Origin of the sequence: Methylobacterium sp. WL9 (assembly GCF_008040035.1) — a bacterium.
GTDB lineage: Bacteria > Pseudomonadota > Alphaproteobacteria > Rhizobiales > Beijerinckiaceae > Methylobacterium > Methylobacterium thuringiense.
The window spans coordinates 1-57671 of sequence record NZ_VRVE01000001.1 but is presented as its reverse complement, the minus strand read 5'-3'; the positions used below and the strand labels follow the sequence as shown (position 1 = coordinate 57671).

General features: G+C 66.3%; 43 protein-coding genes and 2 pseudogenes (1 of these 45 running past the window's edge). 26 read left to right on the top strand and 19 right to left on the bottom strand.

The features are described 5' to 3' along the window. From FV217_RS22600 to FV217_RS00205, 3 genes are all read left to right on the top strand, one after another. Positions 1-64, top strand: the end of a protein-coding gene (locus FV217_RS22600; RefSeq protein WP_187272374.1) for a hypothetical protein. 629 nt of this gene lie to the left of the window's left edge; only the last 64 of its 693 coding nucleotides appear in the window; its start codon lies off the left edge, out of view; the stop codon is at positions 62-64. Between the two features lie 7 nt (positions 65-71). Then, a complete protein-coding gene (locus FV217_RS00210) occupies positions 72-1511 on the top strand; it encodes a DNA polymerase Y family protein (protein WP_238231130.1) in 1440 nt (479 codons plus the stop codon). 94 nt (positions 1512-1605) lie between these two features. Next, on the top strand, positions 1606-4995 hold the full coding sequence (locus FV217_RS00205; protein ID WP_147813107.1) for an error-prone DNA polymerase: 3390 nt from the start codon (positions 1606-1608) through the stop codon (positions 4993-4995). A 71-nt stretch (positions 4996-5066) separates the two neighbouring features. On the opposite strand, the gene FV217_RS00200 is transcribed toward FV217_RS00205, so the two are convergent. Continuing rightward, on the bottom strand, positions 5067-5768 hold the full coding sequence (locus tag FV217_RS00200) for a response regulator transcription factor CtrA (protein WP_147078500.1): 702 nt from the start codon (positions 5766-5768) through the stop codon (positions 5067-5069). A gap of 372 nt (positions 5769-6140) precedes the next feature. Here FV217_RS00200 and fliI point away from each other — a divergent pair, with 372 nt between their 5' ends. The 8 genes from fliI to FV217_RS00160 all read left to right on the top strand — a co-directional run bounded on the left by fliI (position 6141) and on the right by FV217_RS00160 (position 25424). Beyond that, complete coding sequence (gene fliI / locus FV217_RS00195) at positions 6141-7511, top strand: flagellar protein export ATPase FliI (RefSeq protein WP_147813105.1); 1371 nt, start codon at positions 6141-6143, stop codon at positions 7509-7511. Between the two features lie 57 nt (positions 7512-7568). Next, positions 7569-7976 (top strand): flagellar export protein FliJ, encoded by a 408-nt coding sequence (fliJ, locus tag FV217_RS00190; protein ID WP_147813103.1) that lies wholly within the window; start codon positions 7569-7571, stop codon positions 7974-7976. A 153-nt stretch (positions 7977-8129) separates the two neighbouring features. After that, the gene (locus tag FV217_RS00185) at positions 8130-9188 is read left to right on the top strand and encodes a lysylphosphatidylglycerol synthase domain-containing protein (RefSeq protein ID WP_147813101.1); all 1059 of its coding nucleotides are present in this window, start codon (positions 8130-8132) and stop codon (positions 9186-9188) included. 113 nt (positions 9189-9301) lie between these two features. Further along, entirely contained in the window at positions 9302-10030 is a 729-nt protein-coding gene (locus FV217_RS00180) for an efflux RND transporter periplasmic adaptor subunit (protein ID WP_187272372.1), read from the top strand. 277 nt (positions 10031-10307) lie between these two features. Continuing rightward, positions 10308-11642, top strand: coding sequence for an HlyD family efflux transporter periplasmic adaptor subunit (locus FV217_RS00175; protein ID WP_246682695.1), 1335 nt, complete (start codon positions 10308-10310; stop codon positions 11640-11642). After that, positions 11639-13783 carry an HlyD family efflux transporter periplasmic adaptor subunit gene (locus tag FV217_RS00170; RefSeq protein WP_147813095.1) on the top strand — a complete coding sequence of 715 codons (2145 nt, stop codon included), beginning with the start codon at positions 11639-11641 and terminating at the stop codon, positions 13781-13783. The genes FV217_RS00175 and FV217_RS00170 overlap by 4 nt, the downstream gene beginning before the upstream one ends. 169 nt (positions 13784-13952) lie before the next feature. Further along, complete coding sequence (locus FV217_RS00165; RefSeq protein ID WP_187272370.1) at positions 13953-23714, top strand: tandem-95 repeat protein; 9762 nt, start codon at positions 13953-13955, stop codon at positions 23712-23714. Between the two features lie 213 nt (positions 23715-23927). Next, complete coding sequence (locus FV217_RS00160; protein ID WP_187272369.1) at positions 23928-25424, top strand: TolC family protein; 1497 nt, start codon at positions 23928-23930, stop codon at positions 25422-25424. A gap of 128 nt (positions 25425-25552) precedes the next feature. Here FV217_RS00160 and FV217_RS00155 read toward each other — a convergent pair whose 3' ends face one another. Genes FV217_RS00155 through FV217_RS00145 form a run of 3 tightly spaced genes read right to left on the bottom strand, consistent with a single transcriptional unit; the run spans position 25553 to position 26864 of the window. Beyond that, positions 25553-26008: a YeeE/YedE family protein gene (locus FV217_RS00155; RefSeq protein WP_147813089.1), complete on the bottom strand. Its 456-nt coding sequence runs from the start codon at positions 26006-26008 to the stop codon at positions 25553-25555. Then, positions 26008-26433, bottom strand: coding sequence for a YeeE/YedE family protein (locus FV217_RS00150; RefSeq protein ID WP_147813087.1), 426 nt, complete (start codon positions 26431-26433; stop codon positions 26008-26010). Before FV217_RS00150 ends, FV217_RS00155 begins: the two co-directional genes overlap by 1 nt. Beyond that, complete coding sequence (locus FV217_RS00145; RefSeq protein WP_147813085.1) at positions 26430-26864, bottom strand: TIGR01244 family sulfur transferase; 435 nt, start codon at positions 26862-26864, stop codon at positions 26430-26432. Before FV217_RS00145 ends, FV217_RS00150 begins: the two co-directional genes overlap by 4 nt. 288 nt (positions 26865-27152) lie before the next feature. On the opposite strand from FV217_RS00145, the gene FV217_RS00140 reads away from it, so the two are divergent. From FV217_RS00140 to FV217_RS00125, 4 genes are all read left to right on the top strand, one after another. Further along, positions 27153-27359, top strand: a complete 207-nt coding sequence (locus FV217_RS00140) for a hypothetical protein (RefSeq protein WP_147813083.1) — start codon at positions 27153-27155, stop codon at positions 27357-27359. Positions 27360-27387: 28 nt separating this feature from the next. After that, positions 27388-28248, top strand: coding sequence for a serine O-acetyltransferase (gene cysE, locus FV217_RS00135; RefSeq protein WP_147813081.1), 861 nt, complete (start codon positions 27388-27390; stop codon positions 28246-28248). A 513-nt stretch (positions 28249-28761) separates the two neighbouring features. Then, positions 28762-30153: a family 2B encapsulin nanocompartment shell protein gene (locus FV217_RS23640; RefSeq protein WP_147813079.1), complete on the top strand. Its 1392-nt coding sequence runs from the start codon at positions 28762-28764 to the stop codon at positions 30151-30153. Further along, positions 30140-32203 carry a family 2A encapsulin nanocompartment cargo protein cysteine desulfurase gene (locus tag FV217_RS00125; protein ID WP_147813077.1) on the top strand — a complete coding sequence of 688 codons (2064 nt, stop codon included), beginning with the start codon at positions 30140-30142 and terminating at the stop codon, positions 32201-32203. The genes FV217_RS23640 and FV217_RS00125 overlap by 14 nt, the downstream gene beginning before the upstream one ends. Positions 32204-32509: 306 nt before the next feature. On the opposite strand, the gene FV217_RS00120 is transcribed toward FV217_RS00125, so the two are convergent. Beyond that, on the bottom strand, positions 32510-33193 hold the full coding sequence (locus tag FV217_RS00120; protein WP_147813395.1) for a GntR family transcriptional regulator: 684 nt from the start codon (positions 33191-33193) through the stop codon (positions 32510-32512). 352 nt (positions 33194-33545) lie between these two features. On the opposite strand from FV217_RS00120, the gene frc (FV217_RS00115) reads away from it, so the two are divergent. Together frc (FV217_RS00115) and FV217_RS22595 are read left to right on the top strand one after the other, a co-directional pair. Beyond that, entirely contained in the window at positions 33546-34826 is a 1281-nt protein-coding gene (gene frc / locus FV217_RS00115; protein WP_147813075.1) for a formyl-CoA transferase, read from the top strand. A gap of 137 nt (positions 34827-34963) precedes the next feature. Further along, positions 34964-35125 (top strand): hypothetical protein, encoded by a 162-nt coding sequence (locus FV217_RS22595; RefSeq protein ID WP_187272368.1) that lies wholly within the window; start codon positions 34964-34966, stop codon positions 35123-35125. 35 nt (positions 35126-35160) lie between these two features. Here FV217_RS22595 and FV217_RS22590 read toward each other — a convergent pair whose 3' ends face one another. The 4 genes from FV217_RS22590 to FV217_RS00100 all read right to left on the bottom strand — a co-directional run bounded on the left by FV217_RS22590 (position 35161) and on the right by FV217_RS00100 (position 38149). Next, complete coding sequence (locus FV217_RS22590) at positions 35161-35319, bottom strand: hypothetical protein (RefSeq protein ID WP_187272367.1); 159 nt, start codon at positions 35317-35319, stop codon at positions 35161-35163. Between the two features lie 200 nt (positions 35320-35519). After that, positions 35520-37295, bottom strand: coding sequence for a hypothetical protein (locus FV217_RS00110; RefSeq protein ID WP_147813073.1), 1776 nt, complete (start codon positions 37293-37295; stop codon positions 35520-35522). Between the two features lie 30 nt (positions 37296-37325). Then, positions 37326-37607 carry a hypothetical protein gene (locus FV217_RS00105; protein WP_147813072.1) on the bottom strand — a complete coding sequence of 94 codons (282 nt, stop codon included), beginning with the start codon at positions 37605-37607 and terminating at the stop codon, positions 37326-37328. A 134-nt stretch (positions 37608-37741) separates the two neighbouring features. Next, the gene (locus FV217_RS00100; RefSeq protein ID WP_147813070.1) at positions 37742-38149 is read right to left on the bottom strand and encodes a CBS domain-containing protein; all 408 of its coding nucleotides are present in this window, start codon (positions 38147-38149) and stop codon (positions 37742-37744) included. Positions 38150-38584: 435 nt separating this feature from the next. Here FV217_RS00100 and oxlT (FV217_RS00095) point away from each other — a divergent pair, with 435 nt between their 5' ends. The 4 genes from oxlT (FV217_RS00095) (at position 38585) to FV217_RS00080 (ending at position 44433) form a co-directional block, all read left to right on the top strand. Further along, entirely contained in the window at positions 38585-39868 is a 1284-nt protein-coding gene (oxlT, locus tag FV217_RS00095; RefSeq protein WP_147813068.1) for an oxalate/formate MFS antiporter, read from the top strand. Positions 39869-40156: 288 nt separating this feature from the next. Next, positions 40157-41485 (top strand): oxalate/formate MFS antiporter, encoded by a 1329-nt coding sequence (gene oxlT / locus FV217_RS00090; protein ID WP_147813066.1) that lies wholly within the window; start codon positions 40157-40159, stop codon positions 41483-41485. 173 nt (positions 41486-41658) lie between these two features. Continuing rightward, on the top strand, positions 41659-43422 hold the full coding sequence (oxc, locus tag FV217_RS00085; RefSeq protein WP_147813064.1) for an oxalyl-CoA decarboxylase: 1764 nt from the start codon (positions 41659-41661) through the stop codon (positions 43420-43422). Between the two features lie 312 nt (positions 43423-43734). Next, a complete protein-coding gene (locus FV217_RS00080; RefSeq protein WP_147813062.1) occupies positions 43735-44433 on the top strand; it encodes an esterase in 699 nt (232 codons plus the stop codon). A gap of 125 nt (positions 44434-44558) precedes the next feature. Here FV217_RS00080 and FV217_RS00075 read toward each other — a convergent pair whose 3' ends face one another. The 3 genes from FV217_RS00075 to FV217_RS00065 all read right to left on the bottom strand — a co-directional run bounded on the left by FV217_RS00075 (position 44559) and on the right by FV217_RS00065 (position 47786). Next, positions 44559-45746: an HPP family protein gene (locus FV217_RS00075; protein ID WP_147813393.1), complete on the bottom strand. Its 1188-nt coding sequence runs from the start codon at positions 45744-45746 to the stop codon at positions 44559-44561. Between the two features lie 240 nt (positions 45747-45986). After that, positions 45987-47237, bottom strand: a complete 1251-nt coding sequence (gene frc / locus FV217_RS00070) for a formyl-CoA transferase (RefSeq protein WP_147813059.1) — start codon at positions 47235-47237, stop codon at positions 45987-45989. Positions 47238-47300: 63 nt separating this feature from the next. After that, positions 47301-47786 (bottom strand): PAS domain S-box protein, encoded by a 486-nt coding sequence (locus tag FV217_RS00065; protein ID WP_147813391.1) that lies wholly within the window; start codon positions 47784-47786, stop codon positions 47301-47303. 258 nt (positions 47787-48044) lie between these two features. Here FV217_RS00065 and FV217_RS00060 point away from each other — a divergent pair, with 258 nt between their 5' ends. Both FV217_RS00060 and FV217_RS00055 read left to right on the top strand, forming a co-directional pair. Further along, entirely contained in the window at positions 48045-48482 is a 438-nt protein-coding gene (locus tag FV217_RS00060; protein ID WP_147813057.1) for an OsmC family protein, read from the top strand. 17 nt (positions 48483-48499) lie between these two features. Beyond that, on the top strand, positions 48500-48865 hold the full coding sequence (locus tag FV217_RS00055; protein ID WP_147813055.1) for a nuclear transport factor 2 family protein: 366 nt from the start codon (positions 48500-48502) through the stop codon (positions 48863-48865). 755 nt (positions 48866-49620) lie between these two features. Here the strand turns inward: FV217_RS00055 and FV217_RS00050 are convergent. The 5 genes from FV217_RS00050 to FV217_RS00030 form a co-directional block, all read right to left on the bottom strand. Then, the gene (locus tag FV217_RS00050; protein WP_246682691.1) at positions 49621-49788 is read right to left on the bottom strand and encodes a hypothetical protein; all 168 of its coding nucleotides are present in this window, start codon (positions 49786-49788) and stop codon (positions 49621-49623) included. A 487-nt stretch (positions 49789-50275) separates the two neighbouring features. Continuing rightward, positions 50276-50530: a hypothetical protein gene (locus tag FV217_RS00045; protein WP_147813053.1), complete on the bottom strand. Its 255-nt coding sequence runs from the start codon at positions 50528-50530 to the stop codon at positions 50276-50278. Positions 50531-50900: 370 nt separating this feature from the next. Beyond that, positions 50901-51263, bottom strand: coding sequence for a hypothetical protein (locus FV217_RS00040; protein ID WP_147813051.1), 363 nt, complete (start codon positions 51261-51263; stop codon positions 50901-50903). Positions 51264-53597: 2334 nt separating this feature from the next. Next, positions 53598-53795, bottom strand: coding sequence for a hypothetical protein (locus FV217_RS23180; protein ID WP_210245109.1), 198 nt, complete (start codon positions 53793-53795; stop codon positions 53598-53600). 683 nt (positions 53796-54478) lie between these two features. Continuing rightward, on the bottom strand, positions 54479-55360 hold the full coding sequence (locus tag FV217_RS00030) for a hypothetical protein (protein ID WP_147813047.1): 882 nt from the start codon (positions 55358-55360) through the stop codon (positions 54479-54481). Between the two features lie 170 nt (positions 55361-55530). Here FV217_RS00030 and FV217_RS00025 point away from each other — a divergent pair, with 170 nt between their 5' ends. The 3 genes and pseudogenes from FV217_RS00025 to FV217_RS00015 all read left to right on the top strand — a co-directional run bounded on the left by FV217_RS00025 (position 55531) and on the right by FV217_RS00015 (position 56867). Continuing rightward, positions 55531-55938 carry a helix-turn-helix domain-containing protein gene (locus FV217_RS00025; protein WP_246682690.1) on the top strand — a complete coding sequence of 136 codons (408 nt, stop codon included), beginning with the start codon at positions 55531-55533 and terminating at the stop codon, positions 55936-55938. 370 nt (positions 55939-56308) lie between these two features. Next, positions 56309-56461: pseudogene (locus FV217_RS00020) on the top strand (cytochrome c biogenesis protein CcdA); the annotation flags it as partial. 160 nt (positions 56462-56621) lie between these two features. Then, entirely contained in the window at positions 56622-56867 is a 246-nt protein-coding gene (locus FV217_RS00015) for a hypothetical protein (protein ID WP_147813043.1), read from the top strand. Between the two features lie 3 nt (positions 56868-56870). Here the strand turns inward: FV217_RS00015 and FV217_RS00010 are convergent, their stop codons facing one another. Beyond that, positions 56871-57158 (bottom strand): hypothetical protein, encoded by a 288-nt coding sequence (locus FV217_RS00010; protein ID WP_147813041.1) that lies wholly within the window; start codon positions 57156-57158, stop codon positions 56871-56873. Between the two features lie 336 nt (positions 57159-57494). Continuing rightward, a pseudogene (locus FV217_RS00005) lies at positions 57495-57671 on the bottom strand (IS481 family transposase); the annotation flags it as partial.

The window sequence follows — 57671 nt, the reverse complement described above, 5'->3', positions numbered from 1 at the left end:
TTCCGTTCCTGTCCATCGACCGGTGGCGGCGGAATCCGGCGTGCTCTGGCGTCGCGCCGGATGAACCCCTCGTGCTCACCCATTCCCTCAAGGGCGCCCTGCGGCTCGCGGCCGTGAGCCGGGAGGCGCTGGCGCTCGGCCTGAGGCCCGGCCTGACCCTCGCCGATGCCCGCGCCCGCATCCCGACCCTTGCGGCGGCCGAGCACGACCCGGCGGCCGACGCGGCCCTGCTCGGCCGCATGGCCGAGGCCTGCGATCGCTGGACGCCCCTCGTCGCCCTCGACTCTATCGACGGCCTTTCCCTGGACGTCACCGGCTGCGCGCATCTCTTCGGCGGCGAAGGCGTCTTGCGGGATCGCATCGTCGTGACCTTCCGCCGAGGCGGCGTCTCGACCCGTGGAACGCTCGCCGGCACGCCCGATGCCGCCCGCGCTCTCGCCCGCTTCAGCCGGGTCCGGCTGGTGGCACCGGGCGAAGAGGAAGCCGCGGTCCGTCCCCTCCCGGTGGCCGCTCTCGACCTTCCGGACACCGACCGTGCAGCGCTTGCACTCGCGGGTCTGAAAAAGATCGCCGACCTCGCCGACCTGCCGAGCCGCCCCCTCGCCGCCCGGTTCGGCGAAGATCTGACCCGGCAGCTGCGGTGCGTGCTCGGTTTCGAAGATCGGCGCATCACGCCGCTGCGGCCGCCGCCGGCCTGCTGCGTCGAGCAGCGATTTCTGGAGCCGATCGCCCATACGGTTGCGATCGAGCGGACCCTGCGCGACCTGATCGCGCGGGCCGCGCTACTGCTCGAAACCGCGGGCCGGGGCGGCCGGGTCTTCGAGGCGAGTTTTTTTCGGACGGACGGCGAGGTCCGGCGCATCGCCGTCGAGACCGGGCGTCCCTCGCGCGATCCGGCCGCGATCCTGCGCCTGCTGCACGAGCGGCTCGACTCCCTCGCCGACCCCCTCGACCCCGGCTACGGCTACGACCTGATCCGCCTTGGCGTGCCGACCACCGAGTCGCTGGCACCGGTCCAGGTGAGTCTCGACGGCGAGACGGTCGGCGACGGCGAGGTCTCCGATCTCGTCGACCGGCTGGTGGCGCGCTTCGGTGCTGCGCGGGTGGTCCGCTTTGTCTCGGTCGACACGCACGACCCGGTGCGTGCCGCGCGGCTGGTCCCGGCCTCGGCCTTCCCTACCCGGCCGGCAGAGTGGCTCATGCCCGAGCCGGGCGAACCGCCCCTGCGTCCCCTCCAGCTCTTCGAGCCGCCACAGCCCATCGAGACGCTGGCCGAGGTGCCGGACGGGCCGCCGATCCGCTTCCGCTGGCGGCACGTCTTACACAAGGTGGTGCGGGCGGAGGGGCCGGAGCGCATCTCCGCCGAGTGGTGGCGTGCGTGCGAACAGCCGACGCGCGACTATTTTCGCGTGGAAGACGCCGACGGCCGCCGCTTCTGGCTGTTTCGCGCCGGCCTCTACGGCAGCGAGACCGACCGGCCGCGCTGGTACCTGCACGGCCTGTTCGCATGATTTCGGGATCGGATGGTCTCGCATCGACCGCCGCGCATCCCCTCTCATCGCGTGCGGGGAGAGGGGATGCACGGCGTGATCGATCGCGGCCGGCATGATCGAGCAGGACAATGCCGAGCCGCCTCTACCACCGGCCTATGCGGAGCTCGTTGCGGCGACGAATTTTTCGTTCCTGCGCGGGGCCTCGCAGCCGCAGGACATGGTGCTGACTGCGCTGCTGCTCGACCAGTCCGGCATCGGCATCGCCGACCGCAACACCCTGGCCGGGGTGGTGCGCGCGCATCGCGCCCTGAAGGAACTGCGCGCGGAAGGGATTCCGCTCCCCGAAAAGCTGCGCGACGGTTCAGGGCCCGGCGAGTTTGTGTTCGTCGAGCATCCGCTGGCGCCCGACACGATCGTCTCGCAGGAGGCGATCAAGCGGCAGGCCGCGGCGTTCAGGCTCGCGGTCGGCGCGCACCTCGTCTTCGCAGACGGGGCGCCGGACGTCGTCGTGTATCCCACAGACCGCGCGAGTTGGGGTCGCCTCTGCCGGCTGCTCACCCGCGGCAATCGCCGGGCCGCGAAGGGCCAGTGCATCCTGCATCTCGACGATCTCCTGGCCGATACGGCCGGGCTGTTGCTGATCGTCATACCCTCACGCCGGGCGGATGGTCTCGCCGCAGCGCTCGGGCGGATCACGGAGGCTGCGCCGGGCGCGGTCTGGCTCGGCGTCGCCATGCACCGGCGCGGCGACGACCTACGCCGGCTCGCCCGTCTCCGGCTGCTGTCGCGGGAGACGGGTGTCCCGCTGCTCGCAGTCAACGACGCGCTCTACGACATGCCGGCCGCGCGCGACCTGCAGGACGTGCTCACCTGCATTCGCGAGGGCGTGACCGTCGAGACCGCCGGGCGTCGGCTCGAGGCCAATGCCGAGCGGCATCTCAAAACCCCGGGGGAGATGGCGCGGCTGTTTCAGGACGCGCCGGACGCGATCGCGGCGACGCAGGACGTGCTCGACCGCATCGATTTCTCGCTGTCCGAACTGGAATACGATTATCCCGACGAGACCGTGCCGCCGGGCTGGACTCCGCAGGGCTGGCTCGAATCGCAGACCTGGCGCTGCGCCGCGGTCCGCTACCTCGACGGCATCCCCGAGAAGGTCGGAATGGCATTGCGCGAAGAGCTCGGCCTCATCGCCAAGCTCGACTACGCCCGCTACTTCCTGACGATCCTCGACATCGTGCGGGTCGCCGAGGACAAGGGAATCCTCTGCCAGGGGCGCGGCTCGGCGGCGAACTCCGCGGTCTGCTTCGTCCTCGGCATCACCTCCGTCGACCCGGCCGAGAACGAGCTTCTCTTCGCCCGCTTCATCTCGGAGGAGCGCCGCGAGCCGCCCGACATCGACGTCGATTTCGAGCATGAGCGCCGCGAAGAGATCATCCAGCACATCTATGCGCGCTACGGGCGCCACCGCGCCGGCATCGCCGCAACGGTGATCCGCTACCGGCCTCGCAGTGCCATGCGCGAGGTCGGCAAGGCCTTGGGCCTGACCGAGGACGTTACCGCCCGTCTGTCCTCGACCCAGTGGGGCAGCTGGGGCAGCCACATCCGCGACGACCATATTCGCCAGACCGGGCTCGATCCGGAAAACCCGTCGATCCGCCGTGCCGTCGCCCTCGCGCGACGGCTGCTCGGGTTTCCGCGCCACCTGTCGCAGCATGTCGGCGGCTTCGTGCTGACTCGGGGACGGCTCGACGAGACCGTGCCGGTCGGCAATGCGGCCATGGCCGACCGCACCTTCATCGAGTGGGACAAGGACGACATCGACGAACTCGGCCTGATGAAGGTCGACGTGCTCGCCCTCGGGATGCTGACCTGCATCCGCAAGGCGTTCGATCTCTTGCGGGAGCACGAGGGCCTCGATCTCGGCCTCGCCGATATCCAGAAGGACGACCCGGCGACCTACGCGATGCTGCGGCGGGCGGATTCGCTCGGCGTCTTCCAGGTCGAGAGCCGCGCGCAGATGAACATGCTGCCGCGCCTCAAGCCTGAAAAATTCTACGACCTCGTGATCCAGGTCGCGATCGTCCGGCCCGGGCCGATTCAGGGCGACATGGTGCACCCCTACTTGCGCCGCCGCGCCGGCCTGGAGCCGGTGACCTATCCGTCACCGGCTTTCGGACAGGGCGATCCCGACGAACTCTATCAGGTGCTCAACCGGACCAAGGGCGTTCCGCTGTTCCAGGAGCAGGCGATGCGGCTCGCCATGGTCGCGGCGACGTTTTCGGATGTCGAGGCCAACCAGCTGCGCCGGGCCATGGCGACCTTCCGCAATGTCGGCACGATCGGCGGCTTCGAAAAGCTGATGGTCGAGCGCATGGTGGCGCGGGGCTACGAGCGCGCCTTCGCGCAGCGCTGCTTCGAGCAGATCAAGGGGTTCGGCTCCTACGGCTTTCCCGAAAGCCACGCCGCCTCCTTCGCCAAGCTCGTCTACGTCTCGTCCTGGATCAAATGCCACCACCCGGCGGTGTTCGCCTGCGCGCTCTTGAATTCGCAGCCGATGGGCTTCTACGCGCCGGCGCAAATCGTGCGGGACGCTCAGGAGCACGGCGTCGCGGTGCGCCCGGTCGACGTCAACCACAGCGCCCGCGACAACACCTTGGAACGGGATGATCGCGGCTCGCTCGCCCTGCGCATCGGCTTCCGGCAGGTCGGCGGGATCGGCGAGGCGGAGGGCAACCGGCTCGTCGCCGCGCGCGGGCGCGGTTTTTCGGACGTCGAGGATCTGGCGGCGCGTACGCGCCTCTCGGGACGGGCGCTGCGGCTGCTCGCCGAGGCGGATGCGTTCCGCTCCCTCGGTCTCGAACGACGGGCCGCCCTCTGGGCCGTACGCCGCCTGCCGGACGACGCGCCGCTGCCGCTCTTCGCTGCCGCCGATGCGCGCGAACTCGGCCCCGAACCGGCGGTGGTTCTGCCGGAGATGAGCTTCGGCGCCCATGTGGCGGCCGATTACCAGTCGACGCGCCTTTCGCTGAAGGGCCATCCGCTGCAGATCCTGCGGCCGCTCTTCGACGCAGAGCAAGTCGTGACCTGCGCAGAACTCGCCGCCCTGCCCGATGCCAGCTACGTCAGGAACGCCGGGGTGGTGCTGGTGCGCCAGCGCCCCGGGGCGGGCAACGCCATCTTCATCACGCTGGAGGACGAGACCGGCGTCACCAACGTCATCCTGTGGGCGGGCACCTTCGAGCGCTTCCGGCGCGCGATCATGTCTGCGCGGCTGCTGCTGGTGGAGGGGCGGGTGCAGAAGAGCCCGGAGGGCGTGGCGCATCTGATGGCCGAGCGGCTCTACGACCGCAGCGGCGAGCTCAAGCGCCTGTCGGAGGACCGCGACGTGACCATCGCCCTGAGCCGGGCCGACGAGTTCACCCATCCCCAACAGCCGCGCGGGCCGCATGGGCATCCACGCAACGTCCGCATCCTGCCGAAGTCGCGGGACTTTCACTGAGTGGAAGCCCGTCGCCAAAAGAAAAAGCCCCGGAATCCGGGGCTCTTCTCGCGACCGTGTGGGCTGGGGGCTCAGACGGCGATGCGCTCTTCAACCTCGTTGGGCTCGCGCAGCACGTATCCGCGGCCCCACACGGTCTCGATGTAGTTCTTGCCCTGGCTGGCATTCGCAAGCTTCTTGCGCAGCTTACAGATGAACACGTCGATGATCTTGAGTTCGGGCTCGTCCATGCCGCCGTAGAGATGATTGAGGAACATCTCCTTGGTGAGGGTCGTGCCCTTCCGGAGCGAGAGCAGCTCCAGCATCTGGTACTCCTTGCCGGTGAGGTGCACGCGGCTGCCGGAGACTTCGACCGTCTTCTGGTCGAGGTTGACGATGAGATCGCCCGTGGTGATGACCGATTGGGCGTGACCCTTGGACCGGCGCACGATGGCGTGGATGCGTGCGACCAGCTCGTCCTTGTGGAAGGGCTTGGTGAGATAGTCGTCGGCGCCGAAGCCGAGGCCCTTCACCTTGTCTTCGATGCCGGCCATGCCCGACAGGATCAGGATCGGCGTCTTGACCTTCGCCACCCGCAGGTTCCGCAGAACCTCGTAGCCCGACATGTCGGGCAGGTTCAGGTCGAGCAAGATGATGTCGTAGTCGTAGAGCTTGCCGAGGTCGACGCCCTCTTCTCCGAGGTCCGTCGTATAAGTATTGAAATTCTCGGACTTGAGCATCAATTCGATGCTCTGCGCCGTGGCGCCATCGTCCTCGATAAGAAGTACGCGCATCGTCGGTCCCCAGCCCGGCCGGCCGTCTAAGGCGGGCGGGCATGCGCCCGCCGCTCGCCCGCCGACGGCCTCGGCGGACGCTGCTTCGTTCCTGTTTCGAAACGCTAACGATTAACCGTTAACAAAACCCGAATCCCGGTTGCAAGCACACTCTTTATGAAGGTCTTTCCAGTTTACCCGAGTCGTTGCCGATCCGTTCCCGTCCGACAGCGATTCGGGGCTGCACGAGCCTCCGAGCCTTCCTGCTAACCCCTTCCCCGAAAACGATTGATGCCCTGCGTGGCCTCTTAGACACGCTGAAGCGCCACTCGTTAACGAAGCGATGCCCGTAGTGTTAATGAGGGAGGTAAACGAACCGTTGAGGTTGAGCGAATGAGTGAGGATCGCCGTGGAACGGTCACTCCGCGAACCGGCCCGAATCTGGCGGCTGCGATCGACGCGCTCGCGGACGTCGAGACGCTGGAAGTCTACGGCCGCGTCACCGCGATTCGCGGACTCCTCGTGGAGGTGGCCGGGCCGATCGCCGCCATGCGGCTTGGTGGCCGGATCGACATCGCCGTCGGTTCCGCCGGCGCGGCGGCGGTGCCTTGCGAGATCATCGGCTTCCAGGGCGACCGCGCGCTCGCCATGCCGTTCGGTTCCCTCGACGGCGTACGCCGCGGCTGCCCGGCCTATGTGCGCGAAGACTCCGCCGGGGCGATCCGCCCGACGCAGGCCTGGCTCGGCCGCACGGTCGACGCGCTCGGCCGGCCGATCGATGGGCTCGGGCCGCTTCCTCAGGGGCCGGTGGCCTATCCGCTGCGGGCCGATCCGCCGCCGGCTCATGCCAGGCGCCGGGTCGGCCCGCCGCTCGATCTCGGGGTCCGCTGCATCAACACCTTCCTGACCATGTGCTCGGGCCAGCGGATGGGCATCTTCGCGGGTTCCGGCGTCGGCAAGTCGGTGCTGCTCTCGATGCTGGCCCGTTACACCGCGGCCGACGTCGCGGTGATCGGCCTCGTCGGCGAGCGCGGCCGCGAGGTGCAGGAGTTCCTGCAGGAGGATCTCGGCCCGGCCGGCCTCGCCCGGTCCGTCGTGGTGGTGGCGACATCGGACGAGCCGGTGCTGATGCGCCGCAACGCCGCCTATCTCGCCCTCACCCTCTCGGAGTATTTTCGCGATCAGAACGCGCAGGTGCTGTGCATGATCGACTCGATCACGCGCTTCGCCATGGCCCAGCGCGACATCGGCTTGGCCGGCGGCGAGCCGCCCACCGCCAAGGGCTACACCCCCACCGTCTTTTCGGAGCTGCCGCGCCTGCTCGAACGGGCCGGTCCCGGCACCGGCGAGGGCTCGATCTCGGGGCTGTTCACCGTGCTCGTCGAGGGCGACGACCACAACGAGCCGGTAGCGGACGCGGTGCGCGGCATCCTCGACGGCCACATCGTCATGGAGCGGCGCATCGCCGAGCGCGGGCGCTATCCGGCGATCAACGTGCTGCGCTCGGTCTCCCGCACCATGCCGCGGGCCTGCGATCCGGCCTTCCTGCCGACCATGCGGCGGGCCCGCGCGCTGCTGGCCACATACGCCGACATGGAGGAGCTGATCCGGCTCGGCGCCTACCGGGCAGGCTCTTCGCCGGAGGTGGATGAGGCCGTCGCGCTCATGCCGGATCTTGAGGCTTTTCTGGGGCAAAGTAAGGAAGAAGCAACCTCCATCGGCGAGGGTTACGCACGGTTGGCCACGATCGTCGGTACCGGCTGAAAGGCCGAGTGCGAGAGCGGCCCGTAGCCCGCGTTGCGTTGAGATGGATGGCTCGAGATGAAATCGCGTGACACGCTGATCCGGCTGCGCCGGTTCCAGGTCGACGAGAAGCGTCGCCGGGTCGCCCAGATCGAGATGATGATGGCCGACTTCAACCGCATGGTTGTCGAGCTCGACCGCGAGGTCGCCCATGAGGAGGCCCGCGCCGGGATCACGGACATCGCGCATTTCGCCTATCCGACCTATGCCCGCGCCGCCGCCAACCGTCGCGACAACATGCGCCAGTCGGCTCTGGCGCTGGAAGGCCAGCTGGCCGAGGCCAAGGCCGAACTCGGCGAGGCCTTCGAGGAACTGAAGAAGGTCGAGATCCTCGAGGATCGCGAGCGCTCCGCCGAACGTGCCGCCGCCGGCGTGCGCGAGCAGGCCGAGATGGACGCCATCGGTCTCAGCCGCGCCCGCGCCTGAGCCGGCCTTCACGCTGCGGATCACGTCCGCGGCACGACAATGTCATGATCCCGGTGCAAGGGTGCGCGCATCACGAGACCTGACCGGTCCCGCTTGCGATGCACGGCACCGTGGCGCATCAGGACCCGGTCCCCAAGCTGCGGCCGGTTCTGCATGAAGAAGATCAGTGAATTCCTCTGGCCGCTCATCGGTCTCGGGGCCGTCGTCGTCTCCTGCTACCTGCTCTACGGCCAGCTCAAGACCCTGTCCTGGGTCCAGCTTCAGGCGGCCTTCGCGGCGATCCCGCTGCATCATTTCCTGCTCGCCGCCGTTTCCACCCTCGTCGCCTACGCCGCGCTCGCCTGGTACGACCGGATCGCGCTGCTGCATCTCGGCGTGCGCCATATCGGCTGGGTCTTCGTTTCGCTCTGCTCGTTCACGACCTACGCGCTGTCGCACAATATCGGCGCGTCGGTGTTTTCGGGCGCGCTCGTGCGCTACCGGGCCTACACCGCCAAAGGGCTCTCGGCCGCGCAGGTCGCGGTGCTGGTGGCGCTCTGCTCCTTCACCTTCGGGCTCGGCACCCTGCTGCTCGGCGGCTTCTGCCTCGTCTACGATCCGCACCTGCTGGCGCGCCTCGACACGCTGCTCCCGAGCCTGCTGACCAACCCGACCACGGCCCGCATCGTCGGCTTCGCCATGCTCGGCTTCGTGGCGCTCTACGTTCTCGGCTCGGTGCTGCACTTCAAGCCGCTGACGATCCGCTCCTTCAAGGTCGAGTATCCGCGCCCCGGCATCATGCTGCGGCAGCTCATCGCCGCGCCGATGGAGTTGCTGGGTGCGGCCGGCATCATCTACTTCGCCCTGCCCGACAGCCTGAACCCGGGCTTCATCCCGGTTCTGGCGATCTTCCTGGCCTCGTTCTCGGTGGCACTGGCCTCGCATGCGCCGGGCGGCCTCGGCGTGTTCGAGCTCGTCTTCCTCGCCGCCATGCAGATCAACGCCGACGACCAGAAGGCCTCGGTGGTCGCTGCCGTGCTGATTTTCCGGCTGTTCTACCTGCTGCTGCCCTTCGCCGTGGCGATCGTCGTGGTGCTGATGTTCGAGCGCTCTCGTCTCGCCGGGGCGCTCTCGTCGCGCAAAGGCGATGCCGACGTACCGGAGCCGCCCCTCGTCGCACCGGGCCTCAAGCCGCAGACGATCGAGCGCAGGCTGGAGAACAAGGCGTTCTGATCGAGCCGGTGGGGCACCGGATCTCTCGTCGAACCTCGCTCCGCCGCACGATGTCTTAACCCTAATCGCGCACGGTCACGCTCACGGCATCGAGCGTGCGTGAGGGGGTTATCGTGCGTCTGGCAACGGTCTTGGTGCTGTCGCTCGCGGGGCTTCCCGCACTCGCCCAATCCGACCCGCCGGTGCGCGGCGTCGTCCGCGCCGTGCGCGATGCCAGCATCGCCACCGATCTCAACGCGCGCATCGTCAAGCTGCCGTTTCGCGAGGGCGAATCGTTCAAGGCCGGCGACACGCTCGTCGCTTTCGACTGCGACCGGACCGAGGCCGAGTTCCGCGCGGCCGAGGCCGAGGACACGGTCAACCGCATCGCCCTCGACAACGCCCAGCAGCTCGACCGCCGCCACGCCATCGGCCGCATCGAGGTCCAGGCCTCCAAGGCGAAATGGGACAAGGCCCATGCCGCGGCCGACGCCCTGCGCTTTCGCGTCCGCGACTGCCGGATCGTCGCGCCGTTCTCCGGCCGCGTCGCCGAACTCCGGGCGCGCGAGCACGAGATGCCCACCGCCGGCCAGCCGCTGCTGCGGATCGTCGACGCGGCGTCCGTCGAGATCGACCTGATCGTGCCGTCGGCCTGGCTCGTCTGGCTGAAGGTCGCGACGCCGTTGCAGGTGAAGGTCGACGAGACCGGCCGGACCTACGCGGCCAAGGTGATCCGCACCGCCGCAGCCGTCGATCCCGTCTCGCAGACCATCAAGATCACCGCCGGCTTCGCCCCCGGCGACACCTCCGCCGTGCTGCCCGGCATGAGCCTCGACGCGACGTTCGAACGTCCGGGCTCCTAGTGTTCGCCCCCTGCTGCTCCGAGGGTTCCAGTACCCTCCGCCGTCATTCCGGGGCCGCGCAGCGGAACCCGGAACCCACGACTGGGCACAGCGTGTCGATTGGGTTCCGGGTTCTCGCCTCCGGCGAGCCCCGGAATGACCGCAGGGGATTGCAAGCCCATCCGCAGGGCCGTGACGAAACGCGAGGGCGGTTGTCGTAATGCCCGCAGGACAACTGAAAACCGACCCTCCGCGTCGCCGCCTCCTCGTCGACCCGACCGGGGAGACGTCGGTGCGAATGCCGATGCCGGTGCCCGTCGACGATGCAGGCGCCGGCCTGCGCCAGCTGCTGGGCATCGAGGCGGCCTTCCGGCAGGCGCCGGACCGCGACGCGCTGAGCCTCGCCATCGTCAACGAGAGCGTCAAGCTCGTCCGCGCCCGCCAGGGCTTTCTGTTGAAGAAGGACCGCATCGGCGGCCTGATCGTCGAGCGCGTCTCCGGCACGGTGCAGGTCGAGCGCAACGCGCCGCTGATCGCCTTCGTCGAGGCGGCCGTCGCCGCGATTCCCGAGTCCGAGCGCAGTGCGCCTCGATCTCTCGACCTCGCGGCCCAGGACGGAGAAGAAGCGAAAAACTATCCCTTCGGCCACGGTCTCTGGATGCCGCTGCGCGACCGCGCCGGCGCGGTGATCGGCGGTCTGCTGTTCGCGCGCGAGCTTGCCTTCGACGCAGCCGATACGGCACTCGCCGCACGCCTCGCCGAGACCGGCGCCCATGCAATGCTGGCGCTGCGCCCTCCTCTGCTGCCGCGCTTGTCCGGCGATCTGCGCAAGCCCGCGCTCGCAGTGGCGGGCGTCGCCCTGCTGGTTTTGTGCCTGCCCGTCTCGATGACCGTGCTGGCGCCGGCCACCGTCACGGCCGAAAAGCCCTTCGTCGTCGCCGCGCCGATCGAGGGCATCGTCGAGGAGATCGCGGTGGCGCCGAACGCAGCCGTCGCGGTCGGCGACGTCGTGCTGCGCTACGTCGACACCGCCCAGCGTAACGCGCTCTCGGTCGCCGAGCGCGAGGTCCAGGTCGCCGATGCCCGGCTGCGGCAGGTCACGCAGGGCGCCTACAGCGACGAGCGCGCCCGGCGGGACGTCGGCCAGGCCCGGGCGGAACTCGCCCTGAAGGCCGCCGAGCGCGATTTCGCCCGCGACACCTTCGCCAAGACCCAGGTGCGCGCCGAGCGCGCCGGAGTCGCGGTCTATGCCGACCGCAAGGAATGGTACGGCAAGCCCGTCGGCGCCGGCCAGCGCATCCTCGAGATCGCCGACCCGAAGACGGTGGAAGTCCGCATCGACCTGCCGGTGTCGGATGCGATCGCCCTCGCTCCCGACGCGCGCGTCCGCCTCTTCCTCGATACCGATCCGCTCAGCGCCCGCGAAGCCCGCGTCGAGCGGGTCACGCCCGTCTCTCGCCTGACCGATGCCGGCGTGCTCGCCCACCGCGTCACCGCCCGGCTCGACCCGTCGGCAGCTGCGCCGCGGCTCGGGGCGCATGGCACGGCGCAGCTCTACGGTGCGACCGTGCCCTTCGGCTTCTACCTGCTGCGCAAGCCGCTGACGTTCCTTCGGCAGAAGATCGGGCTGTGAGCGGCGCCCCAAGCCCTGCCCCCGGCGAGCCTCCGCTTACTGCGCTCCGCGAAGACCTCCGGATCGAGCGCGGCGGCGTGCCCGGCGGCGGCGGGCCGGCGCCCTGGCTACTCTATGATCCGCTGGCGCACCGCTATTTCGAGATCGACGCGACCGGCCTCGCCCTTCTCAAGGCATGGCGAGAGGGCATCACGCTGGCCGAACTCGCCGAGGCCGCCGGCAGCACCCTCGGGCGCGCGGTCACGCAGGCCGAAGTCGCGAGTTTCCGGGGCTTTTGCGAGACCAGCGGCCTCGTCGCCCATCGCGGCGGCTGGCAGGGGCTGGCCCGTCAGGTGGCGGCGCGCAAGCACGGGCTCGGCGCGTGGCTGCTGCACAACTACCTGTTCATCCGCATTCCCCTCGTGCGGCCGCAGGCGTTTTTGGACCGCACCCTGCCGCTGGCGCGCCGGCTGGCCGACCGCCGCAGCCTGATCGCCATCGCGATTGCCGGGCTCGTCGGCCTCTACCTCGCCGCGCAGCAATGGGACGCGTTCTGCGCGACCTTCCTGCAGTTCCTCACGCCCGAAGGCATCGCCGGCTACATGCTGGCGCTGGTGGCGGTAAAGCTGCTGCACGAACTCGGCCACGCCTATGTCGCAACCCATCACGGCTGCCGCGTGCCGAGCATGGGCGTGGCATTCATGGTGCTGATGCCGGTGCTCTACACCGACACCACCGACGCTTGGCGGGTGCACGACCGCCGCAAGCGCGTCGCCATCGACGCAGCCGGAGTCGCCGTGGAACTCGCCGTAGCGGCCATCGCGACGCTCGCCTGGTCGTTCCTGCCGGAGGGCACGCCGCGCTCCATCGCCTTCTTCCTGGCCACCACAAGCTGGGTGATGAGCGTCGCGATCAACCTCAGCCCGCTGATGCGCTTCGACGGCTACTACATCGCCGCCGATCTGTTCGGGGTGTCGAACCTGCAGCCCCGCGCCTTCGCCCTGACGACCTGGGCCCTGCGCGAGACGCTGTTCGTGCTGGGCGACCCCTGCCCCGAGGCCTGGAGCCCGCGTCGGCGCACGGCTTTGATCGCCTACGGCGTCGCGGTCTGGATCTACCGGCTGGTGCTGTTCACCGGCATCGCCGTGATGGTCTACACCATGGCCTTCAAGATCCTGGGCCTGCTGCTCTTCGCCGTCGAGATCGGCGTTTTCGTGGTTCGCCCGATCTTTCGCGAGACGCTGTTCTGGTGGCAGAACCGTGGGCGGATCGCGCCGGGCGGGCGGGCCCGCCTCACCGGGGCGGCGCTCGCCGGCCTGCTGGTGCTGCTGTTCCTGCCGCTGTCGGGCCGCGTCGAGATTCCCGCCATCGCCGAACCCGAGCGCACCGAGCGCCTCACCGCCGTGGCGCCGGCGCGGGTCGAGTCCGTCGAGGTCGAGCCGGGCGCAGCGGTCAGCGCCGGGCAGATCCTGATGCGGCTGAGTTCGCCCCGCCTCGACCACGAACTCACCACCGCACGAATCCGTCTCGCCCTCGTCGAGTCCAAGCAGGACCGCCGCCCCGCCGACGCGCAGGACCGGGCCGGCGGCCTCGTCCTCGACGGCGAGCAGGGCGCGCGCCGCGAGGCCCTGCAGGGCCTGCAGCGGCGCCACGACGAACTCGTCATCCGCGCGCCCTTCGACGGCATCGTCGCCGAGATCGAGCCCGACCTGCAGCCCGGCCGCTGGGTCGGCAAGGGCGAGGAGCTCGGCACACTGGTCTCGAACGGACGTCGGCAGGTGCGCGGTCTCGTGCCGGAGGACGCCATGGCGCGGCTCTATGCCGGCGCCACCGGCCTCTTCGTGCCCGACGATCTCACGACCGGCTCGATCCCGGTCGCCGTCAGCGCCGTCTCGAATGCGGCGGTCGCCACCGTCGAGATTCCCGCGCTCGCCTCGCATCTCGGCGGGCCGGTGGCCGTGCGCGAGGAGAAGGGTGTCGGGCCGGTGCCGGTCGAGGCGCACTACGCCGTCGTGCTCAACCGGCCCGACGACGAGCTTCGCCTGTCCGGCACGCCCGCCGTGGTGCGCGGCGTCGTCGCCGTCTCGGGCCATCGCGAGAGCATCGCTGCCCATGCGCTTCGCCGCGTCGTCGCCGTTCTCGTGCGCGAGAGCGGGTTCTGATCGCCGCGCGACCGGCCGCCCGACCCATCCTTCCTTAACCATGCCGGCCTAGCCTCGCCCGACAGGAATGCCCGGCGTGTTCCCGACGGACGATGGGCTGAGATCGATGTTCGAACGCTTCCGCAGCAGGTTGCGAAACGGATCGGATGCGCAGGCTCGGCACACGACGATGCCGCCCCCGGCGATCCGTGCGCTCGAGCCGCGCTTCGTCTTCGATGGTGCCGCCGCGCCGGCCGCCGCCCAGGCTCAGTCGGATGCCGCCACGCAATCGCATGGCGACCAAGTCGACACCTCCCATGCCGAACCCGCCGACAGACAAACGACTGCCCCCGCCGCAGCGGCGCCTGTCCAAGAGACCGCCTCCGCCAACGGCCGCTACGAGATCGTGGTGATCGACAAGGGCGTGGCCGATCTGGCGACCCTGCTCGCCGGCGTACCGGCCGCAGCCGAGGTCGTCCTGATCGACTCCGCCAGGGACGGCTTCGACCAGCTCGCCAGCGCCCTGAAAGGGCGCAGCGGCATCGACGCGATTCACATCCTCTCACACGGCACGGCCGGCGACCTGCGCCTCGGCACGGGCGACCTGACGGCCGCGTCGATCCAGGGGCGCTACGCCGCCGACCTCGCGATCATCGGCCGGGCGCTCAGCACCACGGGCGACCTCCTGATCTACGGCTGCGACTTCGCCGCGGGCGAGACCGGAGCCCGTGCCGCTGCGCTCCTGGCCCAGGCCACCGGCGCCGACGTCGCCGCCTCGAACGACGCCACCGGCGATACCGCGCGCGGCGGCGACTGGAACCTCGAAGTCCAAGACGGCGCCATCGAGACCGGCGTGATCGTCGATGCCACCGCGCAGGCCGCCTGGCACCATCTGCTGGCGCCGGCCCTGATCCACGTGACTGGTGATCCGACGGTGAAGGATGGAAGCGGAGGCACCATCGCCTTGAACGGCGGCAGCTTCGACGTGAACAACGCCGTGATCGGCGCGACGGCGTTCTGGGCGAATGCCGGCACTGCCGACGGTATCGCGGTCAGCCTGCGGGCGACCGTCGTCGCCATCGGGCAGGCCGACGACGCCGTGTCGTTCTCGACGTCCGCGGCCGGCGGCGATGCCACCATCCTGGTCCGGACGCAGAACAACGGCAATCCGGCGAACAATCAGGCGGGCTCCATCAGCATCCGCTGGGATCTCGTCCGCGCGTCCGATGGAACGACACCGGTGACGACCGATGTCGACTTCCAGATCGGTGACATCGATGGTGTCGGCGGCCAGCCCTACACGCGGGAGACGGTGACGCCCTCGCAGTTCGGCCTGACCTCCTACACCATCGCAGCGACCACGGACCTCGTCATCGACACGAGCGACGATCGCGTCCGCGTCTCGGGTACGCAGGATGAGCAGGCCTCACCGCCGGACTCCGTTTCCATAGTGCGCTTCGACTGGTCGAACGTGTCCTCGTGGAAGGTCACCTACGACCTCGCCCCCAATGGCGTCACCGGTCAGGCCGCCTTCCTGAACGACGGCGACGACGGCCTGAAAATCACCAGCCCCATCACCTACACGATCCCCAAGGTCGACCTCGACGCCGACGATTCGAGCGGTGCCACCGGCACCGACTACAGGACGACCTTTACGGAGAAGGGAAATGCCGTCGCGATCGTCGACACCGATCCGCTCGTCACGAACACCGCCCCCATGGTTTCGAGCGCAACGGTCACCCTAACGAACGCGCAGGCGGGCGATCGGCTGAACGTCGGCGCGCTGCCGAACGGGATCACCGCCACGCCGTCCACGGGTTCGGGCACGATCACGGTGACGCTGTCGGGTGACGCCGATCCCGCCACCTACCAGGCCGCCCTTCGGGCGATCAGCTTCGAGAACACCAGCGGCGATCCGAGCACGATCGATCGGGTCGTCAAGACAAACGTGACGAGCAACACCATTCAGGGCACGTCCGCGACCACGACCGTCTCGGTCGTCGCCGTCGACGATGCGCCCGTGCTCGATCTCGATGCCTCCGGACCGGGCACGGGCCATACCGCGAGCTATACGGAGAACGGCACGGGCGTCGCCATCGTCGACACGGACGTTTCGGTCACGGACGTCGACAGCACCAACATGGCATCGGCCAGGGCGGTGATCACGAATGGGCGTCCCGGCGACTGGCTGAGCGTTGCCGGCAGCCTGCCGTCGAACATCGGCTGGACCTTCGACACCGCGACCTACACGTTGGCCCTGACCGGCAGCGCGACGAAGGCGGACTATCAGACGGCGCTCCAGCAGATCCGGTTCCTGTCGGACAGCGACGACCCGACCTCCGCGAGCCGCAGCATCGCAGTTACCGTGAACGACGGCACAGTCGCTTCCGTCGCTGCCACGACGACGGTGATCGTGACTGCGGTGAACGACGCGCCCGTCAATGGCGTGCCGGCCGGCCAGAGCGTGAACGAGGACACGGACCTCGTGTTCTCGGCGGCCAACGCCAATCGGATCACGGTGTCGGACGCGGATGCCGACGGCGGCAGTCTGACCACGACGTTGAGCGTCGTCCACGGCATTCTCACCGTCGGAAGTGCGGCCAACGTCGTGGTGTCGGGGACCGGGACCAGCACGCTCACGCTCACCGGCACAGTCGCCGACATCAACGCGGCCTTGGAGGGCACTACCTATCGCGGGATGGCCAACTACAACGGCGCGGATACGCTGACGATCACCACGGACGACAAGGGCAATACCGGCACAGGCGGCGCCAAGAGCGACACCGATACGATCGCCCTGACGGTCGTTCCGGTCGCCGATCCTCCGCGGCACACGGCGCCGGTCGGCACCCAGTCGGCGACGGAGGACACGACGCTGGTGTTCTCGTCCACCAACGGCAACGCGGTCTCGGTCACCGATGTCGACGGCAGCGGCTTGACGGTGACGCTGTCGACCACGCAGGGCCGGCTGACGCTGTCACAGCTGACCGGCCTGACCTTCACGGCGGGCGACGGCACCGGCGACGCGGCCATGACGTTCTCGGGCTCGCAAGCCGACATCAACGCGGCGCTCGAAGGGCTCAAGTTCGACCCGTCCGCCGACTACAACGGCTCGGCCGATATCGCGCTCGTCATGCGTGGACCGACCCGGACAGCCGACAATTTCACCAATGGCGGCTTCGAGACCCCGGTTATCGCCGGGGAGACTTTCCAGATCATTCCCGATTCGACGGTACCCGGCTGGAAAACAGACGCAACCGACCGCGAGATGGAGCTCTGGAAATCCGGCTTTCAAGGCGTGACGGCCTATGAAGGCAATCAGTTCGCCGAGATCAACGCCAATCAGGTCGCGGCCCTCTTCCAGACCTTCGCCGCTGCCGCCGGATCGAAGATCTCGCTGGATTTCGCCCATCGCGGCCGCGAGGGCATCGACACCATGAAGGTCGTGGTGACCGATCTGGGAGCCGACAACACCCTCGGCACGGCCGACGACACTGTACTGCTCGACAAGTCCTACGCGGACGGCAAGACCGCCTGGGGTGCGTATCACGAAGACCTCGCCCAGAACGCCAGCGGCAACACGCTGCGGTTCGAGTTCCGCTCGATCAGCGCGGCCGGCCAGTCGCAGAGCGTCGGCAACTTCGTCGACGGCATCAAGATCCAGCAATCCTTCGAGGTCGCGAGCAACATCCACGTCGCCATCGCGGCTGTCCCCGACATCGTGGCGGATACCGTGGCCACCGACGAGGATACCGGCCTCACCTTCAACGCCCTCACCGGCACGAACGGCGCCTCTGCCGACACCTTCGCGGATCCCACCCGATCGGTCACCGCGGTGACGCAGGGCGCGCATGGAAGCGTCAGCTTCCAGCCGGACGGCACGATGACCTACACGCCGACGGCGAACTTCGCCGGCAACGACCGCTTCACCTACACCGTGACCTCCGGTGGTACGACCGAGATCGGCACCGTGACCGTCACCGTTCGTCCGGTGAACGACGCGCCGGTCAACGGCCTCCCTTCCGCCCAAACCGTGGACGAGGACGCCGACCTCGTCTTCTCGACGGGCAATGGCAACCGCATCGCCGTCTCGGACATCGATGCGGGCAACGGCAGCCTGACGACGACGTTGAGTGTCCTGCACGGCACCCTGACCGTCGGCGGCACGGCCAACGTCACAGTCACGGGCAGTGGAACCGGCACTCTTACGCTCACGGGTACGATCACCGACATCAACGCTGCTCTGGACGGCACCGCCTATCGCGGAACGGCCGACTACAACGGTCCCGATACCCTGACCATCACCACGGACGACCGGGGCAACACCGGCGTGGGCGGTGCAAAAAGCGATACCGACATGCTCGCCCTGACGGTGCGTCCGGTCGCGGACCCGCCGGTGAACTCGGTCCCTGCCGCGACACAGACGGTGAACGAGGATACGCCGCTGATCTTCTCCGCCGGCGCTGGCAACGGTATCAGCGTCGTCGATCCGGATGGCGGCAGCCTCACCGTCACGCTGAGTTCGGCGCAGGGCCTGCTGACCTTGTCGCGGACGAACGGCCTGACCTTCCTGCAGGGCGACGGTGCCCGCGACGGAGCGATGCGATTCTCCGGCGCAATCGCCGACATTAATGCCGCCCTCGAAGGCTTGTCGTTCACGCCGAATGCCGACGTGAACGGCCCCGCGCAGATCGTGCTGACGACGCAAGATCCCGAGGGCGCGACGGCCTCCAGCTCCATCGCCGTCACCATCGCGCCCGTCGCCGACATCGTGCTGGATTCCGTCGCGACGGACGAAGACACCGCCATCACGTTCAATGCCATCACCGGCGCGAACGGCGCCTCGGCCGACACCTTCGAGGATGCCGCGCGGGCCGTGACCTCGGTGACGCAGGGCGCCCGCGGCCGGGTGGTCTTCCAGCCCGACGGCACGATGACCTACACCCCGGAAGCAGATTTCAACGGCACCGACAGCTTCACCTATACGGTGACATCGGGCGGTACGACCGAGACGGCCACCATCACCGTCACGGTCCGCGCGGTGAACGATGCGCCTGTCCTCGATCTCGGTTTGGTGGTCGCCGGAACCGGCTATGCGACGCGCTACACCGAGCGCGCCCCCGGCGTGGCGATCGTCGATGCCGACGTGTCGGTGATCGATGTCGACGATGCCGGCATGGCGTCCGCCAAGGCGATCGTCACCAACGGCCAGACCGGCGACACGCTCTCCGTCGAGGGCACGCTGCCCGCGGGCATCACCGCGAACTTCGACGCCGCGACCTACACGCTGACGCTGAGCGGCGGCGCCAGTAAGACCGACTACCAGACCGCTCTTCGGCAGATCCGGTTCTCCTCGGCCGAGCGCGATCCCGCGACCGTCGCTCGCAGCATCGACGTGAGCGTCAACGACGGCAGGCTCGACTCCAACGTCGCCACCACCACCATCGCCTTCACGGCCGTGAACGATGCCCCCGTCAACGACATGCCGGCCGACCAGCGCCTCGCCGAGGACACGCCGCTCGTTTTCTCCACGGCGAACGGCAACCGCATCAGCGTCTCCGATGCGGACGCCCAAGGCCGTCCAATCACCACGACGCTGACCGTCCTGCACGGCGCCTTGACCCTCGGCTCGAGCACCGGGGTCACGGTGGTCGACGACGGCACCGGCTTGGTCACGTTGACGGGCACCGTCGACGCGATCAACGCCGCCCTCGACGGCACCACCTACCGGCCGGCGGCGGACTACAACGGCGCCGACACGCTTACCGTTTTGACTAACGACGACGGCAATACGGGCTCGGGTGGCGCGCAGATCGATACCGACGCGATCGCCCTGACGATCGCCGCGGTGAACGACGCGCCGCGGGCGGGCATCCTTCCGGCAATCGGCTCGCTCGAAGGTGACACCGTCGCCGGCGCCGATCTCGGCCGCTACTTCTCCGATGTCGAGGGCGACACGCTACGCTTCACGGTCGTCGGCCTGCCGCCCGGTCTCGCGATCGATCCGGTGACCGGCGTCGTCAGTGGCACGATCGACCGGTCGGCCTCGCTCGGCGGCTTGGGCGGCGACTACACCGTCACGGTGAGTGCAGACGACGGCAACGGCGGCGTCACGAACCGCACCTTCACCTGGCGCGTGATCAACCCGGCGCCGATCGCGCGGAACGACGGCGCCGTCGTCGATGCCGCGACCCAGGGCACCGGCTCGGTCCTCGCCGACAACGGCAACGGTGCCGACAGCGATCCGGACGGCGACCCGCTCACGGTCGCTGCCGTGAACGGTGCGGCCGCCGATGTCGGACAACCCGTCGCCGGCTCGGCCGGCGGCCGCTTCACCGTGCTTGCCGACGGCAGCTACCGCTTCGATCCGGGTAGCGATTTCGCCGACCTCGCCCCGGGCGAAACCCGCACCACGCGGATCACCTACACGCTCGCGGACGGCGACGGCGGTACGGCCGAGGCGAGCGTCTCGGTCACCGTGACGGGGCGCAACGTCCCGCCTGCTGCGCTCGCACCGGGCGATCGTGCCTTCGCCGACGGACAGACCGTTTCGCTGCCGCTCGGCAGCCTCTTCGCTGATCCCGAGGGCCGGGGCCTCCGGTTCGGCGCGACCGGCCTGCCGCCGGGCCTGAGCATTGATTCGTCCACGGGCGCCGTCGCCGGCACTGTCGACCGTGCGGCCTCCGGCACCACCGGACTCGCCGACTACCGGATCACCGTTATCGCGACCGACCCCCAGGGCACGACCGCGGAGCGCAGCTTCACCATACGCGTCACGAATCCGCTCCCACAGGCCGCGGAGGATCGGGTGACCACGGTCGAGGACACGCCGGTCACGATCGACGTGCTCGCCAACGACCGCGATCCCGACGGCGACCCGCTCGTGATCGTCGGCGCGGGCGATGCCGCTCCGAGCGCCGGCCATGGGCGGGTGACGGTCGTGGACGGCAAGCTCGCCTACAGCCCGGACCCGGACTTCAACGGCACCGATACGATCACCTATTCGATCGCGGACGGGAACGGCGGCTTCAGCACCGCCTCGGTCACCGTCGCGGTCGGCCCGGCCGAAGACGCGCCGGACGCCGGCCCCCTGCCCGACCAGTTCGGCCGGGATGGTGACCCCGTCCGCTACGACATCTCGAGCCGATTCCGCGATGCCGACACCGATCCGTCGGTGGTCCAGGCTCCGACCGGCGACAGCTTGCGCTTCGCCGCCACCGGCCTGCCCCCCGGCCTGAGCATCGACCCGGCGACGGGGCTGATCACCGGTACGCTGCCGAGCGACGCCTCGGCGGCCTCCCGCTACGCCGTCACGGTCAGAGCGACCGATGCGTCGGGCGCCAGCGTCGTGCGCGACTTCACCTGGACGGTGAGCAACACCGCGCCGCTTGCCGCGCCGGACGCGGCCAGCACCCGCCAGGGAACGATGGTCCTCGTCGCGGTCACCGCCAACGATGGCGATGCCGACGGCGACCCGATCCGTCTCGTCGACGAACCCGGCGCGACGGGCGCGGCCCATGGCAGCGTCACGGTCGATCCGCTGACGGGGCTTCTCGCCTACACGCCGGATCCTGGATTCTCCGGGACCGACACGATCGTCTACACAATCATGGATGCGCAGGGCGGGCGCGCCACCGGCATCCTCACGGTGACCGTCACGCCCGTGAACGACCGCCCCGTCGCGCCCGAGCCCCTGCCCGGCCGCAATGTCGCCGACGGCGAGACCTTACGGGTGCCGCTCGGACACCTCATCACCGACCCGGACGGCGACCGGCTCGCCTATTCGGTGACCGGGCTGCCGCCGGGCCTGAGCATCGATCCGGCCATCGGCGAAATCACCGGCACGATCGACCGTGCGGCTTCCGGTCCGAGCGGCCGTGCGACCTACGTCGTGACCCTCACCGCCACCGATCCGGGCGGCCTCGCGGTCACCCGCAGCTTTGCCTGGACCGTGACCAATCCCGCTCCCGCGGCCGCCGACGACGCCATCGCGACGGCCGAAGACACGCCCGTCGACATCGACGTCACCGCGAACGACATCGATCCGGACGGCGACCCGCTCACCGTGGTGCCGGGCTCGATGGCGGCCGGCCACGGCACCGTGATCCTCAACCCGGACGGCAGCCTGCGCTACACGCCCGACCGCGACTTCAACGGCACCGACCGCATCGTCTACACGATCACCGACGGCAATGGCGGCTTCGCCACGGCCTCCGCCACGGTCACCGTCACGCCGGTCAACGACGCCCCGACCGTCGATCCGGCCTCGCCCGCCCTCGCCGACCGCGCGGCGAACGACGCCGACACGGTCGCGATCCCGGCCGGCAGCGCCTTCCGCGACGTCGATGCGGGCGATCGGCTGACCTTCACGGCGACCGGCCTGCCGCCGGGCCTCAGCGTCGATCCGGCCACGGGGCTGATCGCGGGCACCATCGCCTCCGACGCCTCCGGCCGTGTCCCGGGCGGGGCCTATACGATCGTGCTGACCGGCACGGACAGCGGCGGGGCTTCCGCCACGACGCGGTTCACGATCACGGTGGCGAACCTCGCCCCTATCGCAGCCGACGACGAGGCCACGCTCGCCGAGGACGGCATCCTCACCGGCAACGTGCTCGGCAACGACCGCGATCCCGATGGCGACGCGCTTCGCGTCGATCCGGTGCCGGTGGGCGGCCCCGTCCATGGCCGCCTCGACCTCAGGCCCGACGGCACCTTCACCTACACGCCGGACGCCGACTTCCACGGTGCCGACGCCTTCACCTATGCGCTTATCGATTCCGACGGTGGACGCGCGACGGCCACCGTTCACCTGACCGTGGACTCGGTGAACGACGTGCCCACGGCTACGGCCGATCCGCTCACGCTTCCGGCCAACACCGTCGGCACGGGACGGATCACCGCAGCCGACCGCGACGGCGACACCATGAGTTTTCGCCTGACCGGTCGACCGGTCAACGGCACCGTCAGCCTCGCCGCCGACGGCTCGTATGCCTACAGGCCCTATGCCGCCTTCAGTGGCGCGGACAGCTTCGTCGTCGAGGTCGGCGACGGCAACGGCGGACGTACGGTCGTCACGGTCGAGATCGCGATCACGCCGAATCCGGTGCAGGTGCCGCCATCCGCACTGGTTCCGATCCTGTCGCCCCTACAGCCATTCCCTGACGCCCCGGCCGCGCCGCCGGTGCTGCCTTCGGCGTCGGCCATCGCCGCCAACGGGATCATCCTGCCGGCCGTGACCGAGATCGACGCACTCGGCTCCGTCGGCGACGTCATTCTCGCGGACGGAGCCGTGGTGGCGGCGGTCAACGGAGTCGCCTCCCTTCACGGTACGGCGATCCTCGTCGATCGTTCGGTGACGCTCGACGAGAGCGACCGGATCGCCCGTCTCTCGTGGGAGCGGTTCGAGCGCGTTCCGATCGGCGAGACGCCCTGGTTTTCGCCCCGACCCTATCTCGGGCGCTCGCTCGGCGTATCGCTGACAGCGGATGCGCTCGGCTTCCAGACGAACGATCTCATGGTCGAGGCGATCCGGCGTCCGGACACCCTCGCGATCAACCTGCGCAACGATGCGCCAGGCTTCACGGCCGTTGCGGCGGTCCGGCTGTTCGGGATCGACGATGGACCGCGTCCGGACTGGATCGAGAGCGATGGCAGGGGCGGCTTCTGGGGACGTCCCCCGGCCGGCACGGGTCTCGTCAGGCTCGAGTTGGAGATCGAGCTGGAGGACGGACGCATCGTGCGCCGGCCCCTCAGCGTCGATGCCGAAACCGGCGAAATCCGCGCCTTGCCACCCGAGCGGCCTGCTGCAGATTTGAAGCCTCACGGCGCTCGCGACTCGGAGCCCGCTCGCCGCCCCGAGGCTCCCCTCTTCACGATGCAACTTGCTTCCCTGGGTGAGCGCGGTGCGTTCGACCTTGCGTTGATCGAAAAGGCGCTCACACGAGGTCTTTGAAAGGCGAGAGGTTTTCCGGAGGCCCAGTTTGACGCTTCGTTTACCTTAACAATCGAAACAACGAGGGGTCGCGAGAGCGTGTCCCCGGGGCTTCCCGAGTGCGCCCGAGCTGAGGGGGTATCGGGGACCATGGTGGAGTATCGGCACGCTGGCGGTCGGCGGATACGCCGTATCGCCGCGGCTCTGCTTGGGGTGACGGCACTCGCCACGACGATGGCGGGCTGCACCCTGAAGCCGCAGCCGTTGGGACCGGCCGAGCTCGGCGCCTACGCTGCGGACAAGCTGCGCCGCGTCACCGCCGACCAGCCGCTGCCCGGCCCCCAGATCGATCTCTACGAGGCCTTCGCCCGTGCCCTGAAATACAATCTCGATCAGCGCGTCGAGATCATGCAGACGGCGGTGCGTGCGCAGGAGCTGAGCTTCGCCAGCTACTCGATGCTGCCGAACTTCGTCGCCAACAGCGCCTATGCCGGCCGCGACAGCTATGCCGCGAGTTCCTCCATCTCGGTGCTGACGCAGCGCCAGTCGCTGGAGCCGTCGTACAGCCAGGACAAGAACTACGTCTTCAGCGACCTGTCCTTGAGCTGGAACATCCTCGATTTCGGCCTGTCCTATATCCGCGCCCGACAGGCCGGCGACGCGGTCCTCATCGCCGAGGAATGCCGCCGCCGCGTGGTCAGCCGGATCATCGAGGACGTTCGTACCGCGTACTGGCGCGCCTTGACGAGCGAGCGCCTGGTCAACCGCCTGCACAGGCTCGAAGGCCGCGCCCAGGCGGCGATCGGCGATGCGCGAAAGCTCTACAAGGATCGCCAGACCTCGCCCATCACCGCGCTGACCTACGAGCGCGAGCTGATCGAGATCAAGCGCGAGGTCCAGCGGGTCGAGGCCGACCTGCTCGTCGCCCGCAGCCAGCTCGCCGCCCTCATGAACCTGCCGCCCGACCTGCCGTTCCGGCTCGCCGAGATGGAGGGCGTCGAGGCCGGTCTGAAGATCGGTGTGCCCGATTCCGATCTCGTGAAGGTCGCTCTCGAGAACCGCTCGGAGCTGCGCGAGGTGGCCTACCGCCAGCGCATCAACGGCCGCGAGGCGAGCGCCGCCCTGCTCGAACTCCTGCCCGGCATGAACCTCATCGTCGGCGGCAATGCGGATTCGAACCGCCTGCTCTACAACTCGAACTGGGTCGGCTGGGGCGCCCGCGCCAGCTGGAACCTGCTGAACGTGTTCCGTTATCCCGCGCGCCAGGGGCTGATCGACACGCAGGACGCGCTCCTCGACAAGCGCGCGCTCGCGGTGACGATGGCGGTGCTGACGCAGGTCCATGTCAGCCGCATCCGCCACATCCTGTCGATGAAGGAGTTCCAGACCGCCGCCGAGTTCCGCCGGGTCCAGCGCCGGATCGTCGAGCAGCTGCGCGCCTCGGCCGCCGCCGAGTCGGCGAGCGAGCAGACGCTGATCCGCGAGGAGATGAACACGCTGATCGCCGAGGTGAAGTACGACCTGGCCCATGCCGCCGTGCAGAATGCGCGGGCCAACGTCTACGCCTCGCTCGGCCTCGACACCTTCCCGCTGGCGATGATCGACGGCAGCGACCTGCCCGCACTCAGGCAGGCGGTACAGGGCAGCTGGCTCGGCATCGGCGCCGTCTTCGCCGCGGCGCCGCCGATCCCACGCGTTCCCGTCGGGGCCCCGTTGGTGTTGAGGCACTGAACCGGCCGAACTCCTGATACCGCTTCCGGCTAAGCGGACCGGTGGTGCGCGTGCCCTCTCTCTCCGCAAGCGGGGCGAGGAAATGCGCGCAGCCCGATCAGTTCAGCCGGAGACGGTGGATCGAGGGATCAGAATCTCGAACCGAGCGCCGGCACGGCGGGACTCCGTCGCCCGACCAGCCGGTGGGCCGTCATGCCGATCAGCATGGCCGCGACGAAGACCGCCACCGGCAGAACGCCTGTCGAGAGCGCGGCCACGGCCGGGCCGGGGCAGAAGCCCGACAGGCCCCAGCCGATCCCGAACAGCGCCGATCCCCCGATCAGCTTCCCATCGATCCGGCGGTTCGTCGGAATCTCGAATTCCGGCGCGAAGGTCGGCCTCGCGAGCCGGCGCACGAGCTGATAGCCGAGAGCGGAGACGGTCACGGCACCGCCGAGGACGAACATCAGGCTCGGGTCCCAGGCCCCGGTGATGTCGAGGAACCCACGGACCCGGGCCGGGTCGAGCATGCCCGACAGCGACAGGCCCAGCCCGAAGATCAGGCCCAGCACCAGGGCCGTCAGGATGCGCATCAGGGAGCTCATCACGACCACCACGCGGCGCTGGCCCGCGTGAGGACCACGGTGAGCATTCCGGCCGAAAGGAACGTCAGCACGGCCACGAACGATCGCGGGGAAAACCGCGCCAGCCCGGCGACGCCGTGGCCGCTGGTGCAGCCCGAGCCGAGCCACGTGCCGAAGCCGACGAGCAAGCCCGCAATGGCGAGCACCGGTAGCGAGGCGACGATCGTCATCGCCGGCCAGGCTCCAGCGAGCCATGCGAAGGCCGGCGGCCCGAGCACGAGACCCGCGACGAAGGCGGCATCCACGAACCTGCGCTCGCCCCGGTCGGTGCCGAGGCCGGCGACGAGGCCGCTGACCCCGGCGATGCGGCCGTTGAGCAGGAGCATCAGAGCCACCGACAGGCCGATCAGCGCGCCACCGGCGAGCGAGGCGAGATACTCGCTCACGTCGGATCCCCGTTCGCATCGAGCCAGCGCGCCGCGCCGGTCAGGTCGAAGCCGTGTTCCGAGCCGTAATCGAGTAGTTCGGCGCGGGAGAGGTTCCCAGCGAGCACCTCGCCGATCGCCCAGAGCGTCAGGGAGCGCGTGCCGCTCCGGCAATGCGCGACGACGGGGCCTGGAGCGGCGAGCACCGCCTCACGAAACCGGTCGACGTCGGAGCGGCTGAGGCCCGGCCCGGTGACGGGCAGGTGGAGATAGGCGAGGCCGGCGGCTTCGGCCGCCGCCTGCTCGGCCTCCGTGCCCGGCTGACCCGGCTCCTCGTCGTCCGGGCGGTTGTTGATGAGGAGCACCGTGCCGCCGGACCCGAGCGCAGCGATCTCCGCAGCGTCCGGCTGTCCCGCGACCGAGAGCTTCTCATGGACAGGGGTGAGTTTCATGCGCGGCCTCCCGCCGGCGAGCGCCTCCGCCGACTGTGTCCGCGTATCGCGGCAGCCGATGCGAAACAAGGCTTGCAAAAGCGGCAGCGATCGCCAATTGTCTAATCAGAGCAATGACTTAACGGAAGAATCATGCTGTTGGACAGGGTTTCCGCGACGCAAAGTTTCTCCCATTTGGACAGTTCGGAGGAAAGCTACCCTTCCGCCACTTCAAGCGCCGATCGCCCAGATCGGCCGGTGGCCGACTCGCGCCGGCAAAAGGCGGAATCGGGCGTCGGAAACGGCGTCATGGCTCCCGGAGACCAGGTGGTCTTCGCGCGCCTCGACGTGGCCGAGGCCCTCGGGATCTGGCGGCACGCCACCGGCCGCGTAGTCGAGACGCATGGTGAGGCGAAGGGCACCTCGGAGGGCCGGATCACCGTCGACGTGCAGTTCGACGGCCACGAGACCCTGCAGCGCTACCTGCCGGACCTCTTCGAGAAGCAGACAAATTGAGACCTATGGCGCACGCGAGGATCGCGGCATGAGCCTCGGTGCCGTTCTCAGCGGGCGGTCGCCGCTGCCGCAGGCACCGCTGCGGGCGACGAGCCGTTCGTCGACCGTGGACGCGGTCTGGCACGAGCTGCGGGCCGAGGCCGAGGCGGCCCTGATCGAAGAGCCGCTCTATGCCGGCATCATCCAGGCAACGGTGCTCGATCAACGCAGCATCGCGCAGGCTTTCGCCTATCGCCTCGCACACCGGCTCGGCGACGGCGACCTGTCGCGGCTCGCCATGCGTGACCTCTGCCTGTCGGCCTTCGAGGCCGACCCACATGCGAGCGCTCATGCTGTGCGCGACCTCGTCGCCATCCGCGAGCGCGATCCGACCTGTCGGCGCTATCTCGATCCGTTCCTGTTCTACAAGGGACTCGCGGCGCTCGAGGCATACCGCGTGGCGCATTGGCTGTGGCATCAGGGCCGGGCGACGCTGGCGCTTCACGTACAGAGCCGCATCTCCGAAATCTTCGGGGCCGACATCCATCCGGCCGCGCGGATCGGCTCGGGCGTGTTCATCGACCATGCCACGGGCGTCGTCATCGGCGAGACTGCAGTGGTCGCGGACGACGTCTCGATCCTGCAGTCGGTGACGCTCGGCGGCAACGGCAAGGAGAGCGGCGACCGCCACCCCAAGATCGAGCGCGGCGTGCTGCTCAGCGTCGGCGCCAAGGTGCTCGGCAACATTCGCGTCGGAGAGGGTGCCAAGGTCGCCGCCGCTGCGGTGGTGCTGCACGACGTCCCCGCTCACACCACCGTGGCGGGGGTGCCGGCGCGGGTGGTCTCGAAGTTGGCCCGCAACCAGGAGCCGGCCCAGAGCATGGACCAATTCTTCGGAGATGGGATCTGAACGGGAAGCGCGAATCACTGCGCCGGCCGGATGCCGCTCCCCGATGTTGCCGGAAGCCCTTTTCGCATCCTGGCATCGCTGTCCGTGGCGGTTTGTGCCCGCCGGTGGACGAGCAGGCCTCGTTCGGCGGACGCGCGACGATCAATGGCGACGGGAGATGATTTTTCCGGAAAATTCCGTGACCAGCACGGCAATCGAAGAATTAATTTCTACCATAGCCGGCATCTATAGCAGTATAATTTTGTATTAGACTATTTGATGGAACGAAGATCTGCAAAGTCGTAAAAATTAAGAAGATCCTTCCATTGACGGGATGTCGCAGGCGCGGCTAGACCATCGACCGTTCCCAGAGCGACTTAAGTCGTCGATACCGGAACTCAAGAATTCACCCTGTTGACCCGGACGCGCTGCTCCCGAGCGCGGCTTTCGGTGCGGTCATTCGACTGTACCTAAGCCGCCACGTGCCGAGGAGAGCGCAGCCCGACCTTTAAGAATAAAGCGGAGACCACCACAATGAGCGGACAGGGACAGAGCGTGGGCGCATCGGCAGCACGCAATCTATCAACCGCGACCGTCACTTCGGTCCAGAACCTCGCGAATACGCCGCGCTGGCTCCTCCGGCTGCTGCCCTTCGTCAATGTCGACGGCGGCGTCTACCGCGTGAACCGTCGCGCCGTGGTGCTGGCCAAGCCCGGCCGCATCGACCTACCGACCGACGGCAAGAAGCGCGCGGTCAGCCCGGCTTCGCTCCGCGCCGTGCCGCCGTTCAGCCGCCTCGGCGATGCCGAGCTGTCCGCGCTCGCCGACAAGTTCACCGAGAGCAAGCACAATGCCGGCGACACGATCTCCGAAGAGGGCGCGAAGGATCGCAGCCTGACGATCGTCGCCGACGGCACGGTCGAACTCTCCCTGTCCGGCCCCTACAAGAACCGCCTGCGTTCGGGCCTCGCCACCCGCGGCGACTTCTTCGGCGACGAGACCATCGTCGGCGACGGCCAGCCCGCCCCGGCCGTCAAGGCGCTCTCGGCCGTGACGCTGCTCACCCTCGACCGCTCGGCACTCAACGATGACGCGATCAAGACCCGCATCTCGCAGTATGTCGAGGAGCGCGACCGGCTGAAGGGCCACACCAACAGCCACGGCGAGCAGGGCATCGAGCTCCTGGCCGTCCATACCGGCGCGCCGCGCCTGCCCACGACCTTCGTCGACTACGAGATCGACCCGCGCGAGTATCACCTTTCGACGATACAGACGATCCTCAACACCCACACCCGCGTCACCGATCTCTACTCGAACGAGATCGATCAGCTCCGCGAGCAGATCCGCCTCACGGTCGACGCCGTGAAGGAGCGCGAGGAGTGGGAGTTGCTGAACAACTCCGAGTTCGGCCTCCTGAACGAAGTCAACGGCCGCCAGAGCATCCCGACCCGCTCGGGACCGCCGACCCCGGACGATCTGGACGAACTGCTGACGCTGGTCTGGAAGAAGCCCGCCTTCTTCGTCGCCCATCCCCGCGCCATCGCCGCCTTCGGCCGCGAGGCCACCCGCCGCGGCGTGCCGCCGGTCGTCGTCCACCTGTTCGGAGCCCCGTTCCTCACCTGGCGCGGCGTACCCCTGGTGCCGAGCGACAAGCTGCCGATCAACATCGATCCGGTCACCGGCGCCCAGACCACCTCGATCCTGCTGCTGCGCGTCGGCGAGGGCGAGCAGGGCGTCGTCGGCCTGCAGAAGTCGGGCGTCACCGGCGAGATCGAGCCCGGCCTGTCGGTGCGCTACATGGGCACCAACGACCACTCTATCGCCTCGCACCTCGTGACCCGCTACTTCTCGGCCGCGGTGCTGGTCGAGGATGCCATCGCACGTCTCGATAACGTGCTGCTCGGCAACTACCATGACTACGCCTGAGGCCAGCCCTTTGGGAGTATCCGCCATCGGCATCCCCACGGGCGCACCCGGCGATCTCGCCCACGCCGATCTCGTCGGGCGCCTCGCCCGGGAGATCTACGGCCAGGGTAACGCGGCCTCCACGCCGCTGACCCCTGCGCTGCCGGCTTCGCCGCAGCTTCCCCAAGGCCTGGAGACCATTCCCCAGGCCTCCGGGCAGCCGTCCTTCCCCGGTGCCGCTATCGGCACCCCCTCGGCGCCCTCCGGTGCCCTGCCGTCGGGCCTCCAGCCCGACGCGGCCACTCTCGGCGCGCGGAACTTCGGCGGCCCTGCCGTCGGGCTTCCGGGCTTGACCGGACCGTCCGCGGCCAACCCGATCGGCGGGACGCCTGCGCCGGCCAGCGCCGGCTTCCTCGACGTGACGACAATTCCGTCGGTGCATCCTCTCGCCGATGCTCTGTCGGCGCAGCGTGGCCTGCCGGAGTTCTTCGTGCCGAGCTTGCCCGACGTCGCCGCCTTCCTACCCGGCGGACCGGACCTGCACCGGACCATCGCGGCGGACCATCCGCGAGCAACCGCGTTTGCGGGTGCGGTGGCGCCGAGCCTCGTGCCGGCCGACCCGTCGCATCACCGCAAGGACGTCGCCCAAGAAAACTTCCAGCGCACCGGCCGGCTCTCGGGCGACCCCGTGCGCACGGTGGAGCATGGCAGCGACGAGCCGTTCTCGTCAGGCGACTACTACTTCCTGACCGGATCTTCGCGTAACGCGAAGACGCATGCGTCGCCTCGCGTCGAACCCTCGCGTAACGAGGGTCCGGCTCCGCGCGTGACCTCGACCCAGTCGAGCCCCGCCGGCGCGCCCTTCGATGTCGAGCATGTCCGCAAGGATTTTCCGGCGCTCCACCAGAGTGTGAACGGGCACCGGCTGGTCTGGCTCGACAACGCGGCGACGACTCACAAGCCGCAATCGGTCATCGATGCGACGAGCGAGTTCTACGGCCGCCACAACTCGAACATCCACCGGGCCGCACACACGTTGGCGGCGCGTTCGACCGATCTGTTCGAAGGAGGCCGCGAAAAGGTGCGGCGCTTCCTCAACGCGCCGTCGAAGGACGACATCGTCTTCCTGCGCGGCACGACCGAGGCGATCAACCTCGTCGCGAACTCGTACGGTCGCGCCAATATCGGCCCGGGCGACGAGATTATCGTCTCGACGATCGAGCATCACGCCAACATCGTGCCCTGGCAACTGCTCTCGCAGGCCACCGGCGCGACTTTGCGGGTGATCCCGGTCAACGATCGCGGCGAGATCATCTTCGAGCAGTATGCCGCGCTGCTTTCGGGCCGCACCAAGATCGTGTCGGTGACGCATGTCGCCAACGCGCTGGGCACGGTGAACCCAGTCCGCGAGATCATCGCGCTGGCCCACGCCTACGGCGTGCCGGTGTTGGTGGATGCGGCCCAGTCGACCCCGCACATCCCGATCGACGTGCAGTCGCTCGACGCCGACTTCGTGGTCTTCTCCGGCCACAAGGTGTTCGGGCCGACCGGCATCGGCGCCCTCTACGGCAAGAAGCACCTGCTCGAGGCGATGCCGCCCTGGCAGGGCGGCGGCCACATGATCGAGGACGTGACCTTCACGAAGACCGTCTACAAGGGCGCGCCCGAAAAGTTCGAGGCGGGCACGCCGGACATCGCCGGCGCGGTCGGCCTCGGTGCGGCGCTCGACTACCTGGAGAGCGTCGGCCTGCCGGCCATCGCGGCCTACGAGCACGACCTGCTGGACTATGCGCAGGCGGGCTTGGCCGACATCAAGGGTCTGCGCCTCATCGGCACGGCCCGCGAGAAGGCCAGCGTGATGTCCTTCACGATCGAGGGCCAGAAGAACGAGGCGGTGGCCCACCACCTCGACCGCCACGGTGTCGCGGTGCGCTCCGGCCACCACTGCGCCCTGCCGGCCCTGCGCCGCTTCGGCGTCGACCAGTCGATCCGCGCCTCGCTCGCCTTCTACAACACCCGCGAGGACGTCGACATCTTCCTCAAGGCGCTGCACCGCCTGCCGCGGCACTAGCGGATCCTTCGACGAGACGGTTGCCGTTTCGTCGAAGGGAAACGGGGACAACACCAGGACGTGGCCCCGCGATCCGATCGGGTTGGCCACGGGCTTGGAACGAAGAAGGGAGCCGCGTTTCGAGCGCGGCTCCCTTCTTCGTCATGTAGATCGTCGATGGCTCGCTATCGCCGTTCCAGTCCATTCCGGACATGCAGAACATCGAAGCGCGTCGGCCCGCCGACCAAGCGAAACTGGCCCAAGTCGCGACCGCCGATACTTGGGCTTGCGAACCCCAGTTCCAACCGGCTGCACCGATCTACGGCTTCATTCCAGGTGCTTGCCGTAACGCTCGACATGGATGGCAAGGCCCAGCCCGTGATCGCGGACGAGCCGCTCGGCGAGATCGGCATCGCGCGCTTCGAGCGCCTCGATGATCTGGATGTGCTCCGCAATCGACGTCGAGGCCCGATCGCCCTCGCGCAGGGCGATGTTGCGGACGCCCTTCACGTGCATCAGCAGATTGCTGCAGAGATCCTGGATGACCTCGCAATGACCGAGCGAGATGATCTTCTGGTGGAAGCGGATGTTGGCTTCCGAATATTCGGCGAGGTGGTCCGCCGGCGTACCTTCGAAGAATTCGGGGAACATCGTGCGCATGCATTTGAGGTCTTCGTCCGAAGCGCGCGCGCAGGCGAGCCGCGCGGCCATGCTCTCCAGGGCCGCCCAGGCCTGGATCATGCCGACGATCTCCTTGCGGGTCTTGCGCACGACGAAGACGCCGCGCCGCGGCTCGTTGCGGACGAAGCCTTCCTGCTCCAGCACCGTCAGCGCCTCGCGGATCGGCGTGCGGCTGACGCCGAGCGTCTGCGACAGGCCGCGCTCGTCGAGGCGGACGTCACCGGTCTGACCGTAGATGTCCATGTTGGTGATGGCAGACTTCAGCGCTTCATACGCCAGTGTCCGCAAACTCGTCGCCGGGACGATCGGCTTTATTGTGAAGGTCTGCATCGCGTCAGTATCAGTCCGGTATTGGCTTCGGATCGGGATCGCTGAAGGCTTCGCGAACCGTCGGGACCATGGCGGCTCACCGTTGGAAACACAAGGCGGCGGCCGCGCTTGGCAGGGCATAGCCCGAAACGGTCGCACCCGCGGCAGCCAGCAAAATTGACCGCTGGTATTTGGTATGCCAATACTCTGCGAGTCGTCGAACACGAAGCTTTCGCCCTTGCTCCGCGCCCGAGTTTCGTTCGGTCCGCAGCAGATCCGGGTCGCCCGCTTCCAGGCGGCGCGCGCCCCGGTACGGACCGACAAAGGCCCGGCCGGGATCCGCGGAAGACCAACCGCTCCTCGGGAGGAGACTATGACGGGCACGCCACTCGACGGGGTGAGAATCCTGGACTTCACGCATGTCCAGTCCGGCCCGACCTGCACGCAGCTTCTCGCCTGGTTCGGCGCCGACGTGATCAAGGTCGAGCGGCCCGGCGCCGGCGACGCCACGCGCCAGCAGCTGCAGGACATACCCGGCGTCGACAGCCTCTATTTCACGATGCTGAACCACAACAAGCGCTCGATCACGATCGACGCCAAGAACGCCACCGGCAAGGAACTCCTCTGGCGGCTGATCCGGGAATGCGACGTCCTCGTCGAGAATTTCGCGCCGGGTGCCCTCGACCGCATGGGCCTGACCTGGGAGGCACTGCAGGCTGCCAATCCGGGCCTGATCCTCGCCTCCGTGAAAGGGTTCGGCCCGGGCCGCTACCAGGATTGCAAGGTCTACGAGAACGTTGCGCAATGCGCTGGTGGGGCCGCCTCCACCACCGGCTGGCGCGATGGCCTGCCGACGGTGACCGGCGCGCAGATCGGCGATTCCGGGACCGGCCTGCACCTCGCGCTAGGCATCGTCACGGCGCTCTACCACCGCACGCAGACCGGCCAGGGCCAGCGCGTCGACTGCGCCATGCAGGACGGCGTGCTCAACCTCTGCCGGGTGAAGCTGCGCGACCAGCAGCGCCTCGCGCGGGGCCCGCTCGCGGAATACAGCCAGTTCGGCGAGGGTGTGGAGTTCGGCGAATCCGTGCCGCGGGCCGGCAACGATTCCGGCGGCGGCCAGCCTGGGCGCATTCTCAAATGCAAGGGCTGGGAGCAGGACCCCAACGCCTACATCTACTTCATCACCCAAGGCGCGGTCTGGGAGCCGATCTGCGACATCATCGGCGAGCCCGGCTGGAAGACCGATCCGGACTACGTGACGCCGAAAGCCCGGCTGCCGCATCTCAACGAGATTTTCACGCGCATCGAAGCGTGGACCATGAAGCACGACAAGCTCGAGGCGATGGAGATCCTCAACGCCTACGACATCCCGTGCGGGCCGATCCTGTCGATGAAGGAGATCGCGGAGGACGACGCGCTGCGCGCCAGCGGAACGGTCGTCGAGGTCGATCACCCGACGCGCGGGCCGTATCTGACCGTCGGCAACCCGATCAAGCTCTCGGCGAATTCCGTGGCAATCACGCGGTCGCCGCTCCTCGGCGAGCACACCGACGAGGTTCTTCGCGACGTGCTGGGCTGCTCCGAGGCCGAGATCGACACGATACGGGGTTCGGGCGCCACCGGCGCGATCCAGAGGGTCGCCGCAGAATAACGTTCACGTGCCGCGGAGATCGCGGATACGAGCATGCATTATATTGACGAATTGTATTTTGGTATGCCAAATACCAAGAGTGGCTACGAAGCTGCGATTCGATGCGTCGGATGGTTGGTGGCGTCTGAGGAATGACGATGATCGACGAACCCCTGGCACTCCTCGCGGAAGCCTTCGGCCAAGACCTGGAGGCACCGATGCCGCCCACCGGCAGCGAGGCGTCGGACCATCCGTCCGATCTCGCCGTCATCGCCGCAGCGTTCGTCGGCCAAGCCGAGAGTGCAGCGAGCCGTCGATGAGCGATCGTCTACCGACCGGTGAACGGCCAAGCCCGTCAGGCGAGCTGTGCGTAGCGGCCGGCGTTCTGGAGGTTCCCGTTGCGGCCATCGGGGCTGGTTGCGGCGTTCGCGGTCAGCTTGTCGGCAAGCTTGACGACGAGCAGACCCTGGAGGGCGAAGAGAAGGACGAGGGCGACGAGGGCGGTACCGAGCATGATGACCTCTTGAACCGATGTTGCGGTGCGACAAGAGAGTGATAGCTCGTGTTATTTTGGATATGAAGTACAAAATACCAGATACAGCCATGCGCCTTGTGCATGCTGGGGCGCGCTGTCGTCGTGATTTCCCTCCGAGGGCCAGCATTTTCGGCCCATCGCGATGCTGCGGTGCGGCACCGCGACCGTTCGGAAGCTTTTTATCCGCGCCCCCATGCTCCCAGCGTGGAGATCTCCGCGGCGCACAGCGTCTCGCTGATCCCGGCCACATCGATGACCCCGGCGGGAAGGCCTGCGGCGAGTAGCGCGTCCCGCATCCCGTCATCCGTGCAGACGGCGGCATACACATCCCGATCGAGGCCGACGAGGCGGCTGCGCTCGAACCGGGCGAAGACGCGGCCGGTCGAGCGCTCGGCGAACCGGACGCTGGCGAGCCGGCCGACGCAGTCCCGCAAAAATCCGGCATTGTGCTCGGGGGCGAGATCGGCGCCCGCATAGACTTCCGCGGGCGAGCGCGCGTGGATGTCGATCCTACGGTAGCGGTCGATATCGAGGAGCGCCCGCGCGTCGAGGACGGTCATGGCACCGTTGCTGCCGAAGCCGATGGTGCGCGGAGTCTCGTCCTTCAGGACGGTGTTGTCCAGGAATTCGAACGCCACCGCCTTGTCCGTCCGCAGGGCCCACAGAAAGAACAGCCGCGGCATGCCCGCGAAGGCCTCGACGTTGTGCGCGAGGAGGTCTTCCACGGCCTTGTAGCGCCCGAATTCCTCGCCGCGCTTCCAGGCCCGCTCAACCGTCGCCTCGGGCGGAGTGATCATGAATTGCAGGTAGATCCGGTGGCCGAAGCGGGTCAGCAGTTGGCTGGTGCCGTCGCCGCGCGCATCGGCGGAGAAGCTGTCGAAGCGGAAGCGGTCGATCAGCAGGTGCGAAATCCGGCCCTCGGCCGCCTTGCGGGCCATGTAAAGGTCGAGCTTGGCGTCGATGATCTCGACTCCGTGGCCGGTCAGTGGGCCGGCATAAAGCCGGGCCGGCCCGAGGCCGTCGTAGTCGAGCAGGAATTTCCGCCAGACGTCGGGTGTGATCACCGCGAAGTCGGACCAGTCGGCGCCGCTGCGCTCGACGAGCGCCCGCTGGTAGGGGCGGATGGTGCTCTTCCCCGAGGCCGAGGCGCCCTTGACGTTCATGACCACGGGTCGGTCCTGGGCGCCGACCCGGCGATAGCCCTCCTGCGCGACGACGGCCGCGATCCAGGGTTCGAGGGTCTCCCCGATCCGCCGGCTACCATGGGCGTTCGAGACGAGGATGACGGCGAGCCCCCGCAGCAACCTCCGATCGCGGATCAGACAGCCTTGGCGGGTGACGACGCACGCCACGACGGTGCGCAGGGACTCGCGCGCGCAGCGCTCCAGGCTTTCGGGTGCACCCGCCGGCTCTTGGAGGCGGCGCAGGGCACGCGCCTCGCGGTCCTCGGCGGGCGGCGACGGGACACGCCGTGCGAAGACCGACAGGCCGAACGGCCGTTTTTCGCGATCGCCTTCCTCTCCCGGATGGTCGAACAGGGCCGCGAGTTCGCCATCGAGCACGGCGTTCGCCCGGGTACGGATCGACGCCAGGAGTTCGGTGATCTGCGGGAGGCGCGCCGCGACGCCATCGCGAAGAATCGTCGCCGCGATGCGGCGGGTGTTGACGCCGAGATCGGCGTAGACGCTTCCGAGGGGCACCGACAGGTCGGCCATCACCCGGATCAGCACCTCGTGGACGACGAGGCGCTCGGGGCGGAACAGGGCGAGCTGCGTCGCCGGCAGCCCGCTGAAATCGCTGAGTTCATGGATCTCCGCGAACGTGTTCTCGACGTTCTCCGGCCGGAAGACGGTGGCCAGCGGCCGGACGTAGCGCGGCAGGCCCGAGACGAGGCCGGGGTTCCAGGCGTGGAAGCCGGTGCCGTCGCCGTTCGCGATGGGGTCGGGCTCCGGCATAGCCACTTGCGAGGCCCCGGGCCGGATCGCTCAGGCGGCCGACACGCTGTCGATCGTCTCGAACCGGGTCTGGTATTCCGCGCCCCAGATCGCGTCGGCCTTGTCGTGCCAGTCCCGGTCGAAGAACCGCTCGGCCTGGGCTTGGCTCGCCCAGATGCAGACCGCGGTAATCCGGTTCTCCAGGACCCGCACGTGCCGGCTCTCGAGGCCGCCGGTCACGCCGGCGCGGGGCAGCATGTCCTTGCTCGACAGGCCGTGCTCGTTCTCGGCCGGAAAGGCCACCGGGCATTCGACGACGGTGAGGTATTTCATCGGGCGCTCTTTCGGCTCATGCGATGGGGGGCTTGGAGCCGTGCCCGATCGCCCTGCAATCGCCCGCGGCTCCGAGGCTTTGTCTTGCCGCGCCTTCTTTCGGCCAAGCGGTATCCACTTGGCCGGAAGGCGCTCTAGGCTCGCGCAGCCGCGGCGTCCGCCGCACCGGCGCAATCCCAGATGCTCAGGATAGCGCTGACCCGAAATCCGTCCATCAGCGCGATGTGGTCGACTTTGTGGTCGCAGAAGGCCCGCATCCGGTCGCCGGGCGAGGCGGTGACGTCGATCGCCGGAAAGTCGTGCTCGGCGATGACCCAGACGCAATGACCGTAGATGTCCGAGCCGCGTGTGGCGAGGGCCCGGAAGATGTCGCGTTCGGTCAACAGCCCGACGACGGCGGCATCCGCGGCATGGCCATCGACGACCAGCAAAGCCCCGGCGCCCGATTGCGAGAGCCGCCGCGCCGCTTCGCCCACGGAGCTATCCCTGTGGATGCGCGGCGCGTCCGTTCTGCCGCGCGCTCGGCCCGATTCCCGGTCCATGGCGCTCCTCCTGTCAGGTGTCCCCTTATGGCCGGGAACGATCCATGGAGGCCAATCTGGTATACAACATACCTATTGTCAATTCTGAATTTTGAATTATGGTGCAGGCGCCGGTCGGAGAAGCGGAAACATACATCCGCATCTGGCCGTCGAAGCATTCGCATGATTCCGGCACCGCCGGGCTTGTGACGACACTCACTTCTCTCGCGCCTCTTCGCTCCGACGGAGGCCTTGACCCGTGACCGAAGGACGACGTCCCCGAACTTATTTCAATACGGCTTTCCGCTTGCGGCGCTCGTCTGCGCAGGAGCGTCCGAACCTCGTCCGCAGCCATCCGCGCGAAGCCGGCCGGCCGACGACGCAATCAAGAATCAAGACAATCAAGACGGTCCAATAACGCCAAGCATCCCAAAGACCTCTCCTTGGAGAAACGCCATGGTTACCCCCTCCACGACAGCCGGTTCACCGCCCACCAGTCGATGGCTGCAACTGGTCTTCGGCATCGTCTGCATGTGCATGATCGCCAACATGCAGTACGGCTGGACCTTCTTCGTGAACCCGATCCAGGAGCGTCACGGCTGGGACCGCGCCGCGATCCAGGTCGCCTTCACGATGTTCGTCGTCACCGAGACCTGGCTCGTCCCGATCGAAGGCTGGTTCGTCGACAAGTACGGCCCGCGCATCGTCGCGCTGATGGGCGGCCTGCTCTGTGCCGTCGGCTGGGTGATGAACTCCTACGCCGACTCGCTGACGATGCTCTACGCCGCCGCCGCCGTCGGCGGCACGGGCGCCGGCGCCGTCTACGGCACCTGCGTCGGCAACTCGCTGAAGTGGTTCCCCGATCGCCGCGGCCTCGCCGCCGGCCTCACCGCGATGGGCTTTGGCGCGGGTTCGGCACTGACGGTCATCCCGATCCAGGCGATGATCAAGAACTACGGCTACGAGTCGGCCTTCTTCTACTTCGGCATCGGCCAGGGCGTCGTCGTCATGATCCTGGCGCTGTTCCTGATCGCGCCGAAGAAGGGCGACGTGCCGGAGGTGGCCAAGGTCAGCCAGAGCAAGCGCGACTTCACGCCCGGCGAGATGGTGCGCACGCCGATCTTCTGGATCATGTACGCGATGTTCGTGATGATGGCGGCCGGCGGCCTGATGGCCACCGCCCAGCTCGGGCCGATCGCCAAGGACTTCCACATCATCGACACCCCCGTGAGCCTGCTCGGCATCACGTTGCCGGCCCTGACCTTCGCAGCGACGATCGATCGGGTGCTCAACGGCGTCACCCGACCGTTCTTCGGCTGGGTCTCCGACCATATCGGCCGCGAGAACACGATGTTCCTCTCCTTCGGCATCGAAGGCGTCGGCATCTACCTCCTGAGCGTGTTCGGGCAGGACCCGTTCATGTTCGTGATCCTCACCGGGCTCGTGTTCTTCGCCTGGGGCGAGATCTACTCGCTGTTCCCAGCCACCTGCGGCGACACCTTCGGCTCGAAATACGCCGCGACCAATGCCGGCCTGCTCTACACGGCCAAGGGCACGGCCGCGCTGATCGTGCCCTTCTCCAGCGTGCTGACCACGATGACCGGAAGCTGGCACGCGGTGTTCCTGGCCGCGGCCGGGCTGAACATCCTCGCAGCGCTGATGGCGCTGTTCGTGCTCAAGCCGATGCGGGCCGCCTATACGAAGCCGGCGCTCGCCCTCCACGCGGTTCCCGCGGAGTAACCTCCCCACGATCGCCGACGGCCGGTTCGAGCAACCGGCCGCCGGTTTGTTTTTGCGCGGACGCGCGCCGTGGCTGAGACGCCCGGCGCGCGTCGTCGTTTCGGCCCTCCTCCGGCCGCGATGATCAGGCCTTCGGTCTCGACCATGCCCAGCGCGGATCGTACGATCGACCTGCGCGGCACCATATTCTTCGCCCGATCCGATCTCTGGTATATTGCATACCTAGAAATATCATGCTTGATGGACCTGCTACGGAATCAAGAAAACCCGCAACGGGAGGTATCCGGGATGGATCGCCAGGACGCGCCGAACACATCCGCTCGACACCGGGAGGCAGCGCACGACGCGCCCTCGGCCAAATGGTGGCAGCTCGCTTTCGGCGTGCTCTGCATGGCGATGATCGCCAACCTGCAGTACGGCTGGACGCTCTTCGTCGATCCCATCGACGCCAAGTTTCACTGGGGCCGTGCGGCCATCCAGTTCGCCTTCACGATCTTCGTCGCAACGGAAACCTGGCTCGTACCGATCGAGACCTGGTTCGTGGACCGCTACGGCCCGCGCGTCGTGGTCGGCTTCGGCGGCGTGATGATCGGTCTCGCCTGGTTCCTCAACGCCCATGCCGAGTCGCTGCCCGTGCTGTACACGGCCGCGGTCATCGGCGGGATCGGGGCCGGCTCGGTCTACGGTACCTGCGTCGGCAACGCCTTGAAGTGGTTCCCGCACCGTCGCGGCCTCGCGGCCGGCGCCACGGCGGCCGGCTTCGGCGCGGGCGCGGCCATCACGGTGGTTCCGATCGCCAAGATGATCGCCACGAGCGGCTACCAGGACGCCTTCCTGTATTTCGGCGTCGGACAGGGCCTCGTCGTCGTCGCCCTGTCGTTTCTGCTGCGCAAGCCGCGCTCGGCCGGCCCGGTCCAGCGCAAGAGCCTGCGCCTGCCGCAGACGAGCGTCGACCGCAGCCCGAAGGAAGCGGTCCGTACCCCCGTGTTCTGGGTGATGTACGCCATGTTCGTCATGGTGGCCTCGGGCGGCCTGATGGCGGCGGCGCAGATCGCGCCGATCGCCCATGACTTCAAGGTCGCCGACGTCCCGGTGAGCCTGTTCGGCCTGCAGATGGCGGCCCTGACCTTCGCGATTTCGCTGGACCGGATCTTCGACGGCTTCGGCCGGCCGTTCTTCGGTTGGGTCTCGGACAATATCGGCCGCGAGAACACGATGTTCATCGCCTTCAGCATCGCGGCAATGGCGATCATCGTCCTGCTCAACCTCGGCACCAACCCCTACGTCTTCGTCTTCGCGACGGCTGTCTATTTCGGGGTGTTCGGCGAGATCTACTCGCTGTTCCCGGCCACCTGCGGCGACACGTTCGGCTCGAAGTTCGCGGCGAGCAATGCCGGGCTCCTCTACACCGCAAAGGGATCGGCCGCCTTCCTGGTGCCGTTCGGCAGTATGCTCTCGGCGGCCTATGGCTGGTCGGCGGTGTTCGCGCTGATCATCGGTCTCAACATCGTCGCGGCATCGCTCGCGATGTTCGTGCTGAAGCCCCTGCGCCGGCGCTACCTCACCGAGGAGCCGGGCCAGGCCGTGGCCAAAGATCGCTCGCTCACCCTCGCCTGACGATCTCCCAGACGCCGGCCGATCCCCATTTCGGCCGGCGTTTTCGTTGACCCAATTATTGGTATTTGGTATACCAAAGATCGGATCTCAGCCGGATTCCACGCGCCCGCCGATTCCGAACAACCCGGTCGGACAAGGGTGACACCTCACACATTCTCTCGGGAGGGAACGACATGTTTGCAGTGGCCAAGCTCATCGATACGTCGACGACCGACGTCAGCATCGCCGAAGCCGACGCTCCGATGGAGCTGACGGATGGCTTCCACCTCGTCATCGACGCGCTGAAGCTCAACGGCATCGAGACGATCTACGGCGTGCCCGGCATCCCGATCACCGATCTCGGCCGGATGGCCCAGGCCGAGGGCATGCGCGTCATCTCCTTCCGGCACGAGCAGCATGCCGGCAACGCGGCGGCGATCGCGGGCTTCCTCACCAAGAAGCCCGGCATCTGCCTCACCGTGTCGGCCCCGGGCTTTCTCAACGGCCTGACGGCACTCGCCAACGCCACCACGAACTGCTTCCCGATGATCCTGATCTCGGGCTCCTCCGAGCGCGAGATCGTCGACCTGCAGCAGGGCGATTACGAGGAGATGGACCAGCTTGCCATCGCCAAGCCGCTCTGCAAGGCCGCCTTCCGCGTGCTGCACGCGGCCGATATCGGCATCGCCATCGCCCGCGCCATCCGCGCCGCCGTCTCCGGTCGTCCGGGCGGGGTCTATCTCGATCTCCCCGCCAAGCTTTTCAGCCAGGTGATGGATGCCGAAGCCGGCGCGGCCTCGCTCGTCAAGGTGATCGACGCGGCCCCTGCCCAGATCCCGGCGCCATCGGCCGTCGCCCGCGCCATTGAGGAACTGAAGAACGCCAAGCGCCCGCTGATCGTGCTCGGCAAGGGCGCCGCCTACGCCCAGGCCGACGAACTCGTGCGCGAACTCGTCGAGACCAGCGGCATCCCTTACGTGCCGATGAGCATGGCCAAGGGCCTCCTTCCGGACACGCATCCGCTCTCGGCCGGTGCCGCGCGCTCGACGGCTCTGAAAGATTCGGACGTCGTCCTCCTCGTCGGCGCCCGCCTCAACTGGCTGCTCTCGCACGGCAAGGGCAAGACCTGGGGCGCGCCCGGCTCCAAGCGCTTCATCCAGATCGACATCGAGCCGCGGGAGATGGACTCGAACGTCGAGATCGTCGCGCCCGTGGTCGGCGATATCGGCTCCTGCCTCGCGGCACTCCTCGAAGGCATGGGCCAGGGCTGGAAGACCGCGCCGGCCGACTGGATCGAGACGCTGCGTTCCAAGCGCGAGGCCAACGTCGCCAAGATGGCGCCGAAGCTGATGAAGAACACGGCGCCGATGGACTTCCACTCGGCGCTGGGCGCGCTCCGCACCGTGATCAAGGAGCGGCCGGACGCAATCCTCGTCAACGAGGGCGCCAACACCCTCGATCTCGCCCGCGGGATCATCGACATGTACCAGCCGAGGAAGCGCCTGGACGTCGGGACCTGGGGCATCATGGGCATCGGCATGGGCTTCGCCGTCGCCGCCGCTGTCGAGACCGGCAAGCCGGTGCTGTGCGTCGAGGGCGACAGCGCCTTCGGCTTCTCCGGCATGGAGGTGGAGACCATCTGCCGGTACAACCTGCCGGTCTGCATCGTGGTGTTCAACAACAACGGCATCTACCGCGGCACCGACACGGACCCGACCGGCCGCGACCCGGCCACCACCGTCTTCGTGCCGGAGGCGCGTTACGACCGCATGATGGAAGCCTTCGGCGGCGTCGGCGCCCACGTCACCACCCCCGACGAGCTCAAGCGCGCGGTGGATGCGGCCATGGATTCGGGCCGGCCGACTCTGATCAACGCCGCGATCGACCCGGCCGCCGGCAGCGAGAGCGGCAATATCGGCAGCCTCAATCCGCAGAGCGCGATCAAGAAGAAGACGTGAGGGCGGCTCGCCTCGTCGAGTCTCTAACGAGACCGGCCCTGCCCCGGCAGCCAGCGAGGCTGTCGAGGTTGCGCCTTCCGATACCGTGTCCTGTCGATCGAAGCGGTCACCGTGCCACTCCTCGCCCTCTGGGCGAGGGGGACCGCGCGCAGCGCGGTGGAGCGGGCGGCACCGAACCCATGCCGGGGACGACGGCGCCGGCCCCCTCCGTCCGCTTCGCGGCCACCTCCCCCAGAGGTGGAGGAGAGCCCCAGTCGCATGCCGATCCGATCATCCGGAACGGCATGAGCCGACACCAACGCGGGTAACGCCATGATCGACCCCCAGCTCGCGGGCCGGTTGAGCTTCCTCCCCCGGCTGCCGACCGAAAAGCCGCTCCCCCCGGGCCGTCACGACCTCGGGCTGTTTCCCGAGCGCGACGCGGTCCTGTTCGTGCCGCAGGCGGTTCCCGCGCGCCGGCCGGTGCCGCTGGTCGTGCTGTTCCATGGCGGCGGCGGCAGCGCCCAAAAGATCCTGCCGATGCTGGAGGCCCATGCCGAGGCCCGCGGCTTCCTGTTGCTGGCGCCGCAATCGCTCCATCCGACCTGGGACCTCGTGATCGCCGGCAACGGCCCCGACCGCGAACGGTTGGACCTGGCTCTGGCGGCCGTCACCGCGCGCTTCCTGCTCGATCCCGGCCGGCTCGCCTTCGCCGGCCATTCCGACGGCGGCAGCTACGCGCTGTCCCTCGGGCTCACCAACGGCGATCGCGTCAGCCACGTCATCGTGTCCTCGGCGGGTTTTTTGTCCGTCCAGCTCCAGGCCGGCGCGCCGCGCATCTTCCTTTCGCACGGCACCCGCGACGAACAGATTCCAATCGACCGCAGCGGCCGCGTCCATGCTCGCCTGCTCCGGCAAGCCGGCTACGACGTCACCTATGTCGAGTATGACGGGCGGCACGCCTACGACCCGGCCGTCGTGCGGCAGGCCGTCGATTTCTTTCTTCGGGAGATGCTGTCGGCCGTCGACTGATGCAAACGGACGAAAGCTCTGCCCCTTCCTGCGACTGGCCGTTGGTAAGCGCGAAAGCGTGCCGCCGCTGGTCGTGCGGCGGACGCCTTGGACCGGTTATGGTCGAAGGCCGCTGGTACGAGCGGTCAGGACGCTCCGGCGGACGCCAGGCGTAGGCTCGGACCCTCGTCGCCGCGGCTCGCCATGTCGGCGAGCATCGCACCCACCAGATCCGTCTGCGCGACGACGCCGACCAGCCGCCCGTCCGGGCTGGTGACCGGCGCATGGTGGAGACCGGCCTGCGTCATCAGAAGGGCGGCCTCGCCGGCCACCGTGTCCGGGTGCAGCGTGGTGATGTCCGTGGTCATGACGTCGGCGACCGAGCCGTGCGGAGCGCGGCCGCGGTCGCGCGTCAGCCGGAGCCGGCGGCCGAGCCCGAGGCGCGGTCCGCGCATGTCCCACACCGTCTTGTCGATGAGGTCGCTCTGGGTGACGACGCCGAGCACCCGTGCGCCCTCGTCGGTGACCGGCAGAATGGTGACGCGGTGGCCGCGCAGCATCTCGAGGGCGTCGCGCAACGGCGTCTCGGGCGCGATGGCGCGGACGTTTCGCGAGAGCAGCGCGGCGCAGGTGGTCTGGCCCGAGCGGCGCAGCGAGGCATGGATCTGTGCCCGGCGCAGGATTGCCTGGAGGTCGCCTCTGCCGATGTCGAGGATCTCGTCGACGTCCCGGAGCGCCGCATCGAGATCTGCGGCGGTGAGGCCGCTGCCCGAGGCCGGGATCGGATCGTTGCCGCGCGCCGGCCGGCCCGGCGCCACATGCGGGTAGGAGCGTCCCGTCAGGTTGTTGAATACCAGGGCCGAGACCAGCAGCAGGGCCGAGTTCAGGCCGACCGGCCAGAGCACGAAACCGTAGCCGAGATCGCGGATCGCCGGGCCGCCGAGCACGGCCGTCAGCGCCACGGCGCCGCTCGGCGGATGCAGGCAGCCGAGGAGCATCATCAGCGCGATGGCGAGCCCCACCGCAACGGAAGCGGCCAGAACCGGGTCGGTAATGCTCGCCGCCGCCGTGACGCCGACCAGCGCCGCCACCAGGTTGCCGCCGAGGATCGACCAGGGCTGCGCCAGCGGACTCGACGGCACTGCGAAGAGCAGGACGGCCGAGGCGCCCATCGGCGCGATCAGCGCCGGCAAAGCGGCGTCCGATCCGACGGCGCTCCGCGCGATCAATCCGGTGAGGAGGATCCCGACCAACGCGCCGCAAGCGGAGCGGACGCGCTCCCGCGTGCTGATGGCGAGCAGATCCGGAACGAACCGGCTCAGGAACGGGCTCAGCATCGGCACGGGCCTCGGCGCTGACGGGATCGGGGCGGCGACGGCATAGCCCGTCGCCTCCGCCTTCCCAAAAAGAAAAGCCGGACCGACGGATCGGCCCGGAGTTGTCGCAAGGGAGCGTCGGTGGCTCGTCGCCGCCGTCGCGCCCTTGCCAAGAGAGGAGAAATGAGGAGGAGCCGGGCTCGGGGTCGGTCAGGCTCGCGCGCCACCCCCGGGCCGTCTCGTTTCCGAAACCGCGGCTCAGACAGCCTTGGCGTCGTGAAGCTCCGCGATCTGCTGCTGGTTGTAGCCGAGGCCGGCCAGGACCTCGTTGGTGTGCTCGCCGAGCAGCGGCGAGGCCTTGATGTCGACCTGGAGGTCGGAGAACTTGATCGGGCTTCCCACCGTCAGGTACGAACCGAGCTTCGGGTGCTGCACCTCGGCGATGGTGCCGCTGTCGCGCAGGGACTTGTCGACCGAGATCTCCTTCATCGAGAGCACCGGCGAGCAGGGGATGTCGAACTTGCGCAGGATGTCGACGGCCTCGAACTTGGTCTTGTCGGCGAGCCACTCTTCGATCGTGCCGAAGATGTCCATGATCTTGTCCTGGCGGGCGCGGGCGGTGTTGTAGGCCGGGTCGTCGATCCACTCTTCGCGGCCGAGCGCCTTGCAGATCGGGGCCCAGGCGTGGCCCTGGATCGTGAAGTAGATGTAGGCGTTCGGGTCGGTCTCCCAGCCCTTGCACTTCAGCACCCAGCCCGGCTGGCCGCCGCCGCCCGCATTGCCGCCGCGCGGCACCACGTCCGTGAACGTGCCGTGCGGATATTGTGGGTATTCTTCGAGGTAGCCGACGGCGTCGAGGCGCTGCTGGTCCCGCAGCTTTACGCGGCAGAGATTGATCACCGCGTCCTGCATCGAGACGGCGACCTTCTGGCCCTTGCCGGTCTTGTCCTTGTGGCGCAGCGCCGTGAGTATGCCGATGGCGAGGTGCATGCCGGTGTTCGAGTCGCCGAGCGCGGCGGCCGACACGGTCGGCGGGCCGTCCCAGAAGCCGGTGGTCGAGGCAGCGCCGCCGGCGCATTGGGCGACGTTCTCGTAGACCTTCAGGTCCTCGTAATGGTGGCCGTCGGAAAAGCCCTTGACCGAGGCCAGCACCATGCCGGGGTTGAGCTCCTGGATCCTGGCCCAGGAGAAGCCCATGCGGTCGAGGGCGCCGGGGCCGAAGTTCTCGACCATGACGTCGGATTCCTTGATCAGCTTCTCGAGGACTTCCTTGCCTTGCTTGACCTTCGTGTCGAGGGTCAGCGAACGCTTGTTCGAGTTCAGCATCGTGAAGTAGAGCGCGTCCGCGCCCTCGACGTGGCGCAGCTGGTTGCGGGTGACGTCGCCGGCGCCGGGGCGCTCGACCTTGATCACGTCCGCGCCGAACCAGGCGAGGAGCTGCGTGCAGGCCGGTCCGGCCTGGACGTGGGTGAAGTCGATGATCTTGATGCCTTCGAGCGGCTGGCTCATGGTCGTTGTCTCCCTGTGGTCGACGGCGTTGCGGTTTCGAAGTTTTTTTGAGAAATCCGAAGTCTAAAAACAGTGTTTCGACGTCAAATCTGGCTCGTCTTCAAATTCCGCTGAAACGGATGCTTGGATCTCGGCCTCCAGATCCGAGACTCGGCGGCGCAGCTGGCGTTCATCCTCCCAGCGCGTGGTATCGTCGCGGATGATCGCGGCGATGCCGGTGACCGCGCCGTCGGCGCCATGGAGCATGCCCACGGTGAAGGCGATGGAGAGCGCGCGGCCGTCTTTGTGCAGGGCCGGCACGCGCAGCACGTCGGCGCCGTACTTGGTCACGCCCGTGCGCATGGTCTTGTGGTAGCCGTCCCAGTGGCGCCGACGGTGACGGTCGGGGGTGATCAGGTCGAGGCGCTGGCCGAGGGCTTCGGCCTCGGAAAATCCGAAGATCCGCTCGGCGGCCGGATTCCAGACCACGATCAGCCCCTCCGGATCGGAGACGACCACCGCGTCGCCGATGGCGGCGACCAGCCCGGAAACGTCGAAGCCCGGTGCCATGATCACGCCGACGCCGCGTGCCGGATGGCGATGCAGGGATCGGTCATGGCGTCTGATCCTCCCGTTTTCCGGATCGAGAGGCTCGCCCCCTCGCTCCAGTGACTCGGTGATTGGCATCTGGTATACCAAATACGAAATCAGCGTCAAGACCGGGCCGGACCACTTCGATCGCTCACTTCCGGGATACCGGCATGCGGCAGTTCGTTGGGTCCAAGGCGGGACCACGTGGCGGCAGGATCAGGCGAGGACACAGCCGGCATGGCACCGAGCATCACCATCACCCAGGTCGAGGGCTTCAAGTTCCTGATCGATTTCGGCGCGGCCTTTCCGGCGCTGGTCTCGGACGAACCGGAGCCGATCGGCCGCGGAGAGGGCCCGTCGCCGGAGCAGGTGCTGATCGCGGGCGTGAGCAACTGCCTCTGCGCCAGCCTCGCCTTCGCGCTCGGCAAGTACCGGCAGGACGGGGGCGGCGTGACCGCGCGGGCCTCGGCCCGGATCGAACGCAACGCCGAGCAGCGCCTGCGCATCGGCGGCATCGACGTCGAGATCACCCTGGGCGCATCGGCGGCGGCGATGCCGCGGATCACGCAGGTGCTCGCTCAGTTCGAGCAGTTCTGCACCGTCTCGGAAAGCGTGAAGGCCGGAATTCCCATCACCGTCGCGGTCCGGGACGCCACGGGCGAACGCCTGAAATAGGAAGAGGAGACAATCCGATGTCGAACACCGATCGCAAGGGTGCCAATGAGCCCGGAGACCTAGCCGGGCTCTTCAACGCCCGCGCCAATGCCGGCGACGTCGAGGGCCTGGTGGCACTCTACGAGGCGGATGCCGTACTCGCCGCCGGGAACGTCGTGGCGACAGGCCACGCGGAGATCCGCCAATTCTACACCGACCTTCTCTCCAAGAAGTCGGAGTTTCCCGCCGCCGAGACGCTGCCGGCCATCGTCAACGGCAATCTCGCGCTGACATTCGCTCGACTGCCGAACGGCAGCCTCTCCGTCGAGGCAGCCCGGCGGCAAGAGGACGGAACGTGGCTGTGGGCGATCGATCAATTAAAGATCAAGCCGGTTGCAACCTGATCATCTGCCTCGAAGCTTGATTCTGATCGATGCTTTGGGAACATCTTTTGACGATGATATGCAAATATTTGGTATCTATCGCATGAGTTCTTAAAATATAAAATCGCCGAGCATCATCGATCGGGTCGGTCCCAGAAACATGATTTTGTTTGCCGGCAGCCCTTTCGACGCAAATGGTCGGTCACGACCATATTGCCGGGTTCCGACAAGCATCTGTTTTGCCGCTGACGCACAGGAAAGCGGATCGACCAGACGCTGCTCTCATCGGCCCTATGATGTCCGATGTAGCCACATTCGCTCCGAACCGGTTTCGGGTTGAACTTATACGGTCGGGATGGTCGTCATGCCGTCAGTTCGACAAGGCCACCGCTCGTCCCACGCTACCGATGGCGTACGAGGCGGTAGATCGCGTATCTCGCCATCAAGAACGCGCTGTGGCCTACGCTTATGATCAGAGAGGCTGTAATTCTGGCGCGCCGGACAGCATGAAACTGCGAACGCTTATGTGATTGTTTTGCAAAGATAATTTTTAGCGGCTGCTGGAGTTGACCTTTCGGTCGGCAGTAAGCCGACAAGGCGTGAACCTGCGCGAAGGTGCCGCTTCGAATATGCCAGCAAAAGAAGTGTCGAGCTTCAGATAAATCAACAATAGGAAAAATTGGGTGCGACGCCAGGATTCTCAGCCAAAGAAAAAGTGGGTGCGACGTGAGACGCTTGGACCTGCTATCGCGTAACTGGGGCAGATCACCGGCTGGTCATGCTGTTGCGGCGTTTTTGACGAGGTCCGGCAGGGGCGGGACGGTTGCACCGTCTGGGATGCCGAGACGGTCTCCGAGGTAGCGGAAGAACGAGACGCCGAGCTTGGCGCAGGTCTTCATCAGGCCGAGCATGACGTCGCGAGCGGTGCGGCCGGCCTCGCTCATGGTGCCGCCGGAGATCTTGCGTGTAGATCGGCGTCGAAGGATGACCCTGAGAAAAACAGACCTAATTCATTATGGAAGCTAGGGAATTTCCATCGAAGGTGGGGTCACGATCGGCGCCGATTGTGACCCCACCTTCGACAAGGATTGCGGTTTTAGATTAATAACTTAGCGTGATCTGAGGGAGGGGTTATCCTTCGAGGCTTTTTCACAGAGTGCGAAAAATAACGTCATATTATCATTTATTATGTTAGCCTAAACCCGTCATATGATAGGTTTCAATCATCGTTGGAGCTATTTAAGGGCTGCCAACGGTAGAGAGAGGTTTGAGCTTACGCATCGTTCAAAACGGAAGGCTGCATGTCTATTTCAAATTCAAGCAACGAACGACTTCGGTCAAACTTTAAAGATATTTCGATTTTATGCCAAGAAGCATTAAATAAAATAGGCCCTGGAAACTTCCGCATCCGCGTCTTGCTAGAGATGATAATTATCCAAGTCGCTGTAGATACTCAGATGGCTCCTCAACCTGACAGACAAGACGAACTTTGAGTTTCATAGCGCCGGTCAAATCGCGGACGCTCAATACAAGCGTTGTGTCCTTGCACTCGTCGGCTTCGGCCTTCAGCAACGCCGTAGCGACCTGTAGGGCTTCAGCGCGGAGGATCGCACCATTTTCCAACTCGCGCCCAATCACGTCGCGGATTTCAACCCCGTCGTGAATGTCGAAAAAGTAGCGCGCCATCCCGGTCCAGCCTTGCTGTTTCGTTGTAGCGGCAGCAACACATGAGGATGGGATAGGTTGCGCGCAATGCGATCAGATACCCTATGCGTTGAAGGTATGAAGCTTGACGGTTGGTGCGTGCCGTCTGTGTGCTTGCCAGCCTGGATCGAACTGCACGGGGTAGATCGTTCCCGTATGGCCCCGTGAGGAAGGCTATCCCTGTCCCCGGCCCGTAGGTTCGATCATAGACCGCCACCATTCGCCCTATGACGTCACCATAGCCATGCTTTCGAACGGCTGCACCTTTGCCTCACCGTGACGATGGAAAACCCTTGGTCCGTTAACCAAATTCGACCCAAACCATATTGCTGCTCCGAATACGATCCAGAGTTCAACGTTCGGACGGTAGCATAGCTTCCCTGGTCGGATCTCTCAGGTGCCACGCTCCGAAGATCGCTACAGGCACGACGACCACGGCTGTCAGCTTCAGGACGGCAATCGCCAGCCCCATCACCACCCCGTTGAGTCTAATCGTGCTGGTGAAGGTGGACACAAAGCCCCACAGCACGACCAGAGCCCCTACGGCCATGATCGCCAACAGCGTCCAGTGGTCCATGAAGTAGGCTTGGTTCAGGGTCGTGTGTGGTTCGCCCAACGTCAGCCGCCAGATCTCGAATGCCAGGGCCAAGGCGGTCAAGATGGGTGCGATAACGATGGAGGCGGTTCGGGCAAGGTCTTCGCTATCGGCAAACACCACCCCATCGCGACCCAAGCCCGATCAAGAGCAGCACGAAGGACGCGACACCGGCCAAGGCGAAGATGCCAGCCAGATTGCCCACCAGCACGTTGAATGCCCTCTTGCCCTCGATTTCGGCAGAAATTTCGATGTGGGCAGAGTTTGGGGCTGTAGGAGGCCTGGTGACGGTCGGCATCGGTGGACGGGTCTGGATCGGGAGCAGATACAAAAAGGCAGCGTCCATAGACGCGAACATAGCTGCCAAACCGATTGCTGGCTCAGGGGTGGTGAACGCCCTGATGATCCACAAAGCGGTTAGGGGTGCACGGGCTTTGTTTCAGCTCCCAAACGCGCCCGGTCGTCAAGCTGCCTTTCACCTATGAACCGATGTCGGATTGTCAGGTACCATACCATTCTTCCGCGTGAGATTGTCGCCGGGAGATTTGCGCAATATCTGTTACCGACCTGAGGCCGTGTGCCGCCTATAGTTGTGGGCTGGTTAAAGATGGCGGGTCGCTCCTAATGTCTGATCCACCACAAGAAGAACGGCTTGGAAGGCTAGATTCGCGGCCGGCAAGCTATCGATTTGTGCTGATTGACAGAGATGGCCGAGTGTCATCGATCACACCTTTGCCTATCCATGACGACAAGTCGGCTATAGCCGTCGCGAAGAGTATGGCTAAAGAATTTAGTGCGGAGCTTTGGTACGGTCTCTGCTACATTGACCGCTTCCATACCGGCAACCCATGACCGTGTCGGATTGGGATCGAAGGGTGCAGAACGCTATACTGCGCTTGCAAGCCAATACGAAGCTCTTCTCGGCGGAGCGAACTCTTGGGCTGATCGACTTTCTAGCGTCGAATGGTTCGGCCACCAGGGCAGAAATGCTGGCGCACGGATCGCCCTATTTCATCCAAGTGGTACTCGGCCACGTAACATCGGCCGTTCATGGTGGCGGCAAAATCCCTAGGCATGGAGGATGGTATCGAATTCGCCCTGGTATGCCTTACGTGATCGACATAGGCTTCGCGGCCGCATGGATGAAGGCACGTCGGGACCCAGATCAACTTGCAGTTCAGAGGCCGGTCAATTCCAAGAAATTTTCTAGTTTGGGGCTATCTAAAAGCACTACCTAGAGCAGGAATTCCGACTAGCGTTATCTGCGCGGATCGCTCTCAACGAACAAGGAATCCTTATACTTGGGCCTGTATATTAGGTTTCTGAGTACATCGTATAATTGATACCGGCTTGGGTTAACATACTAGTATTTTTAGATAAAGAATTTATGTCTTGTCCGGCTCTGTAGAGGGAGCAGCTATAGCGCCCATGCCATGGCCCAAGTACAATCCCCTGTTAAGCGGTACACCGCTCGGCAATATTGGGGCAGGCGCGGGTTCGGGCTCGTCCCGCACTTTTGCGAGGCCAGCTTCCACTTCATGCATCAGGTCCGCAAACCTGTACGGCTTGCTGAGCAGGCGTGTACCCGGTGGGAGCTCCCGTTGAAGCTCAGATCCAGCTCCCGAAGTGACAATGATACCAACACCGGGCCAACGACGGTGAACGACATGGGCGAGGGCAACACCATCGCCCGCGATGCTGCGCCCCGTGATTAGCATACGTACGGCGTCTGATCCTTGAAGCACTGACAGTGCCTCTGCTGCCGTACAGACTTCTATGGCCCGATAACCGATATCCGTCAGCATGTCAGCGGTGACCATACGGACGAGCTGATCAGCGTCTGCAATGAGGATAGCCAAAGGCTTGCTGTCAGACACAAACGTCCTCCGCGCAATATGGGCGGGAGCACGCACTGCTCTCAGGCACGGGCGGCCGGGACCGAAGCCAGTGATGATCCCCTATGAGCCACTTATCCGCAGGAAGCGATGCCCAAAGATCGTCGCAGCTCGCCAGACGAGGAACATACCCCGGGAGGGCCGCTTTCCACTCTCCGTAGACGTCCGTGGTGGATCCCAAATTTCGGATTTCAGCCACTAGGATGCAATCTTTAGCTGACGTCGAGCAGCCTCATCAATCTGACATACCATTCGAACGACCAGCACATTTGCCCTTTGGTCGTCTCGCACTTCCACAATGATCGTATACCCATCTTTATAGCAATTTTCAGAAGCAGATAGTTCGGATGCTACCTTCATAGCTTCCGCACGAACACCCTGCATGTCCTTGATCTTTCGACCAACAGTATCGTTAAAGTCGAGACCGTCGTGTACGTCGAAGAAATAGCGTGGCATAAGATTGACCTTAGTCTTTAAAAAGCGAACCTCATAATCTGATTGCGCTTATACACTCTGAAGCGTAACTTGGTCGCCCACGATTTGTTCCAATATATAGTTTCTACTGTCTGGTAGTCGACAACGCGTCATCACTTAGGGCAGGCAATCGTCGTAGAAGTTCCATTCCTTCAGGCAAGGCACCGGCCGCCCCCACGATGACAGCGTTATAGGATCGTTCCACCTGAACGAACCACGCGGCCGAGAACGGCACGATGGTCGCAACACCGCTCAGGGCGAAGATGCCAGTGATGTTGACCATCAGCAGGTTGAATGCCCTCCTGGCCTCGATTCCGGCAGAGGTTTCTAGGTGGGCTGGCTTTTGGACCGTAGGAGCCGCACTGATGGTCGGAACGGTTTGGATAGGCTGGACAAGGCGCGGCCCTATCGTCGGAGTCTGACGGTCTTGTGTGGGGATCAGAGCGGCATTCAACGGTTTGGTCTGGCCGGCGCTGATCGTGGGAAGCGTGGACGTGCTAGCCAACCGAGATCGAACTGGAAGGGGTAGATCGTTCCCGTATGGCCCCGTGAGGAAGGCTATCCCTGTCCCCGGCCCGTAGGTTCGATCAGAGACGGCCACCATCCGCCCTATAGCACCGTCAAAGGCACACCACCCGCTACGACACGTCAGATGGCCTCTGTAAGGCCCCATTGGGCGACTGACTCATGATGCTCCGCTGTCTCGATACGGATGTCGCGAGGCAGTCGGTAGCGGTGCGCACGGATGGAAAAACGGTGGACCGCCTCATTTGACCGGACTCTGATCGTGCGTGCGTCACGTTCGAAATAATCCCCATAGCGTTAGGGTAGTGACGGAAGTAGATTTTGATTCTTCTAATATGAACGGTGATGATGTCACGGACGTTCGCGACATCATCCGAGTTTCTGGCGTTGAACAGACCTAGACCTGTCTTACTATTTACATAGGCTGTGCGTTACATGCTCTCACGCTGCGTCTTTCATGTATTCCTCCATCTCTTTCTGCCTTTCTGCCTTCGATCTCGCACATCCTACCGCCTGAGACATAATTAGTCGCCAGTGGTGACCTCGAATGCCGTTGTGTAAAAGTCTTCGGTTCAGGTTATAGAACATGACGTGCCCACTCTCTTTGGGTGCAGATCGGAACTTGTCCAGTGCCTTCTCTGCAATGTAGGATTGGAGCGGTGTAAGTTCGTCCCTGTCATCGCTGTCTGCTGTGATGCTAGGGATAACTGGAATTTCATCATCTAACGGAACGACCGAGTTTTCCAACCAGTTGTCTACGTCAAGTGGTGATCGACCATCGTCATCGAAGACCCTGAAGATGCCGGCCCCACCATTCCCTGGCTTACAAGGGAGATAGAACTTGTTGCTGGCATCATACTTTGGATCGATACCATGCGCCTTCATGTATGGTCTTGATGGGTCGCGAGTTCTGACATAGGATCCAGTTGCTTCGATTTTATGTATGATTTGACAAACGATATTACGATAGTGATTGTTCGACACGTTTACACCAGCAGTGACAGTGTCTTTGCCCTCAACATGCCTGAAACACGCCGGACTGATCGCTTCGTTCTCTTCCTTGTTTTCGAGTTTGATCTTGGCTCTATTACGAAGGTAGGCAATAAATGGCCCCTCATCAGATAGGTAGAGGCTTCTGTCTGGATTCTTTTGCTTGATATTTCTTATGATAGTTCCTCTAACAAGTGAGACGTTATTACCTATAGACTCTAAGGTATATTCGTCTCGTTCATATAAACAAAAGTCTCTAAGATTATCTTTAGTGGCCAATTCGATTTCTTTAACGAAGCCGATACGTTCCGCCTTTAACTTCTCACGACTCAAACGTTGTTTCTCAGCAGACGAACTATGGATCGCCTTAGGGCCACGACGGTTAGGAGTCGGCTGGACTAATCCGAGTGACTGACATGTTGAACCCGGAAAGAGACTAGACAACCGCCGATGACTTCGTCGCCTTCCTGCATCGCCTGCTCGATCCTTCGCAGGCCTCGGACGTGCTGGAGGGCCGAGCACTCGATGGGGGACTGCGTGCGCTGGCCAGGACGATCATACAGGAAAACCTGACGCGGCCCGATCTGTCGCCCGCATTCATCGCTGGGCAGATGCATGTCTCGCGGGCCACGCTCTACCGGCTGTTCGACCCAGCGGAGGGCGTGATGAACTTCGTGCAGGGCGAGCGCCTGAAGGCGGTGCGCGATGCCCTGGCCGATCCGATGGAGACGCGCACCCTTAGCAAGTTGGCCGAGGTCTTCGCCTTCAGCAGCGTCGCGCATCTCAGCCGCAGCTTCCGCAATCGGTACGGCTCGCCACCCCAGGCTTGGCGTGGCGAGCGTCGAGTGGTCCAGCAGACTAACAGACTGGCGGCCTTGCAGCAGGTTTGGAAATGGCTGCGCGAAACGTGACGCATCCCATGATGCGTGTCCCAGCGCCGGCGAGACGGCTGAATAGGTTATGTCCCCCTTAACCGCGTAATCTTGCTCGCCGACGGCCCTCCACCCGGTCTTCAGGCCGCACTCTGTAGGGCGGAGGAAAATCCAGCCACGGGGCGGAGTAAATCCAGGCAATTCGAGCTTCGCTAAGCCCGGAGAGCCCATCTTCGAAACGATTTCCGAAGCAACCACTTAGGCAGACACGGCCGCCGAGATCCGGCGTTTGATGCCGACCCCGTCAGGGCGGTTTAGTGACCTGGATTTGCACCGCCCTCTACATGGCAAAGCTCACTATCGCGTTCGAAGAAGTCTGCGTGGCTGCACTCTCTGACCTGCTGACGCGCTAATGAGCGCCGGCAAAGGTATGAAGGCGGCGCTCGGCCTGATCCTGGTCGTGAGTGGGGGCGTGATCCTCTCGGGCTACGACAAGGCCATGGAGACGGCGCTGGTGAACGCCTCGCCGGAATGGCTCACCGACCTGACGACCCGGTTCTGAGGTTACGACTCGCGATGCATCGATCCCGACTCGCGGGATCCTCAGGATCAATCCAAAGCGGCATGCCGTGCTAAAAATTGGGGATAAGCGAGGATCATCGGGAGCGATCCGAGGGTGCGGAACTTATCCGCCTGGGTTGGTCGAGGCGCGAGCCGTCATCGTGATGAGCTTCACCTTAGTCCTGACGTTTCAGTCGCCCGGCCCGGGACGCTGGACCGATAGCACGTCCATTTCCGCGACCACGGTCGCAGAGGCGATCAGGCTGGCGATCACGACTGCAGCCCTGACCTTATCCGAGCACGGTGGCCAGGCAGCCCTCTATGACGTGGTCGGCCGGCTGGTATGGCAGTCGGAAACGGTCGGAGGCTCCCTGGGGGCTGGTGCCGGGGACGCATCGACGCCGTGAGCCCTAAGGATCGGGGCAAACCGCCGAGGCCGCGACCGCCGAATGTGCCAAGGCACGGTCCGCATCCGACACAACGGCAAGTCGCGCCAGCATATCGCCGGCGGCCGAAAGACGAGCCTCCAGCTTGACCAGCCCCAAGCATTGGGAGCGTGCGATCGAACCGAGAGCCCAGGCATCCTCGGGACCCATCCCGTCCTTTGCGGCTAGGTCACGGCGTGCGTCGGCCAAGGCCACCTCAGCGGACATGCCATCGAGCAATTCGCGCAGCGCGTCGGTCTGAAACACGTCCATGCCGCACCCTATATCCGGATCTCACGACCGAGGCGCATGAACAAAATGTGAGATGTCCCGGCAGTCGCTTCCCATCAGCCGGGATTGCCGCACAAAGCGGCTGCCCGAACGCTTCATCTCCACCGACCCGCAGTCTGGTGGATACCGCTGCTAATCCATTGAGAGCCTGACGAAGATCATGATCCTCACAGCCATTTCCTACGCGACGGCCCTCGCCTTCGGTCTCGGCCCCGCGACGACAGCCATCGGCTCGGCCCGAGTGCTGTGGGGCGCTTAGAGCGCTTTCCGGCCGAGTGGATGCCGGTCGGTCGTAAGAAAGCGCGTCATAACGATGGCCTAGATGTTTGGTCCCGGCATTTGGTGGAGCGGGTTTGACGTGAAGCGGCTTGGCTCGGCGGACCATGCCCTGCAGATGGCCTCGTAGGGTGTGAGGCCACGCAGGGTCTTGAGGCGGCGCGCGAAGTTGTAAGCGCTGACGAAGTCCGCCAAGTGAGCGCGGAGCTGTGCATGGCT

Bases quoted from the DNA above. Each gene is read 5' to 3' on its own strand.
- FV217_RS00155 (WP_147813089.1), bottom strand. From the start codon at position 26,008: ATGAGCTCCCTGATGCGCATCCTGACGGCCCTGGTGCTGGGCCTGATC.
- FV217_RS00080 (WP_147813062.1), top strand. From the start codon at position 43,735: ATGATCGACCCCCAGCTCGCGGGCCGGTTGAGCTTCCTCCCCCGGCTG.
- FV217_RS00125 (WP_147813077.1), top strand. From the start codon at position 30,140: ATGACTACGCCTGAGGCCAGCCCTTTGGGAGTATCCGCCATCGGCATC.
- FV217_RS00100 (WP_147813070.1), bottom strand. From the start codon at position 38,149: ATGGACCGGGAATCGGGCCGAGCGCGCGGCAGAACGGACGCGCCGCGC.
- FV217_RS00175 (WP_246682695.1), top strand. From the start codon at position 10,308: ATGCCGATGCCGGTGCCCGTCGACGATGCAGGCGCCGGCCTGCGCCAG.
- FV217_RS00065 (WP_147813391.1), bottom strand. From the start codon at position 47,786: ATGGCACCGGGCTTCGACGTTTCCGGGCTGGTCGCCGCCATCGGCGAC.
- FV217_RS00205 (WP_147813107.1), top strand. From the start codon at position 1,606: ATGATCGAGCAGGACAATGCCGAGCCGCCTCTACCACCGGCCTATGCG.
- FV217_RS00050 (WP_246682691.1), bottom strand. From the start codon at position 49,788: ATGAGCGAGGCCGGCCGCACCGCTCGCGACGTCATGCTCGGCCTGATG.
- FV217_RS23180 (WP_210245109.1), bottom strand. From the start codon at position 53,795: ATGGTCAACATCACTGGCATCTTCGCCCTGAGCGGTGTTGCGACCATC.
- FV217_RS00110 (WP_147813073.1), bottom strand. From the start codon at position 37,295: ATGCCGGAGCCCGACCCCATCGCGAACGGCGACGGCACCGGCTTCCAC.
- cysE (WP_147813081.1), top strand. From the start codon at position 27,388: ATGAGCCTCGGTGCCGTTCTCAGCGGGCGGTCGCCGCTGCCGCAGGCA.
- frc (WP_147813059.1), bottom strand. From the start codon at position 47,237: ATGAGCCAGCCGCTCGAAGGCATCAAGATCATCGACTTCACCCACGTC.
- FV217_RS22595 (WP_187272368.1), top strand. From the start codon at position 34,964: ATGATCGACGAACCCCTGGCACTCCTCGCGGAAGCCTTCGGCCAAGAC.
- frc (WP_147813075.1), top strand. From the start codon at position 33,546: ATGACGGGCACGCCACTCGACGGGGTGAGAATCCTGGACTTCACGCAT.
- oxlT (WP_147813068.1), top strand. From the start codon at position 38,585: ATGGTTACCCCCTCCACGACAGCCGGTTCACCGCCCACCAGTCGATGG.
- FV217_RS00010 (WP_147813041.1), bottom strand. From the start codon at position 57,158: ATGGACGTGTTTCAGACCGACGCGCTGCGCGAATTGCTCGATGGCATG.
- FV217_RS00060 (WP_147813057.1), top strand. From the start codon at position 48,045: ATGGCACCGAGCATCACCATCACCCAGGTCGAGGGCTTCAAGTTCCTG.
- FV217_RS00045 (WP_147813053.1), bottom strand. From the start codon at position 50,530: ATGGCGCGCTACTTTTTCGACATTCACGACGGGGTTGAAATCCGCGAC.
- FV217_RS00105 (WP_147813072.1), bottom strand. From the start codon at position 37,607: ATGAAATACCTCACCGTCGTCGAATGCCCGGTGGCCTTTCCGGCCGAG.
- FV217_RS00140 (WP_147813083.1), top strand. From the start codon at position 27,153: ATGGCTCCCGGAGACCAGGTGGTCTTCGCGCGCCTCGACGTGGCCGAG.
- FV217_RS00185 (WP_147813101.1), top strand. From the start codon at position 8,130: ATGAAGAAGATCAGTGAATTCCTCTGGCCGCTCATCGGTCTCGGGGCC.
- FV217_RS00160 (WP_187272369.1), top strand. From the start codon at position 23,928: ATGGCGGGCTGCACCCTGAAGCCGCAGCCGTTGGGACCGGCCGAGCTC.
- oxlT (WP_147813066.1), top strand. From the start codon at position 40,157: ATGGATCGCCAGGACGCGCCGAACACATCCGCTCGACACCGGGAGGCA.
- FV217_RS23640 (WP_147813079.1), top strand. From the start codon at position 28,762: ATGAGCGGACAGGGACAGAGCGTGGGCGCATCGGCAGCACGCAATCTA.
- FV217_RS00200 (WP_147078500.1), bottom strand. From the start codon at position 5,768: ATGCGCGTACTTCTTATCGAGGACGATGGCGCCACGGCGCAGAGCATC.
- fliJ (WP_147813103.1), top strand. From the start codon at position 7,569: ATGAAATCGCGTGACACGCTGATCCGGCTGCGCCGGTTCCAGGTCGAC.
- FV217_RS22590 (WP_187272367.1), bottom strand. From the start codon at position 35,319: ATGCTCGGTACCGCCCTCGTCGCCCTCGTCCTTCTCTTCGCCCTCCAG.
- FV217_RS00055 (WP_147813055.1), top strand. From the start codon at position 48,500: ATGTCGAACACCGATCGCAAGGGTGCCAATGAGCCCGGAGACCTAGCC.
- oxc (WP_147813064.1), top strand. From the start codon at position 41,659: ATGTTTGCAGTGGCCAAGCTCATCGATACGTCGACGACCGACGTCAGC.
- FV217_RS00120 (WP_147813395.1), bottom strand. From the start codon at position 33,193: ATGCAGACCTTCACAATAAAGCCGATCGTCCCGGCGACGAGTTTGCGG.
- FV217_RS00145 (WP_147813085.1), bottom strand. From the start codon at position 26,864: ATGAAACTCACCCCTGTCCATGAGAAGCTCTCGGTCGCGGGACAGCCG.
- FV217_RS00165 (WP_187272370.1), top strand. From the start codon at position 13,953: ATGCCGCCCCCGGCGATCCGTGCGCTCGAGCCGCGCTTCGTCTTCGAT.
- fliI (WP_147813105.1), top strand. From the start codon at position 6,141: ATGAGTGAGGATCGCCGTGGAACGGTCACTCCGCGAACCGGCCCGAAT.